The 49,152-nt window shown below is 47.5% G+C and carries 44 protein-coding genes (1 of these 44 cut by a window edge); 22 read left to right on the forward strand and 22 right to left on the reverse strand.

What is annotated here, in order from left to right; translation table 11 throughout:
• The 3 genes in view from CMO31_06705 to CMO31_06715 are tightly spaced (at most 11 nt apart) and all read right to left on the reverse strand, a layout consistent with a single transcriptional unit that may run on beyond the window.
• Positions 1-355, reverse strand: partial view of a phosphonate ABC transporter ATP-binding protein gene (locus tag CMO31_06705; GenBank protein MAZ53690.1) — the start only. 497 nt of this gene lie to the left of the window's left edge; the window shows 355 of its 852 coding nt (coding positions 1-355); its start codon is at positions 353-355; its stop codon lies beyond the left edge, outside the window.
• Positions 348-1,208, reverse strand: coding sequence for a phosphonate ABC transporter substrate-binding protein (locus CMO31_06710; GenBank protein MAZ53691.1), 861 nt, complete (start codon positions 1,206-1,208; stop codon positions 348-350). The genes CMO31_06705 and CMO31_06710 overlap by 8 nt, the downstream gene beginning before the upstream one ends.
• 11 nt (positions 1,209-1,219) lie before the next feature.
• Positions 1,220-3,160, reverse strand: coding sequence for a cytochrome C (locus tag CMO31_06715; protein ID MAZ53692.1), 1,941 nt, complete (start codon positions 3,158-3,160; stop codon positions 1,220-1,222).
• A gap of 221 nt (positions 3,161-3,381) precedes the next feature.
• Here CMO31_06715 and CMO31_06720 point away from each other — a divergent pair, with 221 nt between their 5' ends.
• Together CMO31_06720 and CMO31_06725 are read left to right on the forward strand one after the other, a co-directional pair.
• Positions 3,382-4,317 carry a hypothetical protein gene (locus CMO31_06720; protein ID MAZ53693.1) on the forward strand — a complete coding sequence of 312 codons (936 nt, stop codon included), beginning with the start codon at positions 3,382-3,384 and terminating at the stop codon, positions 4,315-4,317.
• Between the two features lie 290 nt (positions 4,318-4,607).
• On the forward strand, positions 4,608-5,399 hold the full coding sequence (locus CMO31_06725) for a beta-ketoacyl-ACP reductase (protein MAZ53694.1): 792 nt from the start codon (positions 4,608-4,610) through the stop codon (positions 5,397-5,399).
• 18 nt (positions 5,400-5,417) lie between these two features.
• On the opposite strand, the gene CMO31_06730 is transcribed toward CMO31_06725, so the two are convergent.
• A complete protein-coding gene (locus tag CMO31_06730) occupies positions 5,418-6,338 on the reverse strand; it encodes a hypothetical protein (protein ID MAZ53695.1) in 921 nt (306 codons plus the stop codon).
• A gap of 110 nt (positions 6,339-6,448) precedes the next feature.
• Between CMO31_06730 and CMO31_06735 the strand changes: the two genes are divergently transcribed.
• The 10 genes from CMO31_06735 to CMO31_06780 all read left to right on the forward strand — a co-directional run bounded on the left by CMO31_06735 (position 6,449) and on the right by CMO31_06780 (position 18,261).
• Positions 6,449-6,865, forward strand: a complete 417-nt coding sequence (locus CMO31_06735) for a hypothetical protein (GenBank protein MAZ53696.1) — start codon at positions 6,449-6,451, stop codon at positions 6,863-6,865.
• 68 nt (positions 6,866-6,933) lie between these two features.
• Positions 6,934-7,935, forward strand: coding sequence for an ABC transporter (locus tag CMO31_06740; protein ID MAZ53697.1), 1,002 nt, complete (start codon positions 6,934-6,936; stop codon positions 7,933-7,935).
• Positions 7,877-10,792: a hypothetical protein gene (locus tag CMO31_06745; GenBank protein ID MAZ53698.1), complete on the forward strand. Its 2,916-nt coding sequence runs from the start codon at positions 7,877-7,879 to the stop codon at positions 10,790-10,792. The genes CMO31_06740 and CMO31_06745 overlap by 59 nt, the downstream gene beginning before the upstream one ends.
• Positions 10,713-11,708 carry a hypothetical protein gene (locus CMO31_06750; GenBank protein ID MAZ53699.1) on the forward strand — a complete coding sequence of 332 codons (996 nt, stop codon included), beginning with the start codon at positions 10,713-10,715 and terminating at the stop codon, positions 11,706-11,708. Before CMO31_06745 ends, CMO31_06750 begins: the two co-directional genes overlap by 80 nt.
• Before the next feature lie 137 nt (positions 11,709-11,845).
• A complete protein-coding gene (locus CMO31_06755; GenBank protein MAZ53700.1) occupies positions 11,846-12,841 on the forward strand; it encodes a hypothetical protein in 996 nt (331 codons plus the stop codon).
• Positions 12,842-12,866: 25 nt separating this feature from the next.
• Positions 12,867-13,952, forward strand: a complete 1,086-nt coding sequence (locus CMO31_06760) for a hypothetical protein (protein ID MAZ53701.1) — start codon at positions 12,867-12,869, stop codon at positions 13,950-13,952.
• Between the two features lie 121 nt (positions 13,953-14,073).
• A complete protein-coding gene (locus CMO31_06765) occupies positions 14,074-15,108 on the forward strand; it encodes an oxidoreductase (GenBank protein ID MAZ53702.1) in 1,035 nt (344 codons plus the stop codon).
• Positions 15,109-15,201: 93 nt separating this feature from the next.
• Positions 15,202-16,086 carry a phytanoyl-CoA dioxygenase gene (locus tag CMO31_06770; GenBank protein ID MAZ53703.1) on the forward strand — a complete coding sequence of 295 codons (885 nt, stop codon included), beginning with the start codon at positions 15,202-15,204 and terminating at the stop codon, positions 16,084-16,086.
• Between the two features lie 78 nt (positions 16,087-16,164).
• On the forward strand, positions 16,165-17,220 hold the full coding sequence (locus CMO31_06775; GenBank protein ID MAZ53704.1) for a hypothetical protein: 1,056 nt from the start codon (positions 16,165-16,167) through the stop codon (positions 17,218-17,220).
• 99 nt (positions 17,221-17,319) lie between these two features.
• Positions 17,320-18,261, forward strand: coding sequence for a hypothetical protein (locus tag CMO31_06780; GenBank protein MAZ53705.1), 942 nt, complete (start codon positions 17,320-17,322; stop codon positions 18,259-18,261).
• A 68-nt stretch (positions 18,262-18,329) separates the two neighbouring features.
• Here the strand turns inward: CMO31_06780 and CMO31_06785 are convergent, their stop codons facing one another.
• The 4 genes from CMO31_06785 to CMO31_06800 all read right to left on the reverse strand — a co-directional run bounded on the left by CMO31_06785 (position 18,330) and on the right by CMO31_06800 (position 23,107).
• Entirely contained in the window at positions 18,330-19,949 is a 1,620-nt protein-coding gene (locus CMO31_06785; protein ID MAZ53706.1) for a beta-xylosidase, read from the reverse strand.
• Between the two features lie 124 nt (positions 19,950-20,073).
• A complete protein-coding gene (locus tag CMO31_06790; GenBank protein MAZ53707.1) occupies positions 20,074-21,186 on the reverse strand; it encodes an oxidoreductase in 1,113 nt (370 codons plus the stop codon).
• Positions 21,183-21,980: a hypothetical protein gene (locus CMO31_06795; GenBank protein MAZ53708.1), complete on the reverse strand. Its 798-nt coding sequence runs from the start codon at positions 21,978-21,980 to the stop codon at positions 21,183-21,185. Before CMO31_06795 ends, CMO31_06790 begins: the two co-directional genes overlap by 4 nt.
• Positions 21,980-23,107 carry a hypothetical protein gene (locus CMO31_06800; protein ID MAZ53709.1) on the reverse strand — a complete coding sequence of 376 codons (1,128 nt, stop codon included), beginning with the start codon at positions 23,105-23,107 and terminating at the stop codon, positions 21,980-21,982. The genes CMO31_06795 and CMO31_06800 overlap by 1 nt, the downstream gene beginning before the upstream one ends.
• A gap of 558 nt (positions 23,108-23,665) precedes the next feature.
• Between CMO31_06800 and CMO31_06805 the strand changes: the two genes are divergently transcribed.
• Positions 23,666-24,460, forward strand: a complete 795-nt coding sequence (locus CMO31_06805; GenBank protein MAZ53710.1) for a phytanoyl-CoA dioxygenase — start codon at positions 23,666-23,668, stop codon at positions 24,458-24,460.
• 21 nt (positions 24,461-24,481) lie between these two features.
• Complete coding sequence (locus tag CMO31_06810) at positions 24,482-25,699, forward strand: amidohydrolase/deacetylase family metallohydrolase (protein MAZ53711.1); 1,218 nt, start codon at positions 24,482-24,484, stop codon at positions 25,697-25,699.
• 77 nt (positions 25,700-25,776) lie between these two features.
• On the opposite strand, the gene CMO31_06815 is transcribed toward CMO31_06810, so the two are convergent.
• The 7 genes from CMO31_06815 to CMO31_06845 all read right to left on the reverse strand — a co-directional run bounded on the left by CMO31_06815 (position 25,777) and on the right by CMO31_06845 (position 32,198).
• A complete protein-coding gene (locus CMO31_06815) occupies positions 25,777-26,607 on the reverse strand; it encodes a hypothetical protein (GenBank protein ID MAZ53712.1) in 831 nt (276 codons plus the stop codon).
• A 29-nt stretch (positions 26,608-26,636) separates the two neighbouring features.
• A complete protein-coding gene (locus CMO31_06820; protein ID MAZ53713.1) occupies positions 26,637-27,848 on the reverse strand; it encodes a hypothetical protein in 1,212 nt (403 codons plus the stop codon).
• A 46-nt stretch (positions 27,849-27,894) separates the two neighbouring features.
• A complete protein-coding gene (locus tag CMO31_06825; protein MAZ53714.1) occupies positions 27,895-28,257 on the reverse strand; it encodes a cupin in 363 nt (120 codons plus the stop codon).
• Positions 28,258-28,390: 133 nt separating this feature from the next.
• On the reverse strand, positions 28,391-29,383 hold the full coding sequence (locus CMO31_06830; protein ID MAZ53715.1) for an aminoglycoside phosphotransferase: 993 nt from the start codon (positions 29,381-29,383) through the stop codon (positions 28,391-28,393).
• Entirely contained in the window at positions 29,373-30,647 is a 1,275-nt protein-coding gene (locus tag CMO31_06835) for an aspartate aminotransferase family protein (protein ID MAZ53716.1), read from the reverse strand. The genes CMO31_06830 and CMO31_06835 overlap by 11 nt, the downstream gene beginning before the upstream one ends.
• A 29-nt stretch (positions 30,648-30,676) precedes the next feature.
• Complete coding sequence (locus tag CMO31_06840; protein MAZ53717.1) at positions 30,677-31,054, reverse strand: (2Fe-2S)-binding protein; 378 nt, start codon at positions 31,052-31,054, stop codon at positions 30,677-30,679.
• 10 nt (positions 31,055-31,064) lie between these two features.
• Entirely contained in the window at positions 31,065-32,198 is a 1,134-nt protein-coding gene (locus tag CMO31_06845; GenBank protein ID MAZ53718.1) for an amidohydrolase, read from the reverse strand.
• A gap of 409 nt (positions 32,199-32,607) precedes the next feature.
• On the opposite strand from CMO31_06845, the gene CMO31_06850 reads away from it, so the two are divergent.
• The gene (locus CMO31_06850) at positions 32,608-33,522 is read left to right on the forward strand and encodes a phytanoyl-CoA dioxygenase (protein ID MAZ53719.1); all 915 of its coding nucleotides are present in this window, start codon (positions 32,608-32,610) and stop codon (positions 33,520-33,522) included.
• A 106-nt stretch (positions 33,523-33,628) separates the two neighbouring features.
• Here the strand turns inward: CMO31_06850 and CMO31_06855 are convergent, their stop codons facing one another.
• Positions 33,629-33,811 (reverse strand): hypothetical protein, encoded by a 183-nt coding sequence (locus CMO31_06855; protein ID MAZ53720.1) that lies wholly within the window; start codon positions 33,809-33,811, stop codon positions 33,629-33,631.
• A 152-nt stretch (positions 33,812-33,963) separates the two neighbouring features.
• Complete coding sequence (locus tag CMO31_06860) at positions 33,964-34,707, reverse strand: hypothetical protein (GenBank protein ID MAZ53721.1); 744 nt, start codon at positions 34,705-34,707, stop codon at positions 33,964-33,966.
• Positions 34,708-34,785: 78 nt separating this feature from the next.
• Here CMO31_06860 and CMO31_06865 point away from each other — a divergent pair, with 78 nt between their 5' ends.
• Together CMO31_06865 and CMO31_06870 are read left to right on the forward strand one after the other, a co-directional pair.
• The gene (locus CMO31_06865) at positions 34,786-36,213 is read left to right on the forward strand and encodes a hypothetical protein (GenBank protein MAZ53722.1); all 1,428 of its coding nucleotides are present in this window, start codon (positions 34,786-34,788) and stop codon (positions 36,211-36,213) included.
• Between the two features lie 350 nt (positions 36,214-36,563).
• The gene (locus CMO31_06870) at positions 36,564-37,601 is read left to right on the forward strand and encodes a sodium:calcium antiporter (GenBank protein ID MAZ53723.1); all 1,038 of its coding nucleotides are present in this window, start codon (positions 36,564-36,566) and stop codon (positions 37,599-37,601) included.
• Positions 37,602-37,676: 75 nt separating this feature from the next.
• Here CMO31_06870 and CMO31_06875 read toward each other — a convergent pair whose 3' ends face one another.
• The 3 genes from CMO31_06875 to CMO31_06885 all read right to left on the reverse strand — a co-directional run bounded on the left by CMO31_06875 (position 37,677) and on the right by CMO31_06885 (position 41,097).
• On the reverse strand, positions 37,677-38,558 hold the full coding sequence (locus CMO31_06875) for a phytanoyl-CoA dioxygenase (protein MAZ53724.1): 882 nt from the start codon (positions 38,556-38,558) through the stop codon (positions 37,677-37,679).
• A gap of 119 nt (positions 38,559-38,677) precedes the next feature.
• Positions 38,678-40,123, reverse strand: coding sequence for a hypothetical protein (locus CMO31_06880; protein MAZ53725.1), 1,446 nt, complete (start codon positions 40,121-40,123; stop codon positions 38,678-38,680).
• A 221-nt stretch (positions 40,124-40,344) separates the two neighbouring features.
• Complete coding sequence (locus CMO31_06885; protein MAZ53726.1) at positions 40,345-41,097, reverse strand: 3-oxoacyl-ACP reductase; 753 nt, start codon at positions 41,095-41,097, stop codon at positions 40,345-40,347.
• Positions 41,098-41,447: 350 nt separating this feature from the next.
• Here CMO31_06885 and CMO31_06890 point away from each other — a divergent pair, with 350 nt between their 5' ends.
• On the forward strand, positions 41,448-42,245 hold the full coding sequence (locus tag CMO31_06890) for a hypothetical protein (GenBank protein MAZ53727.1): 798 nt from the start codon (positions 41,448-41,450) through the stop codon (positions 42,243-42,245).
• A 54-nt stretch (positions 42,246-42,299) separates the two neighbouring features.
• On the opposite strand, the gene CMO31_06895 is transcribed toward CMO31_06890, so the two are convergent.
• Positions 42,300-43,112: a hypothetical protein gene (locus tag CMO31_06895; GenBank protein ID MAZ53728.1), complete on the reverse strand. Its 813-nt coding sequence runs from the start codon at positions 43,110-43,112 to the stop codon at positions 42,300-42,302.
• 117 nt (positions 43,113-43,229) lie between these two features.
• Here CMO31_06895 and CMO31_06900 point away from each other — a divergent pair, with 117 nt between their 5' ends.
• From CMO31_06900 to CMO31_06910, 3 genes are all read left to right on the forward strand, one after another.
• On the forward strand, positions 43,230-44,033 hold the full coding sequence (locus tag CMO31_06900; protein MAZ53729.1) for a phytanoyl-CoA dioxygenase: 804 nt from the start codon (positions 43,230-43,232) through the stop codon (positions 44,031-44,033).
• A 176-nt stretch (positions 44,034-44,209) separates the two neighbouring features.
• Complete coding sequence (locus CMO31_06905) at positions 44,210-44,980, forward strand: hypothetical protein (protein ID MAZ53730.1); 771 nt, start codon at positions 44,210-44,212, stop codon at positions 44,978-44,980.
• Entirely contained in the window at positions 44,977-46,413 is a 1,437-nt protein-coding gene (locus tag CMO31_06910) for a hypothetical protein (GenBank protein MAZ53731.1), read from the forward strand. Before CMO31_06905 ends, CMO31_06910 begins: the two co-directional genes overlap by 4 nt.
• Positions 46,414-46,421: 8 nt before the next feature.
• On the opposite strand, the gene CMO31_06915 is transcribed toward CMO31_06910, so the two are convergent.
• Entirely contained in the window at positions 46,422-47,942 is a 1,521-nt protein-coding gene (locus CMO31_06915; GenBank protein MAZ53732.1) for a hypothetical protein, read from the reverse strand.
• A gap of 283 nt (positions 47,943-48,225) precedes the next feature.
• Here CMO31_06915 and CMO31_06920 point away from each other — a divergent pair.
• The coding region (locus CMO31_06920) for a fatty acid desaturase (protein ID MAZ53733.1) at positions 48,226-49,152 on the forward strand (927 nt) is incomplete at its 3' end.

Raw genomic sequence — 49,152 nt, forward strand, 5'->3', positions numbered from 1 at the left:
CAAGGTGGAATGCCTGAAAAATGAAACCGATACGTCGACGAATTGTACGTCGACGAAAATCACCTGGGTTTATTCGATTTCCAAAAAGATAGAGGTTGCCTTGATCAAAAGGTACCCACCCGTTAATGAGTCGCAAGAGGGTCGTTTTGCCGGAGCCACTGGTTCCGACGAGAGCGACCCTCTCGCCTTGCGTGATAGTCAGGTCAGGAAGAGTCATGCCAAAAGAGCTATTCGGGTAATTGACAGAAACACCTCCTAATAGCGATACGACGGGAGCTCCATCTGGGGCAGAAATGTCGCGACCTATTTCGGGGACTATGGGACTATGTTTTTGAACAGGGCTGTTTCTACTCAAGGTAACCGTACTTCCGGGCTAACTCCCGGACGGAGTCGTATGTGGAATCGGTTACCTTTACGTAGCCGTCATGCCCATATACGTATTGCAGTAGATGTTGGTAATCAGGTTCGTTAAGTTGCAACATCGCCTCGGTGAAGCGAGCAAGTAAATCCGGGTCTAAGTCTTGTCGCGCGACAACACTATGAGACGGGATCAAATCTGATTCTGCAATCCAGTCCACTTTCTCTAATTGCTCAGGGGTTAGTAGGAGCTCAGCGAACTGGCTTACTCCCGCTGCATCGACAAAGCCATTAGCCATGGCCTGAATAGCCTGCTGATAACCACCAGCGAAGAAAACAGCATCAAAGAATCTCGTCGGATTTTCTTCTGGGTCAATAAGGCCAGCTTGAGTGAAGACATCAAGAGGGTAGAGGTACCCTGACTCAGATATCGGATCAGCAAAAGCAATGGTTTTATTGCGTAACTGCTCTAGATTAATAATCCCACTGTCTTTGCGTACAAAAATTCTGCCTCTATACACTGGGCTCCCACGATAAATTTCCCCAAGGATCACTTTGACCCCTATCTGATCGTGGGCCAGTACGTAAGGTAGGCCTCCCATAAAAGAAATGTCGGCCTCGCCGTTACGCATAGCTTCAACAGCCGCAGCGTGGTCCTGTGAGACAAATCCTCGGACGTCTAAATCAAGCTCGGACTCAAGGTAGTGCGTAATCTTTGCAATATCACCTAGCAGCTTCTCAGGATTCTCCTGAGGAATAAAGGCCAGCGTTAGTGTCGATTGAGCAGTAACTAGACTCATAATGGTTATTAATGTGGTTATTAGGAAAGAGGCCTTAAGGAGTTTAGGCATGACGTTGGGTATCATTTAAGCTCCGGCCCGTAACGCTCCACCAAGTCGGAATAGAGTTGATAAGCATTGGAAGCTCTTTGCCAATCATTAATTAAAATTGCCTCCATTACAGCGTCAAGGGCATCTGCCACTTCATAAACTAATGGTGCTTGGTCAAGATCGACTAAGCTCGTGGCGTCGGCTCGAAGATCTGGAGCTACTGTCTTAATGAGGAGGAGAGCATGAAACTTGTCCTGTCGTGGAATTAGAATAGTATCAAGCGTTGTCGCAAAGGTCGTTAGTTCAGACCAAGCAAGTTTGAATACGGTGTTGCTGGAATCAAATATCTCGTACGGGTTGTCAGCACCACCAATCGCATTCAGGTAAGAGGTAAGATCCGTGAGCTGTCCGTCGTTTAAATCTAGGCTGTTAGTGTCGTTGAACCAATTTGCTACGTCACGCAAGGTCGCTAGAGAACCATTATGCATATAGGGGAAAGTGAAGGCACTGTTTAATAGGGTCGGAGTTTCAAAGAAACCATCAAATGAGACCTCCGAATCAGTACCTGGAGCATCACTAGTTTCTCTCCCAGTACCAATATCGTGCACTTGACCATCCTTGAAGGCCGAGTTAGGCATATGGCACGATGCACAGGAGTTTCCGTTAAAACCGTCAAACGGGGTTTGGAATATTACTTCTCCGCGCCGTGCAGATTCAGAAGCCAAATCGGTAAGGCTGCCATCAGGGTTAATCAGACTATTTGGTAGGAAATCGAATTCCTGTAAGTAAGCGATTAGCGCATCGAGCATGAAGGGAGTGGGCTCCTCACCAGAAAACTCATTAACTATGACGTTCCGAGTGAAGTCACGGAGACTGCTGAAACGGCCGTCGCGTCCGTAAGGACCTGTGAAGCGAAGTCCACGGAGACTCGGCGTATCCAAGGAATCTCTGCGCTGGTCATTGAAAATGCTATTAAAAAATGCTCCGTCCACGTCAAAAGCACCTGGTTGGTGACTGATCCCCGGGATGAAAGCTCGTCGGTTAATGTCGCTCCGATTGTGACAGGTCGAACAGGTGATCCCAATAGACCGTGCGGGTTCCCCAAAAATTTCTGGCGAGTCAAACAGCATGTCGCCGAATGCTACTAGTGGTAAGTCTATTTCGTCATGACCCTTCGCTTCAAAGTTAAGGCGCAAGAGTGGTAGGGGATCCTGGTCGTTTAGATCCGTCCCAGGTGGTAACACGGTAGGGAAGGCGCTTGAATCAACTGATCCAAGAATTGTTTCAGGAACGGGGGCAAATGTCACGCGATCAGCGAAGGAGGCAGGTTCGTAATTAGCTAAGAGGTAGTCTTTGATAACGTTGCTAGCTTTGTGGAAAGCTTCTGCCTGAGCCTCTACGGTTCCAATGCCAGCCACTCCTGCACTTCCAACGCTATTGGTCAAAGTAAGCCAAGAGATCCCAAGCTGTTTGTGTGAAACGGGATCAAGTTCCTGAAGGAAGTCTTGGCCAAAAGCCCGGAAGATCCTTTGAGCATTAAGGACGTCAGGTAATGCTGTCCCAGGATATTCTAGTTTTGACTCAGCTAGCGATAGGGTATGACGGATCAGGTGGGAGGTAGAACGGGTTGTGACCTCGAAAAAGGCTTGAGGGTCTCGGGAGGCAATAGCCTCAAGCAGACTGCCAGCATAGGGACTCCCTACTTGCTCGAAAAGGTCAAGAACACTCCCATTGCCGTAACCGAGATCACTCACAGTACCCTGGTATTCGTTTGCAACAGTCAACCAGTCTATCGGCGCAAGGTTAAGGAAGAACACCGCTCTTCGGTAGCTTGCAGCCGCTGGGTGCCAGGGAGTATCTCGAGCAATGTGAGCCAAAGCCACTACCGTTGTTGACAGCAAGAACATAGCGCAGAGAGTAGTGAGAACTCTAGAAAGATGTTGTTGACAAAGCCAGGCCCAAGCTTTAGCCATGCCTAATTATATGTTCAACACCGCCAAATTTCAAGGTACATAGGTAAAATTAAATTAGGTATTAGGGTACTAAATAGCGTTTAAGTCTCACTAAACTACTCGGTGAATTACAGCTGATGTAGATGTTATTGAGATTCAGTTTTCACTAAAATGTTTTGTTTCCATGTTGGGCTTCATACTGTCGAATAAACTTTGGTGAGTTAATTATAGAAAATTCATTGGTGCTGTGGGATGATGGGCTTATGCAAACTGTTTATGATCGGGATGGCTTTGAGGTTGTGCGGGGCGTTATTCCTGTTGGTGATCTTGAGCCGTTGCGTGATCGTATTAGTGATCAGGTGGGGCTTCATGCTAAGCAGCTTCTTGATGAGGGTAAGGTTGATGATCTTTTTGAGGACCTGCCATTTGGGAAGCGTCTTGCTGCTCTTCATGCGAAGAGTGAGTTGCCGCTTAGGCAGTGGAACGAACCTTTCTTTGGACCTGAACTTCATGCGCTAATTAATCATTCTGGTATCGCTGAAGCTTTGGAGCCTCACTTGGGCAGTAACGTTAGTTTTAATGGCGATTATCATTTGCGTCCGAAGTTGCCGGATAGCGAACGGACTGCTTTTCCGTTGCATCAGGATAGTCAGTATTACGGTCAGGCGTCACGGCGTGCGCATATCGTTACGGTGTGGATCCCGTTGGTAGATGTTGATGAGACCAATGGTTGTTTGTACGTCATTCCGGGGAGTCATGAGTGGGAGCTTTTTGGTAGTGCTCGTGATGAACTTGGGAACATGCGGTCTTTTGAGGATGTTGAGGCTCGTGGTACGCCGGTACCGATCCCGATGGCGTTGGGTGATATTTTGTTGTTTTCTAACATGACTTTTCATGGCAGTAAGGTGAATCGTTCTAATGGTGTGCGTTGGAGTACCGACATTCGGTATATTCGTACTCCTGGAACGTATGACGCCTCAGATGAAGTTTTGGCTTCAGAGAAGTACATGGTGGACTTGTTAGCAAAGAACGGTCGACATGCGCCAATGGTGGTCCGGGGTGACGGAACCTCATCCTCTTTCGATCAGTGGAAAGAGAAATCTGAACTACGGCAAACTGAGGCCAAAACCCGCCGCTCTCATTCCAAAACTACCAGTACTATCGGTGATAAAAGTTAGTAAGCATTATTCTTAGGGTCCTCAATAATCTTGTGCGCATAAAAACCACTGATTGTTCAGATCGGTAACATGGGTTGGTTAACGATTGGTGATCCTCTAACCATGCTAATTGTTACTGCAAGCTAATCACAAAAATCTATCTCAGATCTAAATTCTCACGTAGATTTTCGATTGGATATAATTTTAAGATCAACCGTACAAATTTACGATAACCGACTAAAATGGTAGCGATTTTAAACACGTTTACTGGAAATGGGAAGTTTTATCCAGCCCTGATATGATGTCGCCAGATGTTAAGGAGGGAACGCGCGATGATTCTTGAGGGTAAAACAGCTTTAGTAACCGGTGGTGGTCACGGCATAGGTCGGGGTCTCTGTCTTGCCCTGGCCAAAGAGGGTGCCAAGGTCGTGATTAACTATTCGCGGGATGATGACGCTGCTTCGTGGACTAAAAGCTTAATAGAACAGGATGATGGTACAGCTGTGCTTGTCAAGGCCGATGTAGGCTACACAGACCAGTGTCAGGAACTAGTTGAAAAATCTAACCAGGCGTTTGGACACATCGATATTTTAATTAGCAACGCTGGTATTGGACAACAAAGTAAAATAGTGGATTGCCCCGATGAGGAATGGGACCGCGTAATGAACGTAAATCTGAAAGCCACATTTGTTCTCGCACGAGGTCTAATGCCCGGCATGATTGATCGAGAATTTGGGCGAATTGTAACAATCTCATCTAATAGCGCTGCCACAGGGACCGCTGGAGCTTCTTTTGTACCGTACGCTACCTCTAAAGGTGCACTGGAAACACTTACAAAAGGAATCGCTGTAGAGGGCGCTCCTTGGATAACCGCCAATGCGATCTCACCAGGAGGCACCTCTCGTCAAATTGCCTCAGAGCGGGGCGAAGAATGGCCCCCACCACCAGCGATGGATGACAAGTTTTTCCTAGGTAGGCGTGTCCTACTGAATCGCATCGGAACCCCGGAAGACGTTGCTGGAGCCATGTTGTTCCTAGTATCGGACTCTGGTTGTTTCGTTACCGGCCAGAATTTGCATGTCAGTGGTGGCGTGGTGATGTAATGCTGAGACCTATTTAACCTAAACTGGTTTGTATTGATTCTTCTCCCAGTCTGCGGTAGCTTGCCACTTCTTTAACCATTGACCCCAACTCATTCGTTTCGCAGGATCCTCGCTTTGAGCAACAAAGACAGGGTACCTTTCGTTTACTTCTTCTCCCATTTGGTGCCAGTCAAACGATTGTCCGGCAGGAGAATACCTTAGGTCAATACTCCAACGGACAGTGTTCGTAGTGTTATTTCCTCCCGTATGCAGTGTCAGATTATTGAAGATAAGGACGTCGCCCACTGTCATGGGTATTGGGGTGACTTCCCCATAATCGTTGATTGCTCTGATGGGTTGCCATTGTCGATCATTGTCTCTTTTGAAGGGAATCGCACCGTGTCGATTACTACCTTTCACCAGTTTCAAGCATCCGTTGGTCTCATCAACATTCACGAGAGGAATCCAAACCGTTAGGACAGTCTCCGGGGGGTAGCAATTGATAGTAGTGTCCCGGTTATTCTGACCAAGAAAATAGGTACTGTCCTGGTGCCAACGCAAAGGCTTATCAGCTTTTCCCCTAGTCATACACCGTATCCAGTAGTCTCCATGACCGTTGACTTCTGGCCCTAGAATTAACCCGATCAATTGAGCCAAACGATCGTGTGTGTAGAGGTCGTAAATTGACGAACTAATTAAGCCCTGTCTCCCACCCCATTGAGAAGGTCGATCTTTAGGTTCAACTAACTGCTGGCTTACAAGTTCCCAGCGGGTTTCGAAAGAAGCCTCTTCATGAGGGTTATCGATTTTCCCGACTTCGAGTAAATATTGGACTTTCTGATCAACATAGGACTCTATTGTTTTACGTTGTGCCTCAATAGTTTTTGCGTTAATAAGCTGCGGCACGAGAAGATACCCATCCTGTAGGTACTGTTCCCGGCTGTAACTGCTGAGATTCATTACGGCACACCTCTCGAAACAGCTTACTTGCCTATACACTAACAGTAGTTTAGGCGTTATGTTGCCGGATCGACCATACTTGGTGGTCTCATATCATGTACGATTGAAACGTGAAGATCTTCCTCACTTTCCTAGTTGCTGTTGTAGCTGTGTTGTTATTGGTAAAGCTTATGGCTTCAATGATGGGTCGTATTACAGAGCGTATTTTGACAGGCCATTTTCGGGCTCTTGAAGCGATCGTAGAGCTTGACAAAATGCCTCAGGAATGGGGCGATGAGCTTAAGAAGATGGCGGAACAGGGTACGGTGCGAACTCGTCAAGGTACAAAACGTTGGGAGGATGAAGCTAAGCCATTTCTCATGAAAAAAATGAAGATATTACGGAACCATTTCGAGAAAAGCCGTTTTCTTGAGGGACCAGAAACACGGCAGATTCTACTAAGTTCACTCGACGAAGTACGTGACCGCTGGAATGATTCAGAGCTTTTAGAGATACTCAAACACTATGATTTAAAAGTTGACGGTTAGTAAAATACTTGCTCATAAGGCTCAGATTAGAGTAAATTTATTTTCGGGGGAATAGTTAATCTGCCGAAATGATACCCAATAATAGAAGTAAAGAAAAACCAATAATACAAGCGACCGGACTAACAAAGTATTACGGTGAGCATCTTGCTGTTGACGATATTACGTTTTCTGTGCGACAAGGGGAGATACTAGGGTTATTGGGTCCAAATGGTGCCGGCAAGAGTACAACTATAAGAATGATAACGGGTTACTTACGACCCACTGGCGGCAAAATTACTGTTGCGGGTAATGACATTTTGGAAGAGCCACTTGTTACCAAGCAATCGATAGGTTATCTTCCTGAGTCAGCTCCGGTATACCCAGAAATGCTGGCCTATGAATATTTGCGCTATGTTGCGCGAATTCGCAACGTCCCAGGAGAACAAATTTCGGATGAAATTAGAAGAGTAGCTGGTCTGTGTGGTTTGAATCCTGTTATGCACCAGGCGTTCACCGAGCTTTCTCGTGGGTACCGTCAGCGTGTTGGTCTAGCGCATGCAATAATCGGTGACCCCGAAATTCTTATTCTTGACGAGCCAACTTCAGGGCTCGACCCCAACCAGATTGTTGAGATCCGGTCTTTCATCAAGGACATTGGTAAAGAGAAGACTGTCATTTTCTCGAGTCACATTTTAAGTGAAGTGGAAGCAATCTGTGACCGAATAGTGATCATCCACCAAGGCAAGATTGCAGCTGATAGCTCACCAGCAGCGCTTAAACGTTCTATGCGTGGCAACATGGTACTTGTTGTTACTCTCGTAAATGCTCGGTTTCCAGACGTTCAAGCTGGCCTCGCAGCTTTGTCTGGCGTTTCAAACGTTGAGCGCGTAACCGATCAGGGTTCTGCGAGTGATGGGTCTCTTACCGTTCGAATTGTGTGTAACGAGGAATCACGACGAGAGGTATATCGCCGGATTCGTTCAGCTGATTGGATCATCATGGAACTTAGGGTCGAGCAGAACTCAATGGAAGATGCGTTCCGGGAGTTTACTGGCCATAGTCGCGTTAAGGGGAAAATTAATGGGCGTTAATCCTTTGTTGGTCTTCCGTCGTGAACTCCGCGGCTATTTCTTATCTCCAATCGCTTATATCGTTATTTCAGCTTTCCTTATTGTTATAGGTTGGTTTTTCTTTTCACCATTTTTTTTGGAAGATCGTGCGGATCTCCGTAAGTTCTTCTCGCTTTTGCCTTTAATTCTCTCATTCGTAACTCCGGCAGTAACTATGAGGCTTTTTAGCGAGGAATACCGTGGTGGTACCTACGAGATTACACGTACCCTTCCCATCTCAATATTTGCCACGATCGCGGGAAAATTTTTGGCTGCATTAACACTGATGGCCTTCATGCTTCTACCAACTGTTTCGTACGCAATTTTCGTTGCAAACATGGGTGATCTAGATTGGGGACCTGTGATCGGGGGTTATGTAGGCGCGCTTCTCCTGAGTGCTGCTTACACAGCGATCGGCCTTTTTGCTTCGTCTCTAACGAAAAATCAGATTGTAGGGTATGTGGTCGGGATAGCTTTGGCGTTCTTCTTCACCCTAATTGACCGGTCGTTACTATTTCTGCCAGGTAACCTTGCCGGTTTCTTTCAGTACCTTTCCGCTGATTTTCATTTCCAAAATGTTGCACGCGGTGTTTTTGATGTTCGCGACTTAATTTATTTTGTGACACTTACTGCTTTCGGTCTTTACGCCTCGTTATTGGTACTAACGAGACCTAGCTTTCGTGGTCAAGATCGAGTCACACTAGGCTTAATGATGGGAGCCCATGGCTCCTTTATCGCATTTTTTGTGGTACTTCATTTGGCTTCGGCAGGTTTTGGTGCCCGGGTTGATTTGACTGAAGACCGGATACATTCGCTTTCCCCCGTTAGCCGAGACACCATTGCAGCGTTACGCGAGCCAGTAACTGTACGAGCATTCTTTTCAAGTAATTTACCTGCACCGTTCAACAACGTTGAGCAAAGCCTGCGGGATCTTCTCGGTAGTTTTGCCCTTAAAAACCCAAAGAATTTTAATTTTGCGTTTCATACTATGACTAAACCTGAGGAATCCTTAAATTCAAGTACTGATGAAAACATTGGCGAGAACGAGCAATTAGCTTTGCAATACACAATCTTGCCGATACAAGTTCAACAGGTTGAAGCAGACGAAATCAAACTCATCAATGCCTATATGGGAGTAACGGTAATTTACGGTGATAAGGCCCACACTCTTGGGGCGGTTACCTCAACTGAGCAACTTGAATACGAATTGATTACTGCTATTCGTAAACTAACAGAGCGCTCTTCAGCGCTTCTGTCTCGCGACAAACCTATAAAAATTGATCTTTATCTTTCCTCGGTACTTGATGAATTATCAGAAGATTTTAGGGAACTTCGTCTGGCTGTGCGAGGCTTCGTCGACAAACTTAACCCTGATTATTACAACAAACTAGTTTTCGAAAATTATGACCCAACTAGCGACACAGCTGCTCTCGCCAGAGCCCGAGATTTAGGGCTTCCTGCTCTTGGAATTGGGAGGCAAGACGGTACTGGTGGAAGTGACGAAGTTTATGTAACTATCGTGATCGATGATGGGCGAGAGGCCGCCCGAATCAACCTTGTTCGTCAAGGGGACCAAGGGTTTGGCATTGTCGATGCTGGGACGCTCCAGCGAGAGTTAGAAGTCAATATAGACGCACTGCTTTCTACCCAACTAAAAATTGGTTATGTGGTGGGTAAAGGAAATCCACCGTTCCGTGGTTTCGGTAATGCTCCACGAGATTCAGTTGATGTGATACCTGACCTAGTTAACTTCCATAAGGTAGTGACACGTGAGTACGACATTGACGGGTTTTATGCTAATAACGGAGTGCCCGATGGCTTGCAAGCCGCTCTGCTGGTGGGACCTCGTGAAGAGTTTAGTGACTATGAGCTGTTTCAATTGGATCAGTATCTGATGCGCGGGGGCTCTCTCGTAATGTTTTTAGATGCTTTTGACTTAGCTGTCCAAGGGAACGCTTCGAGATACTTCCTCAGACAAACCGGGATTGAGAAGCTAATTGAGCATTATGGTGTGCGTTTGCTACCGGGCCAACTTTTAGACGAACGATCTTACGTGGTTAATGAAATTCAGGAAAACGGGATTGCGGTTCAGATTCCAATCTATGGCGCTCCAGATATTGGGAAGTCGCAGCTTAATCAAAAGTTTCCGTTTATGCGGAATATAGACAACATGGTTTTGCTGAATGTTTCCGCTCTTGAGCTCATAGAAGATTTGCCTGAAGGAGTTACTGCCCATTCGCTAATTTCCTCCTCACCAGACGCCTGGGTGATTGACGATCCTAGGTTTGCGGATCCTTTGACTGCCCAGCCACCAAGTGACGAACTGAAGTCACAATACGGGATAGCGTACTTATTAGAGGGTGAGTTTCAGAGCTACTTTGCTGACAGACCACTACCATCACCAATAGAAACAGTGGGCTCTGCTGGAGGAGAAGAAAGCGCGAAGAATGATAATCAATACCTCCTAGATGACGATCTTTTTTCCGCATACCAAGATTTTCTGCCCCGCGGTAGTGGAGGCAAACTATTTGTAATGGGATCTTCTATGACCTTTAACAGTTCTTTAATTGATGCCGAAGGACGTTCCCCCGTTGCTCTTTTTGTCCAAAACACCATTGATTTTATGAATGGTCGTGAAGGTGTAGCAGAAATGCGGGCTAAGGGTACACGTATTCGATCCCTGGACGAAACGACACCCTTCATCAGAGCTCTGACCAAGTACGTCAACATAGCTGGGCTACCTATCCTAGTTATGATCGCTGGTCTCATTGTTTGGTTTTTGCATCGTGCACGCAGACGAAGAATATACAGAATGTTTGCGGGTGATACTCGTGAATAGTGTACATAGAAGTTATCTAACTTCCATAATCCTTTTTAGCATAGCTAGTTTAGTGGTAGTTGCTTTCTTGGTTTTCCGTCCTACTGACAGGATTTCTTACGAACTGCCGGTTCTTAAGGATTTTGGACGCGACGAAATTAGCGTCATCACCATAGAGAGGACGAATAAACGGGTAAGTCTTACTCGCCTCGGGAACCAATGGAGTGTTGCGCCAGGTGATTATGAGGCCGACAGTACAGCGATAAACTTTGTCTTGGATACCTTGATGGATTTTGATATCACTGAGGTAGTTTCATTCTCGGATGAACCCAAACGCTATAATCTGGACCCAGACAGTCTACTTCGTGTCACAGTCGAGGGAAGTTCCGAAGTATTACTTAACATAGATGTGGGTAGTCGGGCTGGGACATTCGGACATACTTTTGTTAGGATTCCAGGACAGGATCAAATTTTTCAAGGTGTTGGTGACTTACGTAACGTGTTCGACAGGGACCTGGATACCTACCGTAACAAGACCGTAATGGACTTTGACCCAAACACGATAAGAGCTATCACTGTCACGCAAGTGCTGCCACCCCAAGAGCCCCGGAGAATACATGTAGTTAGATCACTAAATGGTTGGGAGTACCTAGAAAGTGAGCACGATTTAGGAATAGGACTCAACCCTCTTAATCCAGCAGAAATTGAATCGGCTCTACGGTTTTTAGGAGCTTTACCAGCGTATCGTTACCGGTATGGTGACTCCCCAACGGGTAGTCCGTGGTTGACGGTTACGTTAGAGGGTAATCAAACCTACACCCTAGAGCTTTTTTCTAATGAAGACAATGTATTCCCAGCTAAGAGCTCTGGATCCCAATACTGGTTCGATATGTTTGAATTCCAAGCAGACATGATTTCAAAACCATTCGGGTTCTGATAACAGATCCCGAAAACCTTTGAGGCCTGTGGGATAATAGGAAGTGAGTGTTGACACACAAAGCTAGCCTATAGTCTCGAAAAATCATCTGGTCAGTCCCGTAGGTACCTGTTAAGCAGCATTTTGAGGAGGCAACAATGGCGCTAGTCAGAATGGCTCAGTACGGTACAAAACACCCACACGCATCTGGAAAACTAAAGGCTATGTTGCAGGATCTTTCTATAGAATTAGTTGGGGTGTATGAGGAAGATCCCCAACAGCTGGCGAAGGTAAAAGATGAAGAAGCTTATCAAGGTCTACATTGGTACGAGGATCTAAGCGACATGTTAAGCGACTCTAGCATCGTAGCGGTGGCTGCTGAGGGCGCTAACCACGAAAATTTAGGTTATACAGAAGCCTGCATTGAGGCTGGTAAGCATGTCTGGTGCGACAAGCCTGCAGGTGAAGACCAAATCCGCTGGCAGCGTGTTGTGAAAAGGGCCGAGGAAGCAGATCTTCACATACAACTGGGTTACATGTACCGATACCATTATGGTTTTCAACAAATTGCAGGCTGGGCTAAAGCAGGTGTCCTTGGGGAACTTGTTGAAGTGCGAGCTCGGATCGGAACGAACACTCCAGCTCAGCATCGCCGCGAACTGAGTCGCTATCGGGGTGGAATATTCTTTGAACTTGCTGGTCACGCAGTAGACCAGGTTGTATGGCTTTTGGGTCGTCCACAAAAGATCACGACTTTTCTTCGTAACGATAGCCCCGATGTTCCTGGTTTTGTTGATAATACTCTAGCCGTTTACGAGTACGAACGTGCTTTTGGAATGATAGACATGTCTGCTCTTGAACCGAGTCCCCCAGCCAGACGGTTCGAGGTTTATGGCACACGAGGGAGTGCGATAATGCAGCCATTTGACAATGCCAAGGGTATTCGTCTTTGTCTGACGGAAGCACAAGCTGGTTTCGTTAAGGGTGAGCAGATAGTCCCCATAGAACCCCAAACCAGACAAGAGCTATATAACCGCGCCTTAGGCGCCTTCACCGGAACGATTTTAGGACAACAAGAGTCCGATCGGTCTTTTGACCACGAGCTAATTGCTCAGGAGACATTACTACGTACGACCGGGCACTTGACGCTATGAAACCTGCCTTAAGGAGTAGGTTACTGTGAGTCTTAATGAAGCGTTCAAGGTTATTGCGCATACTCGGCCCGAAGGTCGGTATAAGGGTGCTGTAATTGGTTGTGGTCGAATGGGTAGCACAATTGATGATGAGCACGTTGGGCAACCGAGCTATATTTGGCCGTGGGCTCACGCACCAGCAGTTATCGAGGCGAGAAACATCGATTTGGTGGCAGCATCTGATAGTGAACCAGAGAGATTAGTCGATTTCGAGAGACGTTGGAGTGTCAACGCAACTTACACAGATTATCGAGAAATGGTCGAGAAGGAAAAGCCGGACCTGGTTTGTGTCGCTACTCGACCAGCCCCGCGAGCCGAGATTGTGACTAACCTTGCTGAAATGGGAGTTCCTGCCGTGTTCGCTACAAAGCCGATGTGCTACAGCCTGAAGCAGGCTGACACCATGATTGACGCTTGTAAAAGCAACGGTACAGTCTTAGCCATTGCCAGCCATTTTAATTGGTACGGATACTATGATCGGGTTCGCGAACTAATTAAAGGCGGAGAAATTGGTGCTTTACGGTCAATGATTTGCCACCATCCGCACACCTTATCAAACATGCACAGTCATACCTTCGCGTTGTTTCGTCTTATAGCTGACTCCCCTGCAGACTGGGTATTTGGTCACATGGATGATGAAGAGCGCGCAGACAGCAATCAAGACCTTAGTGGTTCTGGTTACATAGTTTATCGGAACGGTATTCGGGCTCATTTGAACTCTTTTTCTGACCGAACTCGTAATTCTTGGACTATAGAATTCATTGGTGAGGCTGGTAAAATTGTTTCTCGCATCGAGCACTCTGAGTTCGAGCTGTGGGGAAAACACCCGGAAACCGGTGAATTAATTGAACGACAGTTTCCTGGTCCTTGGCACCGCCGTAGTTCATTGGTTGATGCTATTGAACAGATCTGTCGTTGTCTCGAGTCGGATGAAACGCCCTTATGTCCGGGAGAGTTTGGACGCGAAGCGCTGGAACTGGCTATTGGGATGCGTGAGTCGCATCGACGCGGTAATACCCGTGTCGATCTTCCCCTCAAAGACAGAACTCTCAAGATCGAAGCTTTCGTGTAGTTTCGGGGTAGATATACAGTTGTTTCTAGAAGATAATGACGTAGATTTAGTTGATCAAAATAACAGTGAATAAGGTGCAGTACTACTTAGGGATCAATACGGAGGCGATTGTGGTGGAAAAGTGAGCTACCAGAGGGAATTCGAACGCCGTTTACGAGTCGGTATTGTTGGTCTGGGCGGACACACCTATAGAAATTTGTTGCCTGCGATGCATTTCTTGCCAGTCGAATTGGTGTCCTTTTGCGACGTTGACTTGGATTTAGCAAAACGTACAGCAAGTGAGTACGGCGTACCATCCTGCTACGCTAATGCTGGTGAAATGTACGCGAACGAGGAGCTTGATGCTGTTTTTATGGCTGTTTCGCCACAATTGCATCCTGAATTAGTATGCCAAGCTTTGGAAGCCAGTCTTCATGTTTGGACGGAGAAGCCTCCAGCTGCTAGATCTTCGGAAGTAGAGGCCATGATTGCTAGTCGAGGTGATCGTGTTGCAGTGGTGGGGTACAAGAAGGCTTTTGCACCAGCAACCCGAAAGGTACTCGACTTATTGTCCGACAAAGAAATCGGGCCTCTAGAAGGACTTACTGCTGAGTATCGAATGCATCTTGACGCGGATGCTAATGAAAAACTACAAGGACGAAAGACGATGAACTGGCTGGCGAACGGTTGTCATCCACTGTCGCTAATGGTTGCTGTAGGAGGAGACGTCGATGCTGTCACTATGCACCTCAGTAAAAACCGGAGTGGTGTGTGTGTACTTGAATTTAGCAGTGGCGCGATAGGTACGCTTAATTTGGTTTCAGCCAACTGGAGTTACGAACGGTACGCTTTTTGGGGCAAGAAGTACATCACGGTTGATAATGGTCTTACCGTTTCACTTTGGCGGGGTGTCCCCCTAGCTTACGGTCGGACCACGGATTTTGCGCCTTCAGGAACTGATACTGGCACGGTAGTTTGGGAACCGCAGAATGCATACGCCACGCTCGAGAACCAGGCTCTCTTCACACAGGGCTTTTATAATGAAATGCGATATTTTTGTGAATGCGTTCTCGAGAATAGGCCTGCCGAGGAAGGGACACTAGAATTCGCACACACCATAATGAAAATCTATGAAGCAGGGATCATGTCAGAAGGTGCGAGAATTCAATTAACCTGAGAACCCGTTAAAGATTAGCCTGAATTAATTATCGACATGGGTGGGGAGACGGGATAAGGTCAGTTACTTGAGTCTAGGAGGTTCAAAATAGTCATGGATTTTGGAACGGGTTTCGTAGAGTCCAATGATATCTTTAATGACGCCAGAGAGTTGCGCCAGCGGGCTGATCGAGATGGTTATCTTTTCTTTAAGGGAATCGTAAATAAAGAGGCTGCTCTTTCAGCACGTCGTGACATTGCTACAGTCTTGCAGGAGGAGGGTTGGATTGATGAAGGTACCGACCCGCTTCATGCCATTACCCATCATGAAGCGGTGGTGTCAGGCATGGATGAATTTAAGGCTGTCTACGATCGAGTGCAACGGATTGAGTCGTTCCACACGCTTGCTTTTGACCCGAGTATCCTAAAAGTCATTGAGAGCCTTCTTGGACAGGAAGTACTTCTACAACCTAGTAACATTGCGCGCTTTATTTTCCCGTCCCTGCTTGAGCACACTACTCCGCCGCACCAGGATTTTCCGCTGATTCAGGGTACCGAACGGATTTGGACAACCTGGGTACCTCTTGGTGATTGCCCCCACTCTTTAGGTGGCCTGAGTGTATTGAGCGGCTCACACAAGGGTGGTGTTTTGCCGATATCCCGCTCCCTTGGCGCTGGTGGCCAGAGAGCCCATTTTGAGAAGATTGGTGGCGAGTGGGTGACGAGTCCTCTCGAGGTTGGTGACGTGCTGTTTTTTTATAGCCTCACGGTGCACAAGGGCTTGCCGAACAGATCTGAAGACCGCCTGCGACTGTCGGCTGACTTCCGTTTCCAGCCTGCTGCAGATCCCGTAATGAACCTGGTGTTAAATCCACATCAAGGTCGGATCACCTGGGACCAGGTTTACGAAAGTTGGGAGTCAGACGAGTACCAATATCACTGGAACAAGTTTGACCTAACAGTGGTAGAAAAAGATCCCGTAAGCTTTGAGGAGGAGTAACCACAAAACAAAAACCTAATTTTCAAGGGTATATTAATCTAAAAGTTTCAACGAATACAGTAGAGAGTAGGGAGAAGGATGACGAAGCTAAAGGTAGGGATCATTGGGCTGGGCGGCATCGCCCGTTCGCACTGTAATGCTATCTCCAACCTCGATAACATCGAGGTTGTTGCAGTTGCGGATCTGTTTGAAGATAAGCGCCAAGAATTCATGGACAAATATGATATTCCTCGCGGATATGCTTCGCACACTGAGTTGCTTGAGGACAATGAGGTCGAAGCCGTGGCCGTAGTGCTCGGGCACCAGCTCCACCACAAACTTACGGTTGACGCCTGCAACGCAGGTAAGCACGTTCTCGTCGAAAAACCTATGGCCCTAAGTTTGGAACACTGTGACGAGATGATAGCGGCAGCTGAGTCCAACAATGTCAAACTTATGGCAGGCTACTCCCAACATTTTTATGGAACTAGTCTAAAGGCGAAAGAAATCCTTGACTCAGGTGAATTAGGACCTTTGATCACAGCGGTTTGTTACATGTCGAAGAATTGGGGTTTTGAACACCGTAGGCCGCAGTATCGTAGCCGGTATCATGGGGGCGGGATGTGGATCACCAACGGTGTGCATGTTGTTGATCGGCTTACTTGGCTCATGGGTTCCCAACCAGTCTCAGTATCTGCGTCAATTGGTACTCGTGCTCACTATCAATCTGGTGACGATTCAGCAACAGCATTTGTTCGCTATAAGAATGGTTTGGCAGGAGTAGCAGTTGTCGTCGGCTATAAGGATGGCGGGCCTAACATGAGCACCGAAGTGATCTGTGCCAACGGTACCTTACGATTTAGTGAACACGGTGGGAAATACGTTCAAGTAGGACATGGCGAAGAGTGGGCAGATGTTCCATTTGATGACCCACCAACTGAAATGCATAATGAATGGAAAGCCTTTGCTAAAGCGATCGAACTGGATGTTCTACCTCCAACACACGGTTATTGGGGTAGGCAGATAATGGAGATTATTTTTGCTGCTGAGCAGTCTTCCATCTGTGGTCAAGAGGTGATGCTCGAAAGTGGCGAGGCCTGGGAAAGTCAGGCCACATCCGATTCGGTTATTTTTGATGACCACGGGTGGGTATAAGGGAGTCTTGGCATCCGTCTAGCCCTTCTTTCTTACAGCCATCACGGACTAGGGTTCGCTAGTGTCGCCCGAGATCAGGGTCACGAGATAATCGGCGTAATGGATGCCGAGGAAGCACCTCGTAAACAACTTGAGGAAGTGTTCGGATGTCAAGGGTTTGCTGCAGCAAGGGATTGTCTCGACTCGGTCTCGCCAGACGCGGTACTTGTGGCTGGAAAGCATATCGAGATGCCTGATCACGTTCAAGCTTGTGTTGAAATGCGAATTCCGTTCCTTATCGACAAGCCTTTTGCTGACAGTGCCGCTAGATTACGTTCCTCAGCCGAGGCTTGTATACACGAAAACGTTTTTAGTGCTGCAATTTTGCCGAATCGGGCTAGTCGGGTAGTAGGCCTTGTTCAGCGCATGATGTCTGAAGGAACTTTTGGTAAACCCATTCTGTGTAGCAACCGGCTTAACAACGGTCCCCCCACTCGTTACGATCCAACCCCATCTTATTGGCAAAACGACTCAACTAAATCGGGTGGCGGTTGTTGGGCGGTTGAAGCTTCACACGGTATCGATACCTTTTTACAATTTGCTGGAAATAGCCCAATATCTGTAGTGGGCGCTGTCATGTCAAACGCCCTCCACGGGAGGACCGTAGAAGATATTGGTCTGGGTATCTTACGCAACGAAGAAGGCGTGACCGGTATCGTTGAATCCGGCTATAGTTACCCTTCCGGGGTTCGAGCCGGTGACCATTTCTTTCGCTTTATTGGGACAAAGGCATCTGTCTTCGAGCGTTATGATAAGCATGGGACACCGATCATTGAGGTTCACACTGAACAAGGTATTGATTTCCAAGAGGGAAACGGTCATGGTCAATCTAGGCCAGCAGAAATAGCAAGGGCCTTAGCTGCTATTGAAGCAGGCAACTCATTTGCACCAACTATTGGCGACGCACTCCGTATCCTAGAGGTACAGGACGCGGTTTACGCTTTCGCCAGAGCTAATCCAAATTCCAATGGTCCGCATCCATTAGGGCCACCACCACCTTAACTAAGAGATGCTTGAGATGTTTCTAGATGCTCTTATGGTCTATAGGTCCAACTTGTACGCCATAGGGATCAGCTGGTTGGCTTTAGTTCAACGAGTCGTACGCTATGGCTTTTCATGGATATGAGTATCGACAATGATCCATCGGTAGAGTCCACGGTGCCCGTTTGCAATGGTCGTAGCAAAGCTGCGGATTTCATTTCAGCTATCTGCGTTTCGGAGGGGTCAGTGGGTTGCCCTAGTTCTACCCATTTGCTGTAAGAATTGGCATTAGATTCATCCATGATTGATTCCTGAACCTTGTAACGCCCAAATTCTAACCCATGAAACTGCAGGGAAAGTTTGGTTTTTGAGTGCACATCCCAATCATCATGATGACAAGAGAGGAATACTGAAATACTACCCGCGTTATCTTTTGTTGCTAGGCCAGATACATCTGGTGGTGCGTGAGCGTGGTCCGGGCTACCCACCACCAATGGGTCCCGATGTCCAGCGCTAGTTAGTTTTAAGCGTAATGAGTTCAATCGACTTAGTAAACGGAAAACGTTTAACACAGGCTTATCGAGGCCATTGGTACTCAAGGTCCTTAGGCCTTCAAAGTACTCACGATTTTCAAATTGAAAGGCCCAGGTCAGCATCCCGTCTATTTGATTAGGGCCATCTTCGCGTAAATCCATCAATTGACATACGGTGTTGGCTAAGTAACTTCCGTAGTATTCGGTGTTTCGGAACTCTAGGTTCTGATTGTCGTGTCGACTACCTGCAGCCCACCCGTCGGGATCGCATTCAGACACTATCACCTCTAGTCCCCGATAATTTGGAAACGTTGAAAGAATATTAAGTCCCGTTTCCACGTGTCGCACTAGATTGAAGATTGACGGAGTCTGTTTAGGAGATTGACTAGACGCTTTGTAGCCGCCTCCTTTAGCATGAAAACTAACGAAATCCAGTCGGGTTCCTTGAAGACCCGTCACCGCATTAGTGCCAACGCTACAGTGCTCTAGAAAACGGCGTAAGAATTCAGCTGGCACCTTTTTAGCTGGACCTGTAGTAGCTGGCCCACCGATGTTGGCTTGTGGGAGAACAGAATGGAGGCCAGCAACTGTGTAATCGTAAAGCTTGAAATATTCTTCCACTGTGCCCTGCCAGTACCACAGGTCAGGTTCATTCCAAAGTTCCCAGTACCAGCGTCTCACTTCACGAAGCCCGTAGCGCTCTAGGCAGTGCTCAGCGATAGCAGCGATTAGGTCGTGCCAACTTCCGTAATCTGTTGGGGGACATCCCCAGGCCGCATTAGAAGTCGCCTCATACACTAATTCCGTGGTGGAACTGACTAGCGCTTTGGGCATGAATCCGAGCTCAACGAACGGGATGCACCCATTCTCTAGGTATGCATCAAATATTTGGTCTAAGATTGTGAAATCGTATATGGCTTGACCATTTTTGTCTTCAGTATAGACGTTGGTTGAACCCCATTTTGGGCTCCCAACTCCATCCCCAGTACAGAGAAGGAAATGACAACGAACGAAATATCTTTCGCTAGACATGCCTCCCAACTTAGCGAGAAGTTCTTTCCCGCGATTTGTATAGGTGTAATTCGGCTCGTCATAACCCACAAAAGTCCAGATTCGGCGCAATGGTTCTGACTTAGTCGCGTCAACCGTAACGTTTATGATTTCATTACCGACCATAGAGCCTCCCGCTTAAGTGCAACTTACATATTTACCGAAACCATGGGACTCTTTAGCGAGTATTGAACGTGTTGTTCGCCAATTTAGTATCGACAAAGCGCCCCCTCTTTTTGGAAAGCTTAGATTAAGTAGACTTGGTTGTTACCTCTTCCGCCTGATTGCTCCGGCCAGAACGAATAGCAGCTTGGACTACAGCGCAAATGTCTCGGCCACCTTCGACATCTAGAATCGTGTCAGCATTGTTGTCAATCGCATTGGCAAAATCATCCCCTAGAAGATAATCGTTGTCGTTAGCGACCCGGTAGTTGTTGTAGTCCTGCTTTGATTGTCCTTTGTAATAAAACCCAACTTCGGGTCGTGGTTCTGAAATTACAATTCCACCTTTGGTTCCCAGAAGGTGAAGCTTAATTTCACCAATCTCCGGATGGCTTGCTGCACCGATTCGTCCGATGCAAAGAGAGCCAGTAATACCACGATCCATTTCAAGCGTGACAGTTGCCAAGTCATCCACTTCATTATCAACGTTGGCCTGGTGAAAGTGGGTTGCTGTGCGGGCGAAAACCCTTCTAATTGGGGCGTTAGTTAGCATGCGGAGGTACGCCAAAGGATAGAGACCTTCGATCTCTAGTTCCCCTAAAGCTCTTATCCCAACACCTCCATCAGACCCATCAGAGTGCGCGTCTTGCTGGCGTTCGAGCCAGTTGATAGGAGCTGGCAAACTCGTGCCCTTCGGAGGACCAGCATCCTTGGCAAAGTAGAAGTCACAATGGGCAGCAACCAGATCCCCTAGTTCACCGCTTTCCACTACTTGTTTCGCCTGTAAAACAGCGGGCAGGAAGTTCCGATTCCACACTAATGACTTGACGTTGTTATTTTTGACTGCGTCTAGGAGTCGATTACATTCATCAAGTGACGGGGAAAGAGGTTTATCAACAACAATGTGCAGGCCGGCATTAGCTGCACGGACACCGAGATCACAGTGTCTTTCCGCCTCAGAGCTTATTACTGCTACTTCCGGAGTAAAAGCCTCAATAGCTTTCTCCACACCCATGACGTACGGGACGCCCTGTTGTTCGGCAAACTTCTCGTTTCGTTCGTGAACCCAACTCGGACTATCAGCATCATCGGTCACAACCACTATGTCAAAACGCGGGTGTCGCGCAACTGCTTCTGGCACGTAAGCATGCTTGACCGCGCTTACTGCGGCGAATCGGAACGTTTTTACAGATCGAGTCATTTCAAAGCCTCTGCCGGAACAATACAATCTATGGCAGATTGTGATGTTTTGAGTGCCAGTAAAGCATCTTCTGCGGTAACTGCAGGGCCACGAGCCTCGGTAATGGCAGTAACAAATTCCTGTAGTAATCCGTAAATATGATGGGTCCCTTGTCCGGTTTTAATTGCTTGTATTGGGCTATCAGTGATCAAGAGATTCATGTTGTGATGATCGTCGGCGTAGGCGGCACCGTCTCCACCAATAAGCGTGAAACTATCGTACTTAGCAGGAACTCCCCAAGCATAGTCCACTAGGGCCATACCGTCGTCCGCAAAACCTAGGTGCACCTGTAGAAAGTTGTTTCCTCTACCTACGACGTAAACCGTTTCATGTGGTTTACCAAAGACCCAAAGGATCAGGTCTATCTCTGGCAAGATGGTTGAGGCATCGACACTTGAGATGTGATCTGTACTCCACCGGTGAATCCGAACAAGCCCTGGATCACCAAGGTTACCAACGTCGTGATTTCTTATAACAGCCTGGACATCTGGCCGAAAGCGCCATGAGTGAGCGGGCATGAAAATCCCACCTTGTTCCTGCTGGGTAGCATTCACTGAGGAGATGTCGGTTTCTTCTCGATTGTGTAGCAGAACATGTAGCTTTTGCTGGGCCGCTACTTGGGCAACCTCTACCTTATTAGTAACGATCGCATCGAACTCTTCCCCCTCATCAACGAGAGAGACTTCTTCCAGCCGATTGGCGGCAGCTATATAGTCCGCCTCTAGGGGGGGAGGTAGGTTAAGCGCAAGGTTCATTATCGTTCTCCTTTGGACTGGACTCTGACCCAATGTCCGATCCGGGCGGATTCTGCTGCCGCGTCAGTAAATGCTTGAACTCTGTAACCATCTTCAAGGTTTGGGTGGTCACTTTTTTCTCCATTCATTACAGTTCGTACAGCTGGGATTACAGATTTACTAAAGCGGTTGCCAAAATGTTCAGCAGGAGTTTCTACGATTTCAGGAAGCTGATCTGGTTGGGCGATTGAAACTATACCCCGCATCCGGTCGACTCCTAATGAGGCTTTAGATCCGTGAAGCTCAAGTTCTGGAGCAAAGCCTTTACGAAGGTGCGTCGCATGCGAAACCATAAGCACCCCAGTCACACCACTCTCAAATTCCCAGGAGATGTTAGCGTAATCAAAAGTTCCGCCCTTTCGGCTATCTGGAGACTGGGGTTTGTCGGACTTGGTCCAGTCGAGAGCCTCCGCCAGATTGATGGAACCAAGATCAGGTTTAGGTTGTGAGATAGTACCCCCATGAGCAAGCACTTGTGTTGCTTCTTCACCTAGAATCCATCTTATGGTGTCGTACGAGTGCGACCCAACATCAGCAATACTCCCGCCTGCTGACAGTTCAGGATCGTCACGCCACGTAAGAGGCATAGAGGGTGGTCGGGGATTAAGCCAGCGATAAATAACAGATCGGACTTCGCCGATAGCACCCTCAGCCACTAGCTCCTTAGCTCTGATAAACATGTCAAGATAGCGGGTCCAGAACGGCACGTAAGTCGCCAGTTGTGGTTGGTCCCGATAGGCTTCCCACATAACCCGTGCTTCTTTTGCATCAGCCCCAACAGGTTTTTCACATAGTAGATGTTTACCTGATTCTGCGCAGGCTAATACAGGCTCAAGGTGAAGCTTATCCGGTGTGGCTACGACAACTAAGTCGACATCGGGGTGATCCACTACTTCTTGCCAATCACTTGTTATTAGTTCTGCGCCGTCTTCAATTTTTGCCTGTTCAAGAAGGTCACGTCGACGGGCACATAATGCCACGATCCTTACACCTTGGGTGTCGCGTAATTCTTGTCTGTAGGGCGTCCCGATGAAACCGGTAGCGCCAATCACCCCAACGCCGATTGTTCTATCGCTGTTTGTCGTCATGCTTTGTAAGTGTACCTTACCTCCAAACTATTGCAGTCCCTTTCGCTCGGTTCAAGTGATCCAGCTTTGGCATTGATACCAGCGCAAGTCAAGTCATCAAATCCTCACGTCCGGACAAGAGGATTATTGGCGCTGAGCCCGCTAACGCGATGTTGTTGGCCGATATGGATTGGTGGCCGCATAAAACCCAGGGTTGGACACCAGATTTTATTCTGGAAGTGCTAGACAAAAGAGTTATGGATCAGAGAGTCTTAGTCGGTTACACAGATGCTATTGGCACGGTCTGAAAGTCAGCCAAACAAGAGGGGATTTTCAAAGGCATTTCCGCAGGAACAACTATGTTGGCGGCATTGTCTATAGCTAATGAAATTCAAACAGCCAATACTTTCTGCGTAATGTTTCCGGACATCGGTGAACGTTACCTTTCATCGCTATTATTCGAGGGCATTGCAACAGATTCGGACGAAGACTGGTTAGTTGCACTTAGAGAATTATGTGTACCATAGGGATACTAGCCTAGGGATTGCATGCAACGGGCCCCGTGGCGGAAGGTAAGTGATGTCTAATTTGGCACTACGCAGGCTAACAAAACAGCAGGTGGATAGTTACCGAATTAATGGCCATATTACGGTTGAGAACGTGCTTTCTCCTCAGGAAGTTGAAGTTCTTGCTGACCATACGGACCGCATAGCTGAAGGTCAGGTCAAGAATATCCCTGAAACTAGTACCCAACTAGAGAAAGTTTATCGTGATGGTGATTTGGAAGTTACTAACCAGTTGTTGAGCGTCAGAAAGTTATTCAATATCGCTGTTTACGATAATGTGATGTGGGGGCACGTTACTAATACCGCGATTGTTGATATTGTTGCTGATCTGCTCAGTACTGATGACATTAAACTTTATGGTGACCAGCTGTTTATGAAACCTCCGGAGCTTGGGGCAGAGCAACCGTGGCACCAGGACTCAGAATCATGGCGCGATATATTCCCCATGGACCTTGTATCAGCCTGGACCGCTATCGATCACGCCAAGACCGAGAACGGTTGCCTTAATTTTGCGCCGGGTACTCAGCGGTGCGGCATGTTGCGAGGGCAGCAGCGCGAGGCGTTTGTGAGGGACTTAGGAAATGAAGAATGGCCTATCGTAGCAGCTCCCCTCAGACCAGGAAGCATAAGCTTCCACCACAGCCTTGTTCTCCACCAAAGTAATGCCAACACCTCTGGACAGCGTAGACGTGGTTACGCCGTTCATTACATGAGAGCTAAATCTTACAGGGACGACAGCATAACGGATGCCCCCAAGATGCCTGCTTTTAAGCAAGTTCGGGGACAATCTTTCCCGACACGGGTCTAATCATCTCTCCAGAAGGCACCCATGCGATTTGATTTGTTAATTCAAGGTGGTGAGGTTTTAGACCCAGGCTTCGGCTATCAGGGGAAGCTTGATGTCGCCATAAAGGACAACAGAATTGCGGCAGTTGATCACGGTATTCCTAAGAGATCTGCGGGACGCGTAATAGATGCTGACGGGCTTTTCGTGACTCCAGGACTAGTAGACCTTCATACACATGTCTACCATGGGGGTAGTTACTATGGCATCTCACCTGATCCTGTAGCAGCTCGGAGTGGGGTCACTACCTGGCTCGATGTCGGTACGGCAGGAGCTTACAATTTCCCCGGTTTTCGAGAATTCGTTATCTCCCCAGCAAAGGCCCACATATACGGCCTCTTAAACATTTCATCGATAGGACTAACTGCACCCACTGGGGAATTAGGAAACCTTGATTATTGTGACGTTGACCTTTGCTGCAAACTCATTGATCTGAACCGTGACGTCCTATTAGGCGTTAAGGTCCGAATCGACGCTCGTACCACGATGGGTAACGGCCTCGAACCGCTCCGACGTGCTCGGGAGGCAGCTGACCGATGTGAGTTACCGTTGATGGTCCACATTGGTGATGGCCCGCCTGCTCTTAAAGAGATCCTAGATTTCTTAAGCCCAGGCGACGTTATTACCCACTGCTTCACGGGATTAGACATGCGCATAATTGACCACCGTGGCAAGCTTCAAGATGACGTCAGAAAGGCGTGGGATTCTGGTGTCATTTTAGACGTTGGGCATGGGGCAGGATCCTTTTCTTTTGAAACTGCCCAGGCAATGATGGCTGAGGGTCACCTTCCTGACGTCATCTCCTCAGACATACACCAGCTTAGTATTCATGGGCCAATGTTTGACTTACCCACGTGCTTAAGCAAATTTCTAGCTCTCGGAATGAAGTTGCCAGAAGTGATTGAAGCAGCTACCGCGAAACCTGCTAAGGCAATGGGTCTCACTAGCGAAGTGGGGACCCTAAAACCCGGCACGCTAGCTGATCTAGCGCTATTCCGAGTTGCCCAAGGGGATTATACTTTCTATGACGTATTTATGAATCCCTATAAGGGAACGCAATTGCTTTGTAACACCATGACTATTATTGAAGGCCAGGTATTACCTAACCATAAGGAAAAACTTCCGGCACCTTGGGTCCAACTGACAGACCAGCAGCTTACTCTGATTAAACGTGGCCATAGACCAAGCGACTGGTGTAAATAGACCGACTGCTCTACTAAGAAGTAGTGAAGGTCAAGCTTATCCTTGGCGGTGGTACTCTAACTACACGTCAACAGCAATTAAGCTAAGGGGAGGTTCTTGAAGTCTGCAACCTGACCCGCAATGGCTCGCTCAGTCGGTAAACGTTCAATAGAAGAGGCGCCAAAGAACCCATTGATTCCCGGCATGCGTGCTAGAGCTTCGCCAACGTTGTCTGGCTCATCCAATGGTCCTCCATGACAGATGACTAAAATGTCATCTCGGACGCTTCTACCTGCTTCGGCAATAGCCATCACCTGATCAATGGCCTCATCTAAAGTTTTCGCCACTGCAGCACCGATACTTCCTGCCGTTGTGAGACCAGCATGCGCAACCAACTGGTCCGCCCCAGCCTTCGTCATCGCGATGGCTTCGTCCGGGTTGAAAACGTAGGGAGAAGTGAACAAGTCAAGTTCATGCGCCACAGTGACTGCCTCGACCTCCTTATCGTAACCCATACCTGTGGCTTCAAGGTTAGCCCGGAAGGTACCATCGATGAGGCCAACAGTTGGGAAGTTCTGTATTCCTGAGAATCCCATGTCTTTCAAGTTTTTAATAAAAACTGGCATTAATTGGAAAGGGTCGGTTCCACACACGCCAGCTAATACCGGGACATCTTTGACAATCAGTAGGACTTCCGCTCCCATTTCCACTACGATGCTGTTGGCGTCACCATACGGGAGGTAACCAGCTAGTGAACCACGGCCTGCCATCCGGTAGCGACCTGAGTTATAAATGATTATCAGGTCAGCACCCCCAGCTTCAGCTAGTTTTGCAGAAATCCCAGTTCCCGCACCACAACCTATTATTGGTTTCCCAGCTTCGCCCTGCTCGCGTAGACGCCTTAAGATTTCGTGACGGGAAATGGCCATAGTTTCGTATCCTTTCTCTGCGTGCCGCGTTAGCTGGCAAGCATTTCTAATAGTGTCTCAGCAGCCTTACTAGAGAATTCCGGGTCATTAATATTGTGGTCGACTTCCACAACCGGAATGTCTGGCCTGAGGTTGTCCCTGATAGCATCGAAGCAACTTTTATCAGCTTGGGGATCCCAGAATCTCTCTCCCTCACTGTCTAGCATCGATACTCCTTTCAGCGGTAGTAATACCGTTACAGCCGCAGTAGCTTTGTTCGCAGCTGCAGCAAGCATTTTACATACAATAAAGTTCTCTTCGGGATTGGTGCGAAGGAGAGTTACATCCGGGTTCCATTGATAGAGGTTGCGGTCCTTGTATTTTTCGGGAACAGTATCTATCCCGCCGAAGTTAGCCATATCAACACACCCCGGTACTATCACTGCAGGTATTCCTGTTTCTGATGCCGCTAGACAGCGTTCTGGTCCAGCATCGAATACACCACCACAGACGGTATCTGCAAGCTCCGTCGTGGTCATATCTAGACTACCCTTAATGTATCCGTCGCGGATTAAATCTTCCATCGTACGGCCACCTGTCCCAGTGGCGTGGAAGACCAGAACTTCATAACCTGCAGATTCAACCAAGCCCTGAGCATGACCTACAGCAGTGGTGGTGTTGCCAAACATTGAGGCCGTAACTAACGGTCTTTCTGCGCCAGATTCAGGTTGTTCGGCCATAGCCATTCCGGCAATTGCACTAGCGGCATTAGTGTAAATTATTCGGCTTATTCGGTTAATACCAGCAACATCAACGATTGAAGGCATAAACGTGATGTCTTTAGTGCCAGCGTAAGCACTTACATCCCCACCACCCACTGTAGAGACCATCAATTTAGGCACCCCCACCGGCAGAGTGCGCATAGCTGCTGTTGCTACAGAAGTGCCTCCAGAACCTCCCATTCCAAGGATGCCATGGAGATTACCGTCGTCATAAAGTTTTCTTACAACAGCCGCAGCTCCACTTGCCATGGTTTGCATGGCCTCGTCCTTATGGCTCCCAGAGGTCAGGCGGGCCATATTACCCCCACCAGCTTCTACCACCTCGATATTGGCAATATCTGGAACCAAGAGTGGTTCGCCCATGATACCAACGTCGACTACCAGGGTTTTGGCGCCGGAAGCCTCTATAGCCTTCTTCACAAAAGCAAATTCGTCACCCTTCGTATCGAGGGCCCCTATGATTACTACTGTCTTCCCCATGATTGTCCTCCTTATAAATGGAGATTTATAGATCTGAGCTGTACCTTTAGGGCGCGTCTACAGTTTTTCTATCAGCCGATGAAAAAGTTATGAGCAGCAATGCGTCTTCCGAACCAATATTTCGTGCATTGTGAACTATGTTTGGGGGAATGGCTATACTGTCTCCCACGCTCATTTCAAGCTCTTTATCGCCGATAGAGTGACTAATTTTCCCTTCGAGGACAATCAGGACCTCTTCACAGTTAGGGTGATAATGCCGGTGGTTACTGTTACCGCTTTTTAAACGGCATCTACCCACAGTCATCTCGCTCGAGTTGTTCAACTGTCTACTAGCAAACCAGAGCAAATCTCCCCACTCAAAGATTTCTTGGGCGGCATCATCAGCTTTCAGAACACTCACATTGTCCATAAAGTTACTCCTTCGGGACGCACAAAGGGAATCAGGCTATGTCGTCCAGCAGTCCAGCGGGACTCTAATTATGTGATGATACAAGATTACGATCACTATTACGCAAGAATCTGTTTCGCTGACGAATTCGTCATTACCAAGAATCCAAAAACTCTTCTGCATTCCTACAAGCTCGCTCGATCTCTAGAACCAGGTTTTCTTGTGAACGAACTTCTGGGCGTTGTGACGCCCAACCTAGCGTCACCAGCCGTCGGACAAGAACAAACAATGGAATTAATGAAATTGCAGAGTCATTCAATGGCCGCAGGATAACGTAGCCTGCGATCATCGACTCCAATATCGGTTTAAAGAGGGGATGATCAGTGTAATTCGTTATTGCGATAGCTAATTCGTATGCGTGCCAGCCGAAAGCCGAATCGTCAAAGTCGATAATGTGAAGCCCACCAGCGCTGACAACAACATTCTCCGGGTGCAGATCAGCATGAATCAAACTGTATGTTCTTGGTGAGGTGGCGTAGTCTGATAGAACCTCGGTTGCAACTTGTTTCACCTCTTTAATTAACTTGGTTTGCTTACAATCATATTGGGGAAGGTCCCAAAAATTACCCCAAAAAGGATTTTGACCGACAAGCCCGTCAACGTCCAAATTAGGGCGCTCAAAGTCTGCAGGCAGAAGCCATTCTGATGACTGATTATGTATTCGTGCTGCGGTTTGGCCTAGCTGCCCAAAGTATTGGCGTATCGAAGCTTCATCTGTATTCGGACCAATTAAATTCCCAAGCAGCTCACCTTCGACCCAGTGGAGCATGCTGACATTGCGCATCTCATCAGACCCCGGTAGAGGCAGCGCCACGTAGGCATTACCATCAGGAGTCAACAATGGTTTGGGAACGTCTATACCTTCCTTTCGAAGAGCTTTTGTCCAGAGTAATTCGGAGTTAAGTTCTTTGAGAGTGTGATAAGTGGGTCTATGAATACGAAGTACATACGTTTGCCCGTTAGCATCTACCCGGAACGCGACATTTTCGCTGATAGCTAGATTTTCAAGACATGCCCCATCAAGATTCCACGCCTCAAGAGCTCTTTTAGCGATAATGCGGAAGGGAAGCCACCTATCAATTGGCATACAGTTCCTTTAGCGTCTCCTCAAAAGCACTGAGAAACAGATCGGCATGTTCTCTCAAAAACACTAACGGTGGACGGATTTTTAGAACATTCTTATGCACTCCAGAGTTGCTAATAAGAAACCCCATATCTTTTAGGTTGTTCACTACAGCTACAGCCCCTAATTCGTCCGGAAATTTCGTACCATAGTCCTGGATCCAATCAATTCCGACGAATAAACCATGACCTCGGACGTCACCCATGCATTCCCACGAGTGCTGCAAGCCCCTTAATTCCGTAATCAGATAGGAACCGACATCGATCACGTTTTTCTGAAGATTTTCTTCTTCAATCACATCTAGGACCGCCATCCCGACAGCTGCCTGGAGCGGAGTTGATGCGAAAGTATTGAAATAACCGGTTGCTTTACGGAACTGCGTAATATGTTTGTGTCTGGCTGCTGTTGCCGCCAAAGGAAACCCGTTACCCATTGGTTTCCCCATAGTGACAATGTCTGGTAAGAAGTCTGTAGTCTCGTAACCCCACCAATGTCCAGTGCGGCAGAATCCAGCTTGTACCTCGTCGGCAATAAATAGTCCACCTGCATTACGAACCATTTCTGCCGCACGCGGCATGAAATCGATTGGAATGTCAGGTAATCCCTCGTTAGCTAGGATTGAGCAGACTAACATACCAGCTAGTTTTGTCCCTTGCTCTTTAAAGGCTTGTATCGCTGATTCAATCTGGTCTAGGTAAAGTGTTGTCAGAGCACTGCCGCCGACATTCTCAATCAGGGGCCGGAATGTTTGTGGGAAATTAATGGTGCGAAAGTCAGTACTAGCGTCTCTTCCCGTAACTTTACGAACTTCTGCACTATTGCCGTGGTACCCAGCATTCGTACCGATAATGCCTTGCCCGCCGGTTACAGAACGAGCGATCCTTATAGCTACTTCACTGGCTTCGGTACCAGAACAGGAAAACACGACGCTTGTCAACGGGTTTATGTGTAATTCCATCAAACGCTCCGCGTAATTGAGGATGCCCTCATGTAGGTAGCGGCTGTGTACGTTAAGGGTAGAGGCTTGATCACTTAACGCCGCTACTACATGTGGATGGGAGTGTCCTACACACGGAACATTGTTGTACATGTCAAGATATTTCCTACCGTCAGCATCAAAGAGCCATACCCCCTCACCCCGGACGACGTGGACGGGTTCCTCGTAAAAAACGGGGGTACCACCCCCTAAAAGTTTCTCACGGCGATCCGAGATAGTTTTGTGATTCACCTATGGCGTTCCTTCCCTTAAGTAGGCTGTCAGTCATCGTATTCAACTGCAATCTCATCATCATTGATTATTACGGGATAGGTTTTCACTCGCACGTTTGGATCGACAAGACATTGACCAGTAGCAATTTCAAATTCCCATAAGTGCCAAGGACACCGAATGATCTCACCATCACGCTCGAACCTAAGTCCATTAAAGTTCGAAGAGCCGGGACCTTCAGATGTCACGTGTCCAGTTACTCGGCCCGTACATAAGGGACCAAAATTATGAGGGCAAATGTTTCGCAGGGCATGAAAAGACCCGTTGACATTAAATACACCTATACCGGCTCGACCCCGAAAAGGTACCACCAGTTTTCTTTCCCCAGGAGGAATATCGTTAACTTTACCGACCATCACGCGCGTCATTAAAGTTCCTTTAGAGGCCGAACATTTCGGCAGCATTTTTGGAGAAAATGCGCTGGTGTAGATTGGGCTCGAGTGGAGGGAAATTAGTAGTTGGATCATCCCAGTCGTAATGGGGAAAGTCCGAACAGTAAATGAGAGTCTCGTCAGCATGCATAGAATCAAGCATCCCTAGAAGCTGATCTGGCGTTTCCGGTTCATGCATGGGTTGCGAGCCAACCCGGACGTTACGACGAAAGTACTCACTTGGCAACATCTTAAGCCAAGGAGTTTGATCTCGCAGGGCTTTCCAATCGGCGTCCATGTGCCACATTAAACCGATCGCCCAATACTGTTGCACCTCGATAAAGGCAACCTTCAGGTTTGGGTATTTTTCGAAGACGCCTTCACAAATCATGGAAGCGCAATGTGCAGTGGCTTGTGCTGGACGGGCCATCCGTTCCTCCATGTAATAGGTAGGCATTCCAACAGCAGAGATCGGAGGAGCTATACCTGCTCCTGCAGCCCCAGCATGCACAATTACTCCGAGATTAGATTGTTCGCATGCTTCCCAAAGAGGGTGATAAAAGCGGTTTCCGTAGGGAAATCGGGCGCCATTCGGAATGGTTATCCCGACAACCTGAGGATGATCAGCAAGACGTTTGACCTCCTGGACGGCCTGTATAGGATCAGATGGCGAGACCATAATCGCCGCTAGGAGCCTCTCGTCATGGGGTAGCCATTGCTCGAGCGTGAAGTCGTTGAAGGCCCGGCAAAGCGCGGCAGCATAATCTACATCCGGAAGGACACACACTGAGTAGAACGGAGGGGGGCCCGTTAGGAGAGCATAGTCAACCTGCCAAACATCGAGATGTCGCTCCCGAAGAAAGGCGTAATTATCGCAGCGTTCTCTCATCTGTATGCCGTCATCCCTTCCTTCTGAGAGGTCGGGCCGATTCATGCGCCATGGCACATTAAAGTATCCGCTACTGGGAAGCAACAAACCTTGGTCGGTCAATATTTCTTGATGAGCGCGAGAGAGAAAGGGGAAGAGGTCTTTCGGTGACCTAACGTTATGATGGACATCACAGTCAATAAGAGCAACGTCTTCGCTGGTTTTTTCAGGCCACCCTGGAGCCGAGATTGGGTGCGTACCTAGTTGCGCCATAATACCCGTCCTCCTCAATGATTCGGGTGGCAATTGCTAGGATTTATGAGAGATGCAACGCCGTACCCGGAAGGTAAAAATCTGGTTGAACCATAGCACGATAGACATCCCACCCAAACTCTCGAAACAATAACCATCGTTCGTCTTAGCCTGCGTTAAGCCATCTTTATCCTGCACAAAAAATTCTGAGCAGATAACCATCCAGTAAGTTTATGAGGGAATACTCTATTAAGGAAGTAACGAGGCCATTCATGGAATCCGGCTACTGGACAATATATTTAGCTACGATCGGATTAAAGGCATCTTTTGATTAGCCGAAAGTAGGGAGAGGTAACTTACCTCGATTTGAAAAAACAAAGTATTGAAACTATGATAAGCCAATAGAACTTTGGAGGTTTCTAAGGTGCATATGGATGACGTAATTATTGATCCCGATAAAATTGCGACTTTCCAGCATTCCGGTTACACACTCGTCCCTGGTCTTTTCTGTCGAGATGAAATTAACCATTATCGAGAGCATTTTAAGGCAATTAATCTATCTCTACGAGCGGAAGAGACGTCAACCGTTCAGGGGGTTGAATTTGATGCTGACTCAATGCAGAAGAGGCCGATAGAAAAAATAATCCAAAATAACGCCGAACGATCTTATCGAACCTTACATGATGGCGACCCTTTGGCGGTTTTTCCCCGAATAATGCAGCCGCATCGATATGACCAGCTGAGTCTCTCTTGGCTCCTCGATCAACGTATACGTACCTGGCTAAAAGCCTTGTTAGGGCGAGATCCCTATGCTGTGCAAACCATGTACTACTTCAAACCGCCAGGGGCCCGTGGTCAGGCCTTGCATCAGGACCAATACTATCTTCAGGTTCAACCTGGTACCTGCGTTGCAGCCTGGATGGCGGTTGATCATAGTGACACCGAGAATGGGTGTTTGCAGGTGGTTCCCGGAAGCCAAGATCTACCCGTACTATGTACCGAGAAAGCATCCCTTGAAGAGAGTTTTATAGATACTACCGTTCCTTTGCCAGATGGAATGACTTCAGAGCCCATAATCATGAACCCGGGAGATGTACTCTTCTTCAATGGCCAAATTATCCACGGCAGCCTTCCTAATACCAGTGACGTTTGTTTTAGACAGTCTTTAATAGGACATTACATTGTCGGTGAAGCCAGGAAGGTGGCTGAACACTACTTTCCTGTACTTGACATGGACGGTCAAGAAGTGAACCTTGACGTTAGTGAAGGAGGAGGACCATGCGGAGTATGGGTGGGTGAAGAAGGGAGTCCACGTATCACAATGAAGTCAGGGACAACCCTTTAATTGCCAGATTGTCGAAACAGCGTTTGAAAATACTTGTCAAATAATCTTGTGGTTGAGTTAATCGTTAACAGTTGGTAAGTGATTCCTCAGAGCAGAACTTGTTTGCCTAAAGACCCACAAAAATACCATCCCTTTGTGATTGGGAATTTATTCCCGACAACGCGATTATTGTCCCCTCACCGTTTCTCAGGTTTCTTAATTTCGCATATTTTGAGAGTGGTGGGGCTTTCACAGATCCATAAAAACTACTAGGGTGTACAACTGCATCGTTGAGACTAATCATTTGCATGATTTGCTCCTCGCTACTCGGGATCTATCAACCAGTGTATGGAGGCGTTTCGGTGCCGTAATCAAAAAATAAACTTAACGGGCATATGTTTAATTCTCATTTAATCAAACGATCTACCCGTAGTGTTGACGGTGCGTTAAGCTCAAGCGTTGCTATTCTAAACAAGTTTTTCCGAATCCAGCTTTGAGTTCAGAAAGGGCCTGAATAGGAATCCTGATACTGTTAATCCCCTCAGTGCCTTCGAGTGTCATTAGAACATCTTTGTGAGCAGTTAATAGGTCGTTAATAAGTTCATCGCTCCCAATCACAGCAAAATCTATGATGTCACTAGAAAAAGCATAAGTTGGATGAAAAGTTTTCGCTATTTCGTTTGAAAATTCGAAAATAATTTTTCCCGCCCTTGCCCCTTGTTGCCAGTAATTCCAGATCTGGTTTAAGTTTTCGTTTCGACGTGAAATAGACAGCAACACCCCATCTCTATTTGTCCAATAAAGGTGAGCTAGTTTCGTCGTGTAACTCATTTGAAGAATAATTGCGTTGTTCAGTTGATCGAAGAATACCGCTGATTGTCCACACATTACCCAAGCTTCAAATGGGTTTGCCTTGTGTTTTACAGGACTGATTAAGAGTCCGTTGACGAATTTCATATCTGCAAATTCGAATGCCAGTGGGCTCTGCTGGTTATCCGGGTAACTCCTACGGACACCCAGTCGAATCTGTGCGTAGCTAGCGCTCAGAACCGTCAACGCAAGGAGGATTAGTAGGCTCTTGTGGAAACCTCTTTGCATAACCTTTAAATACCAAACAACATGTCCATGTTTGTTGTTGCGTCCTTCCATTGAACTTAATAATTTTAGCGCAATCAATTCATAGATTTGTTGGTTTAACCTACACACGAGGTAGGATGTTTACCAATCTGGGGATGCGGTTCAGAACTTTGAAGAGTATTTCTTAAAAGACCAAAGGAGTTGTTAATGAATCAAGATTTACGAACCTACCTTGTGATCGACGATAGCTTGGTAAGTGAGCGGCATAATGTCCATCTTGAACTCGGTAGAGTCGAGAAGAGCAACAGTAATCCTCTTTTTGTTGAGGAATTCTTTGGTGATCCGCCCAAGCGGTGGGAAGCGCGGTATGACAACCTTTATCCCAACGTAGTTTACGATCAAAATAAGGGGTCATTTAAGCTTTGGTACAACGCTTTTATACGTGCAGGACAGAGTGAAGAAACCCCTTTAGATAAACGACCCCACAACGCATATCATGGTGGGAAAACAGAGGATGGGGTGATGTATGCGTCTTCTGAAGATGGCTTGACTTGGGTTAAGCCTGATCTCGGGCTCATAGAGTTTGATGGCTCTACAGCTAACAATATTGTAATGACTACAGGAACGCACGGTGCCCATGGCACAGGAGTCCTAGAAGATCTTTTAGATCCCGATGCTTCCCGGAGGTTTAAGGCTCTGTTTAAGAACCCTGTCTCTCGGCGAATGGAAGTAGCCTTCTCGGCTGATGGTTTGCAATGGTCTGAATCGGTCCCCTGGGCTGAGTATAGCGCTGTGGGCGATACTCATAACAACGCCATTAGAGATGCTACCGGCCGTTACGTAGCTGTCACCCGTGGCTGGACAGGCGACGAGGTAGATAATGGGATTCGCACTGCCATGAGGACTGAGAGTCTCGATTTTGTTAACTGGACCGATCCTGAGGTGATTATGCAAGGCCGGGGTCTTCACGACCAAATTTATTCAATGCCTATATTTCAGATTGGCCCAACGTACCTGGGTTTACCAGCCATCTTCCATAAGGGTGATCCTGAAGCTGATGATTGGGACACAGTTGACACTGAACTGGCTTGGAGTCAGGATTCGATCGACTGGAACCGTATAGCTGAAGGAGAACCATTTATTCCGAGGGGCGAGGGGAAATATCCTAATGGTGCCTACGATTGTGGTTGTGTTTACGCTGCAGCACCTGTTCTAGTTGGCGACACCCACTACCTTTATTACGGCGGCAGTAATGGTCAACATAATAACTTTCGGGAAGGAAACCTTAGCCTTGCCACGATTCCCCGCAATAGATTTGCTGGCTACGTTGCGGGTGGGGTTGATGGGCAATTGACTACGACTCCCTTAATTTGGGGTGTAGGGGGAGTTACCATCAATGCCATTGTCGGAGCTGGTGGCGTGATTCGGGCTGCTGTTATTGATGAAATCGGATCCGAACTGGAGGGTTTCGGTTTCGAGGATTGCGAACCAATTAGCCAAGATTCCTTAGAGTCCCCATTACTGTGGCAACAAAACACTGCACAACTTGCTGGTCGTTCCTTAAGTCTTAAGTTTGAGTTTCGAGAAGCCACGATCTATGATTTTACCGGTCCGTTCGACTTGGCAGATCATTAACTGTTAAAAGAATGATCGGGTCGAAAGAGAATTGGAATTACTGGTCCTTTTACGTAAAACCAGGTTGCATGTTACGTTTTTATCAGTCGATTAATATATTAGGCAGAGACGCTGATTAGGTTGCAAAGCAACCACTTTGTAAGGAATGGTCGAAGAGTATAAACACGATGATTTAGCTATGGACGTTTAGAGCGTATAGTTTTCGTGGATGCTTCCTGGCTGTAGGGTTGGTTAAGCTGGTGAAAAGGAGAGGCAAATATGGATAAATCTCTTGACGCGTTGCTCCTAAAATTTGTTAATAAGGTTAGTTCTGGGGAACCACTAGTTTCACCACGAGCGGGTGACTCATAATGGACGCGTGGCTTGGAGATATTGTAGGGCAATTACCACTTACCGCCCTCTTCCCAATAATCGCTGTTTCACTTGTCATCCTTGTCAAGGGTGCCGATATTCTAGCTGATCAAGCTGTTTCCCTAGCTGTAAAATGGGGAGTACCCACGATACTGATCGGGGCCACAATAGTTAGTTTAGCCACAACTCTGCCTGAAGCAGCAGTAAGCGTGTTTGCTGCCATACAAGGATCCCCAGGACTGGCACTAGGCAACGCCGTTGGTTCGATAATCGCCGACACTGGTTTGATACTGGGACTCGCTATTCTTGTAGGTGCCGTACCGGTTGATAAGGCACTAGTGAACCGTCAGAGTTGGATTCAGGTAGCGAGCGTCATCTTACTAGTTGTTGTTTGCATCCCTTTCCTATCGCTGAATAAGATTTTCTCCGTCGGAGGTCAACTCCCACAAATTGTCGGTATTGGGTTTCTAGTGTTACTCGGCTTATATTTTTGGCGTTCTATAACTTGGTCTAAAGCCACTTCGGATGGCGGGGCCGATAGTTCGGCTGTTCCGTCCGATCCAAGTAACGGTACTACTTTTATGGGGTTAGCCCTGATTTTAGGAGCGGCCATGGTCCTAATAGGTTCTCAGATCCTAATTCCAACGGTAGAGGAGACTGCTCTTCGCCTCCATATACCTGAGGCGATTATTGCTGCGACACTAGTAGCATTTGGCACGTCTTTACCTGAATTAGTAACCGCAATAACCGCTGTTAGGAAAGGCCATGGGGAACTTGCTCTTGGTAACGTCCTTGGCGCAGATGTACTCAATGTTCTTTTCGTAAGTGGAGCAGCAGCCGCAGTGACACGTGGAGGCCTGGAGGTTCCACCCGAATTCTTTTATCTCTTTTTCCCTTCAATGCTCTTAGTGGTAGCTGTACTCCGGATAGGGATTAGCCGTACGTCCTTAGTCTTTAGTAAGAGTTTCGGAGTTGTACTTGTTGCCGCTTACCTAGTTACTGTAGTTATGGGGTATTTGGTGCCCGGGTCAATATAATGACGGTGGTTAGCTAGAAAATCCAAGTGTGCCTATGGCCTCGTGTGGAGTTTTATCCTAAACACCTAGGGCGGTTCACTCAAGATTATTGCCCGGTTGATTATTCCAAGAAATTGATTCATATTTACCGTCGTAATGGGGGATCAGATGTTTAGTGATTGATTGAGTGTTTTGGACCCACGATTGCCAGGTCGGATCTTCGAGAGATTTTACTACCAAAGCCTTTACGTCGTTCGGTAATTCATTATAAGCCGGCCAATACCAGATTGTGAGAACCGTTCGCCAAGCATCACTATTATTGCCATGGGCAGAGTGAAGCAGCCGTGAATCACCCATTACAACGTCACCAGCCTGAACGGGTACGTCAATCTCTCCCTCAGCTTTGCGCATGGCAGGATGCTGCATGTCCTCGGCTCGGCCGATGGCATCGTCTTGATGGGCTTTACGTGGTATGTCGTGTATAGAGTGCCGTTGTCTATGAGAACCCGGGATGACACGCAAACAACCGTTTTCGGGAGTAGTGTCAACAAGATAGTACATGAGGAAGAATTGCTGTGGTTGGCCGGTGAGTGAAATTGGGTGGTCCCAAAGTACGCCATCCTGATGCCAGTAAAGCTGTGGGCTTTTTGGTGGTTTGCTGATAACGAATCCACTCCACACCTTAGGTTGATCAAAACCTAGGCTTGCAAGGGAATTCATGGCTCCGTCGTTAGCTATGAGTTCAGCGAAAGCTGTGTGGGGGTATTTCCAGTAAGGAATGATGCATCCTTGAGACCGATGACGTTCGAAATGATCAGGATTATCAAGGCGCTGTTTTTCTATCGTCCATTCACTCATCGCATTTAGGTTAGCTACTGTCTCGGCATCCAACACCTGATTGAACACGCAAAAGCCATCACGAGTAAGCTGTTCCCGCTTTTTTGGGTCCTTAATCGCCATAGCATCACTATAAATCATTTTTTGAGCGATTCTGTTTACGGATTTTCCCAAAATTCGGAAAGACAGTGACTGGGTAACTGCTGAACCTTAGGGATTGGACTGGTGGTGTGGGGCGAGTGGTGATCTTCCTTAAAGAATCATTCGGTATCGGGTGCCCAGATGCAATTTTCGCGTGCCTTGAGGAATCCGTCGTTTGTTGGTTGAATTCGCCATACTTCAACCTCCTTAAGGATCGTTGTAGTTCCGTATGTATATGCATAGAAGCCTTGTGCGTCACAGTAATCATCGTGTGCTCCCACTACGGACTGACGGTCATTAACGAACACCTCGACGAGATACTTATCAATATAAATACGAATTTCTACATCTTCTGCTTCAGGTAGATCGCAGACAGCAAAAGGTGCATCTGTTGTTCCAACCCGAATCGTTCCCGTTTCCGGTCTAATCATGATTGGAAAGCCTTCAAGATCGTCGTTAGCAAACAACATTAGCCCGAAGCGTTTTCGTGTAGCCTGCTCCCGTGAAACTCGGACCCTGATTTCGAAGGCATCGCCATTGAGGTCCATAAGGTGTTTTTTCATAGAGGCGTTGTGCGAAGGTTGTGGGGGAGCAACAGCGATTTCGCTGAGGTTCTTTTTGTCGTGACGGAGCGCCTCAAGTTCACGTAAAGGTCTAATTCTTAAACTCCCGTCATCTCCGAGGCTTAATTCTCTAGGTAAGGACATTATGGTCCGGTTATATATCTCTTCATTGATGGTGGCTAACCACGCCCACATTACTCGACGACCGTCCGTGGTGAGTACACTCTCAGGTGCGAAAAAATCGCGGTAGACAGTTTTAAATAGAGACTCTTCAGGTCGCCGCCAGTTCATGCGACCGTGACTTTCTGGCACAAATTGTTCAGCCTCATTATCCCAGTCGCCTAAGTAATAGCGGCAACCGAACGAATGGCTTATGCATAGCAACATCCATTTGTTTCCCAGGGGGAAGAAGTTTGGGCAAGAAATGTCCTCCCCGATAGCAGTGTCTGGTGTTTCGTGACGCATAAAGTCCCCAACGTAAGTCCAGTTGGTCAGGTCTAACGACTTTACGAGTGGTTGATTACCACCACCACCAAATGCGTAATAGGTATCCCCGACAATGAAACAGTCTGGGTCCCACTGCCTTTGGTCATCGCTTTTGTCATACTGAACAGGATAGGGTTTCTCCCAGGCTGTAAGGGTTTTGTCTTTAGCAATTGCAATTTGATTACTTCCCGATTTTTGACCGTGGTAAATCGCTGCGGGTAGACCTTCTTTCGTGATAAAGCCAGTACCGCTGAACATGCCATGTCCAGTAAGGGATGGTTGGAGCTTTGTCTTTTGCCAAGTCCAATTAAGCATGTCTGTACTAGTGACGTGGACAAATGAGTAACTGCGGTTACCTTGCCACATGTGGGACAGGATGTAATGAAGGTGATAAGTACCATCTATGCAGAAGGCTGCGTTCGGATCGCCGGGGGAACTGTCACCACCCGGATGCATAAGATGAAAGTTAAGCGTTGATTCGTCTGTTACTGGGGTGTCACTTGGTTGTCGATCCATGATACGCAAACCTCTCCTGACTAAACCAAAAAGATGCCGTAGCTTTTGGCAGGTACACAGTTTACCTTAGAATTGTGGGGGGAACATCGGTGTGATTATCATCAATCCAACGTGGAGTAACAAGAAAGTTAAATGTATTCCTCATAGGGTTGAGCTTGGATGGACAGTACGTAAAACTGGTACGAGTTTTTAGTTAATCAATTATGCCTGATGGCGTAAGGTTAGTAGGTAGCCCTCCCACCAGAAATATCGAACACGGCCCCAGTAGAGAATGAACAAGCTTCAGATGATAGCCATGCTATTAACTCTGCCACCTCTTTTGGTTGGCCTAGGCGCCCTAGTGGGATCTTAGAGAGCATGTAACTAATGTGCTCTTCTGTCATTTGCGAAAGGATATCCGTTTTAATTACAGCGGGCGTAATGCAATTTACTAAGACGCCACTCTCATGTGTTTCTTTACCTAGGGTTTTGGTTAAGCCGATCACTCCAGCCTTGGAAGCGCTATAAGCTGCTTGATTAGGGTTTCCTTCCTTCCCTGCTATAGACGCGATATTGACGATGCGGCCGTAACCGCGTTCCATCATGCTTGGTAAAACTGTTTTGCAGCATAGAAACGTGCCGGTTAAGTTGACCGCTAGTATTTGGTTCCACTCTTCGAGCGGATATTCCCAAGTAGTGAAATTAGGTCCAGCAACACCAGCACTATTAATATGAATATCTATCGGTCCCAGCTCATGTTCAGTAGTTTCTACGGCATTAAGTACCGAAGTAATGCTGGTGATATCGACTACCGTGGTGTGTACTTTACTGTTGTCATTAAATTCTGATGCTGCTTCCTCCAGACGGACAGCATCGATGTCCCATAACGAGACGGAAGCGCCACCTTCAGCTAGGCGGTGGGCAACCGCTAAACCTATTCCACGTGCCGCCCCAGTGACCGTTGCAGTTCTACCTTGGAATTCTTGGCTTCCCATTACCAACTTTCCCTTCCTTCGCAACTGTGTTAGAAAAAATAGCGGAACACCCTATTCTATTTCCCTCTCGTCCCTCACGCAAGGTTTGCGTTCCAGATGGCAAATATATCGATATTTGTCTCGATCTGAAGATCCCGCCGTAGTGGCCATTTGGGTTATTAGCCGCGAGCTGCTTCTAGGGTAACCCAAGAGCAAGAACGCTTACGGCTGGTCTTACAGCCTCAACGGCAATCAATAAACTCATTAGTAGTATGAATTATCTGATGACTCGTCCTAAGGTACTATGCGTGGTCTAGACAGCTTTCCGACAGCTTCTAAAGGCAAGGGGGCAAAACATGAAACGGTATTCGATGGCGGAAGTATTCTCGGTTCCGGCGTTCTCTAAACCACGCGCTTTGCATCAAATTTGGCTGAAGGATGTAGGGTTTGATGAAGCTCCCAAATACTCGGAGCGCATGGGCCTGGTCGAATTGGCCGACTTCCTGGAAGTGGCCGCAGCCCGGCTGGATTACGTAAAGATCGTTACCACCCAAGTTCTGTTCAGCCCCGCGGATTGGTTAAAGCGCAAGATCAAGACTTACCAACGCTTCGGCATTGAACCCTATCTGGACCACACCTACTTCATGCGCGCCTATCGACAGGGTGTTGTTGAAAAGGCCATTGTGGCCGGAAGCGAATTAGGGTTCAGGACTATAGAGTTCATGAATACGGGGACTGATGTAGGGACGGAGCAGTGGCGGGCCTGGAGACAACTAGCTCTCGATAACGACATGCGCATCATCTTTGAGTACCACCCTCCTCGAAATTGGGACCCCAACCAACCCGCATGCGCTTCGTCCTCACAAGAAATCCTGAAGGCTGCGGAGCCATTTCTTGAGGCTGGCTCATTCGCGGTCATGTTAGACCACGAGGAGTTCGATTTGCAGGGCGATCGAGCGGTCGACGAGATCGGAATGGTGATAGAAGCTTTAGGCCTGGAAACCCTCGTGTTCGAGGTCACGTCGCCCAAAGAAGGACCAAAAAATAAATTGCAACGAAATCTCGAAAGTTACTTCAAGATGTTTGGTCCCGAACTGAACGTGGCCAACATCATGCCGAGCCAAGCGATGTTTGTTGAGTCTATTCGTGAATCAGCATCAAACACTTAAACAATAATAAAAAACGTTAGTTAATGGTCCTTAATCCGAATGTTTATTCCGTGGTCAAGCCGAAGGAGCGTCAACTAGCTTCCTAACTTCATCTTCCCAGCTGCCTGCCACGCGGACGCCAAACTCTTTCTCCCCGCCCGTAGAATCAGTACCGGTAAGGTGCACTAGATCCTTAGGAAAAAATTTAGGAAACGGTGTTGGTACGTAATCAGTATTCAAAAAATGGTACGCCAAGCCAGCTCGTTCCTTGTCGGAGTTGTTACGTCTAGTTGAATGGGCAATCCCGAAATTAAAAAACACGACGCCACCTGCAGCGAGTGGGATAGGTACTGCCAGAGAATCGTCTACTTCAGTGTGTAGATGATGATTGCTCCCAGGGTCGCGCCCATGCTCAAGCACCATCTGATGAGAATTAGGAACTACATGCAGTGTACCGTTCGCAATCGTTGCGTCATGCATAGCTACCCACATGGCTGTTCCTTTAGTGGGGTCAGCAACTTGAAAATAGCCGTTATCCTGATGCCAATCAGTGCCCGTACCACTATGACCCGGTTTCAAGAAGATTTGGTCAAGAACCCTGACGACAGGATCCCCAATCAGTTGATTCACAGTTTCGAGAACTAGGTCATGGAACGGAAGGGAACGAAAAAGATGACTTTTGTCCTTCAGAGGGATTATCTGATAGTTAACATCTACATCGGAAGGTGTTGTACCGTCACCTTCCGTAGCTACATTGTGCCCCAAACCTTCTCTTTTAAAGCGCTCCAGTTCATGAAGCATTGCTCTAATCTCGTCATTATTGAAAAAATTTTCCACGGGCACGTAACCGTAATTGCGAAAGTGCTCTACTTGTTGCGTCGTAAGCATAAATGCCTCCGTAAAAACGATTCGTTCCAAAACATATCACTTTGTAGCACTATCCTAGTTACAAACCCCTTAAAGGGGCTGTTCTGGTCACGTGGTTTGATATACTTCTCTTCAATTATGGACAGCTTGAATGAACCGTATTTAGTAACCGAAGATCACGTAAAGCGTTTCCAAAAAAATGGTTACATCAAACTGAAGGAAGTGCTTTCGCCCAAAATCATTCGAGAATATGGTTCGGCAATTACTGACATGGTAAGAAAGCTCAACACCCAGAATCTTGATCTCAATGAGCGCAGTACTTACGGTAAGGCTTTTCTCCAAATCGGGAACATCTGGACTAAGAGCAAACAAGTCGCTGAGTTGGTACTTTCACAAAGACTAGGTCGCATTGCTGCAGAGCTCCTAAAAGTAGAGGGTGTGCGGTTGTACCATGATCAGGCTCTCTTTAAGGAGCCTGGAGGAGGTTTCACTCCGTGGCATGCTGATCAGCATTACTGGCCATTAAGTAATCCTAATTCAGTAACCGCTTGGATTCCGCTGCAGGCCATACCAATCAACATGGGACCACTTTCGTTTTGCATTGGTAGTCATCATCTACTCACCAACCGTGACATGGAAATTTCCGATGAAAGTGAGATTGCAATTGGGCGATCCCTTCGGGATTACGAAAAGGATGAGGGAGAATTTGATCTTGGTGAAGTGTCATTCCATCGTGGTTGGACTTTCCATCGGGCAGGGCCTAACAATACCAACCAAATGCGAGGCGTAATGACGATCATTTACTTTGAGGATGGAATGCGGTTGGCGCAACCGGTACGGGAGGCCCAGCACAATGATTGGGCAAAATATCTTCCTGGCGCAGAAGTAGGTAAACCTATTGATACTCCTCTTAACCCAGTGATCTACAGCCACAGAACGTAACTGCCGAACAAAAATCGCAAGCACAACTTGTGAGTTGTTCCGCTGTTAATGAAGCCAAGTGCAGTTGACCACAACGACGACGCCTATTGTTTCGTGAGTAACTGTACTGAGGTAGACTGGGTACTGCATTACCGCTAAAGGAGACCTAAACCGCCTAAGGTCGGTAAACAGTAACCATGACCCAACTTCACTGGACTATTAACAACACGGCTTCTCACCAAAAATGGGACTATGAAAAAGAACTAACTACCCCTCTGGCGCGAGCCCTCTCTTCCAAACCAGTAAGCAGCAGCGCAGATCATAAGTTCCACCGTTACTTAATGCTCCCAAATTACTGGGCTGATTGGTACCCTCGGAACGCCTTCCCAATGGGGAGTGTCACAGCAAATCGGACACGAAGAGATGACGGTGAATGGTCCTACAAAGTAATGCATTCCAATGATCAAAGTGGTGAACATCTGAATCTAAACTTTGCTTGTAAGGATGAACCACTCCGACCCCTTATATCTCCTTGGAATATTCGAACAAGCAACTCAGCAGATAGTAGTTACTCGGGCATAGACTGGACGGCGCAGTGTCAGAACGCCGAGGGTAAACTTAACGTTCAATTAACGACAGCCAACGGAATGTCTTTTGTGTCGGGAGTTTGCAATCCCCAAAACCCAACTGGTTTTTGGGCCCTCCTAGACATCCTTCCTGCTCTCGCGGGAGACACCGTAGATGACTTGTGTGTCCTAGAGGATCTCCAGATTCCAAAACTTAATTGCCGAATCCGGCCGCTTGAAAAGTGGACTTTCGAGCTACAAGGAGGACATCACCAACTATTTGGCTACTCCCTTCAAGGCGAGGGGTTACCACCAACTTACTGGTGGGTTACTGAGACCGGAGATGTTGCTTTGATTGCCATGACTTTCTCCACCTACGTGCTTGTTGAACGGGATGGGTGAGGAAAGTGCGGGAATCACCAAATGTCCTTTTCATAAGTACTGACCAGCAAACCTGGGACGCAGTATCAGCTTATGGCAATCCTCACGTTAATACTCCCAACATCGACCGACTTGTGGAGCATGGAGTGTCTTTCATGCGGAGTTACTGCACTGATCCGGTTTGTGCCGCTGCTCGAGCCAGTTGGATGACCGGACTATACACCTCTGAAAATGGCGTCCCTTTTAACGGTGGGCTTATGCACGATGATATTCCTGATTTGGGCCAAATACTTGAGCAGGATGGGATTCCGGCCTACCATGCAGGTAAATGGCATGTTGATGGACGGGAAGTACGCACTAGCTTCAGGAATCTTTACCAAGGTAAGACAGACATTGGTGCCAGTGGCGGCGAGTTTCATGATCGCGTGACAGTAAGAGCAGCAGTGGATTTTCTTGATCACCATCAGGGCGGCGAACCGTTTTATCTTCAGGTGCACCTAGTTAATCCGCACGAAATTTGCGAATACGGTCACAACCATGCATTCAAGATTATTCCCGGTCCTATAGAGCAAGATATTGTTGAAGAGGCTGAACTGCCACCCCTCCCACCAAACTTTGTTTACGATAATCGAGAAACCGTAGTCCAGCAGGTGTTTAGGCGAGGGGAAAGACCCTTAATTCACGCTGATAACAAGAACGGTATGAAGAACTGGACTGAAGAACAGTGGCGTTTCATGTCGTGGAATCTCTACCGATACGTTGAAGACGCCGATCAGAATATTGGCGTGATTCTGAATGCATTAGAAGCAAGTCGTCATTTCGAGAACACCCTGGTAGTCCTGTGTGGAGATCATGGCGAGGCAGCTGGTCGACATCACACCTTCCAGAAGTTCGCTTTGTACGAGGAAAGCATTCGCGTACCCACAATTATTGCGAGTCTGGGTGACAACCTTAAGGTCAATAAAGGGACTTTCGATAGGGATCATTTTGTATCCGGCGTTGATATCCTCCCTACTTTCCTTGATTACCTAGAAGTCAAGGCACCAAGCAACCTTCAGGGTAAGAGCCTCCGTCCTTTAGTGGAAGGGCGCGCTGTAGAATGGCCTGATTACGCCTATATAGAGAGTAACTACTGGGCAAGGGCTCTCCTCACGGATTCCTACAAATACGTGACGGAATACCGTCCGAAAAAAGTAGAGGATTACCTACCACAGGGGCCTGATCCCGACTCGCTAGGGCACGAACAACTCTTTGATCTTCATGAGGATCCCTGGGAGACCAAAAATCTTGCTTTCGAACCCAGCATGTTAAACGTACTGCAAGATTTTAGGACCCGACTTTTTGAACACGAACGCAACCTTCATAGACGTCCCCTGCGGGAGGGTGGTCCCCGTAAAGTAGTTGATGCTTGGGGCGACGCTCTGCGTTCACGGTGGCAGCAGGTAGATAGTTAAACAAAACCTTATGCCTGTTGAGGGACCCATAAAGAGTGATCGAATCCCTGCCAGCCCAATTTTATTGCGTGAGCTAGGTGCACAGCTTTCCTATCGTTAGTCTCTTCAATACGATCAATGATGTAGCCCTGCAACTGGCGTAACGTGTCCTTGTGTGCTGCTGAGTTGATTAAGTTGTTAGTCTCGAACGGATCATCTTCAAGATCGTAAAGTTCATCACCATCGAACAGCGCAGCCACATACTTAAAGCGATCAGTAATGCAAATACGTTGGGTGAGTTCCACAACATGACCATGGTGCTGGCAAATAACATGGTCCGGCCATGCAGCAGAAGCAGGTTCCTGGCATAACGTCAGGAGACTACGACTATGCATCTCTTCAGGCACTGTTATGCCCGCCGCATCAAGCATGGTTGCTGTTACATCTAGATTACTGATGGGTTGGCTATTACTCTGATCCGGGTTTATCGCTTCGGGCCACCTAACAGCTAATGGCACTCGTGCGACTTCCTCAATATAAGTAGTGGCCTTGTCCCACATTCCCCCATGGCTGGCTAGTGCATCCCCATGATCAGCGCACCAAATAACGAGAGTATTATCTTCCTGACCACTCTCACGGAGCGTATCGAGAATCGTCCCTACAGCCGCGTCCGTCTGGTAGCCCTGTCCGTACGCGCGCCCAAGAATAGTTTGCCAAGTTGACCATTCCGGCCATTCATGTGAACTACGGTGGTTGATATCCCTATGGAACGCGTATCGTAAAGGTCTACCCTCAAGGTCATCATTAAAAGTGGGGTACTCCGGAATGGTAGAAGGGTCTACCATTGAGGCGTAAGGTTCGCTCGGGTAATACGGTTGGTGTGGTCCCCAAAAACTCGCGACTAAACTCCAGGGCTGCTGATCATCCGACAGTTCACGAAGTTTTTCTGATGCTAAGTGGGCCACGAACTGCTCCTCATGAGCTTCTGGGGGTCCCTGAAGCACCCCGCTACCGTTCATAAAAGCCCAAGGAGAAGGATCATGAAGAGTGATTGTTTTGTCATTCCACTCGGGTCGGTTCAGATGGTAATCGATGTGTGCTCTAGCTTCACCGAAACCACGTTCTTCTGCGTAAGTCTTATAAGCTTCCGACATGTAAATTTTTCCGTAATCCGGCAGACTCCACCCTTCGATCCCGTAATCAGTGGGTAACCGTTCATGACCACAATGCCATTTGCCAACGTACGCATTGCGATAACCAGCATTTGACAAGTGATGACTGTAAAGCTCTTGACTCAAATCTATGTCACGTTTTCCTGGTCTCTCAGTGTTGAACAGTAGGCCGTGATGACTTGGGTAGAGTCCAGTCATCATGCTGGTCCGAGCAGGTGTGCAGATGGGAGCTACACAGTAAGCACGATCAAACTTTACGCCCTCCTGGCAGAAGGAATCGAACCGTGGCAACCTGTAATCGAACTCCCCAGGTCGATGGTGCCCATAATAAGCTTGATGATCCGTCAAGATGAAAAGGATGTTCGGCTGTTTAGACATAAATTTTACCCGTCCTTACTACTCGCTAGCGTGACTAAAACAATACCCTTAAAGAACTCTGTTCATTGTTCTTTAAACCTAACGCCACTGACAAGAATAAAATTCGTTAACTCCTTAACGGTTTTTTCCGCACTCACTGTAATTGGCTAGTTGTTTAGCCAAAGGTAAGCATCAACTTTCCAGCAACTTCTTCCCACCAACTCATTACTGCGTAAAGGAGCGACCGGAAGGAGTTAGTGGTCGACCTTATTGGTAGAGTATTGGTGTTTGGGGGACGTCGGTTATGGATTACGCGCCTTTGGATGAAATTCGGAAGTCACTCAAGGTTAAGTGGCATCGAATTCCGGTTCCTCGTGAGAAGCTTCTTGAGCTTTCGAAGCGTAGTGATGCTCAGGGTTGGTTTCAGGCGGGTGGTTTTTTTGGTTTGTTCCTTCTAACGGGCGTCGTAACTTGGGTGTTTTGGTCTGAGAAGATGTGGCTGTTGTTCGCGTTGTCTTTGTTCGCCCATGGCACGGTGGCCTCATTTTTTGGTGGCGCTGCTTTACATGAGCTAGGTCACGGCACGGTATTTCGTACTAAGTGGTTGAACAAGCTGTTCCTCTATTTACTTAGTATCTTTAGTTGGCACGATCCATTCGAATTCAACAGTAGTCACACTTATCATCATCGTTACACGTTGCATCCGGACGGTGATCGCGAGGTCCTTCTGCCTCTCGAACCATCATTCATTTCACCTTTCATGTGGCAACTTTTCACTATTGACCTGTTCTCTCAGCCTGGCAGAATCACTGTTGGTAAGGGTGGTTTGTTGTCAACAATTACCATTACCTTCTTGCGGGCTTTCGGCATAGTGGGTTCCTCTGAAAGCCCTGCGAACGAATGGATAAAAGCCCTTCATGATGATCAACCTGATCAAACATACAATTGGCGGTTCTGGCCCCGCTTTCATATCCTGTCTCACGGATTAGTGATAGTCGTAGCTATCTTCACTGGCTGGTGGGTCTTACCGTTATTAGTTACGTCTGCTACGCATACCGCCCCATGGTTAGCTTACTTAATTGGTATGACTCAGCATTGTGGCCTCATTGATAACACTAATGATTTTCGTAAATCCGTCCGTTCTATTCGTTTGGATCCTTTTTCGGAGTTCTTGTATTGGCGGATGAATTGGCATACGGAGCATCATATGTATGCGGGGGTTCCTTGTTAT

The organism is Trueperaceae bacterium (assembly GCA_002707365.1).
In the GTDB taxonomy this organism is placed as follows: Bacteria; Deinococcota; Deinococci; order Deinococcales; family Trueperaceae; genus UBA6957.

Excerpts from the sequence above, each read along its gene's own strand:
- CMO31_06845 (MAZ53718.1), bottom strand. The coding sequence starts at position 32,198 with ATGGCGCAACTAGGTACGCACCCAATCTCGGCTCCAGGGTGGCCTGAA.
- CMO31_06775 (MAZ53704.1), top strand. The coding sequence starts at position 16,165 with ATGACGAAGCTAAAGGTAGGGATCATTGGGCTGGGCGGCATCGCCCGT.
- CMO31_06815 (MAZ53712.1), bottom strand. The coding sequence starts at position 26,607 with ATGGCCATTTCCCGTCACGAAATCTTAAGGCGTCTACGCGAGCAGGGC.
- CMO31_06740 (MAZ53697.1), top strand. The coding sequence starts at position 6,934 with ATGATACCCAATAATAGAAGTAAAGAAAAACCAATAATACAAGCGACC.
- CMO31_06825 (MAZ53714.1), bottom strand. The coding sequence starts at position 28,257 with ATGGACAATGTGAGTGTTCTGAAAGCTGATGATGCCGCCCAAGAAATC.
- CMO31_06710 (MAZ53691.1), bottom strand. The coding sequence starts at position 1,208 with ATGCCTAAACTCCTTAAGGCCTCTTTCCTAATAACCACATTAATAACC.
- CMO31_06880 (MAZ53725.1), bottom strand. The coding sequence starts at position 40,123 with ATGGATCGACAACCAAGTGACACCCCAGTAACAGACGAATCAACGCTT.
- CMO31_06715 (MAZ53692.1), bottom strand. The coding sequence starts at position 3,160 with ATGGCTAAAGCTTGGGCCTGGCTTTGTCAACAACATCTTTCTAGAGTT.
- CMO31_06855 (MAZ53720.1), bottom strand. The coding sequence starts at position 33,811 with ATGCAAATGATTAGTCTCAACGATGCAGTTGTACACCCTAGTAGTTTT.
- CMO31_06780 (MAZ53705.1), top strand. The coding sequence starts at position 17,320 with ATGGATGCCGAGGAAGCACCTCGTAAACAACTTGAGGAAGTGTTCGGA.
- CMO31_06885 (MAZ53726.1), bottom strand. The coding sequence starts at position 41,097 with ATGGGAAGCCAAGAATTCCAAGGTAGAACTGCAACGGTCACTGGGGCG.
- CMO31_06730 (MAZ53695.1), bottom strand. The coding sequence starts at position 6,338 with ATGAATCTCAGCAGTTACAGCCGGGAACAGTACCTACAGGATGGGTAT.
- CMO31_06795 (MAZ53708.1), bottom strand. The coding sequence starts at position 21,980 with ATGAACCTTGCGCTTAACCTACCTCCCCCCCTAGAGGCGGACTATATA.
- CMO31_06870 (MAZ53723.1), top strand. The coding sequence starts at position 36,564 with ATGGACGCGTGGCTTGGAGATATTGTAGGGCAATTACCACTTACCGCC.
- CMO31_06790 (MAZ53707.1), bottom strand. The coding sequence starts at position 21,186 with ATGACTCGATCTGTAAAAACGTTCCGATTCGCCGCAGTAAGCGCGGTC.
- CMO31_06755 (MAZ53700.1), top strand. The coding sequence starts at position 11,846 with ATGGCGCTAGTCAGAATGGCTCAGTACGGTACAAAACACCCACACGCA.
- CMO31_06890 (MAZ53727.1), top strand. The coding sequence starts at position 41,448 with ATGGCGGAAGTATTCTCGGTTCCGGCGTTCTCTAAACCACGCGCTTTG.
- CMO31_06850 (MAZ53719.1), top strand. The coding sequence starts at position 32,608 with ATGGATGACGTAATTATTGATCCCGATAAAATTGCGACTTTCCAGCAT.
- CMO31_06770 (MAZ53703.1), top strand. The coding sequence starts at position 15,202 with ATGGATTTTGGAACGGGTTTCGTAGAGTCCAATGATATCTTTAATGAC.
- CMO31_06905 (MAZ53730.1), top strand. The coding sequence starts at position 44,210 with ATGACCCAACTTCACTGGACTATTAACAACACGGCTTCTCACCAAAAA.
- CMO31_06785 (MAZ53706.1), bottom strand. The coding sequence starts at position 19,949 with ATGGTCGGTAATGAAATCATAAACGTTACGGTTGACGCGACTAAGTCA.
- CMO31_06915 (MAZ53732.1), bottom strand. The coding sequence starts at position 47,942 with ATGTCTAAACAGCCGAACATCCTTTTCATCTTGACGGATCATCAAGCT.
- CMO31_06800 (MAZ53709.1), bottom strand. The coding sequence starts at position 23,107 with ATGACGACAAACAGCGATAGAACAATCGGCGTTGGGGTGATTGGCGCT.
- CMO31_06810 (MAZ53711.1), top strand. The coding sequence starts at position 24,482 with ATGCGATTTGATTTGTTAATTCAAGGTGGTGAGGTTTTAGACCCAGGC.
- CMO31_06820 (MAZ53713.1), bottom strand. The coding sequence starts at position 27,848 with ATGGGGAAGACAGTAGTAATCATAGGGGCCCTCGATACGAAGGGTGAC.
- CMO31_06875 (MAZ53724.1), bottom strand. The coding sequence starts at position 38,558 with ATGATTTATAGTGATGCTATGGCGATTAAGGACCCAAAAAAGCGGGAA.
- CMO31_06830 (MAZ53715.1), bottom strand. The coding sequence starts at position 29,383 with ATGCCAATTGATAGGTGGCTTCCCTTCCGCATTATCGCTAAAAGAGCT.
- CMO31_06725 (MAZ53694.1), top strand. The coding sequence starts at position 4,608 with ATGTTAAGGAGGGAACGCGCGATGATTCTTGAGGGTAAAACAGCTTTA.
- CMO31_06900 (MAZ53729.1), top strand. The coding sequence starts at position 43,230 with ATGGACAGCTTGAATGAACCGTATTTAGTAACCGAAGATCACGTAAAG.
- CMO31_06745 (MAZ53698.1), top strand. The coding sequence starts at position 7,877 with ATGCGTTCCGGGAGTTTACTGGCCATAGTCGCGTTAAGGGGAAAATTA.
- CMO31_06865 (MAZ53722.1), top strand. The coding sequence starts at position 34,786 with ATGAATCAAGATTTACGAACCTACCTTGTGATCGACGATAGCTTGGTA.
- CMO31_06840 (MAZ53717.1), bottom strand. The coding sequence starts at position 31,054 with ATGACGCGCGTGATGGTCGGTAAAGTTAACGATATTCCTCCTGGGGAA.
- CMO31_06805 (MAZ53710.1), top strand. The coding sequence starts at position 23,666 with ATGTCTAATTTGGCACTACGCAGGCTAACAAAACAGCAGGTGGATAGT.
- CMO31_06895 (MAZ53728.1), bottom strand. The coding sequence starts at position 43,112 with ATGCTTACGACGCAACAAGTAGAGCACTTTCGCAATTACGGTTACGTG.